The 57,671-nt window shown below is 71.2% G+C and carries 45 protein-coding genes and 1 pseudogene (1 of these 46 only partly in view); 34 read left to right on the plus strand and 12 right to left on the minus strand.

The genetic code is table 11. The features are described from left to right. The first annotated feature begins 72 nt into the window (after positions 1-72). Together MKW14_RS28500 and MKW14_RS28505 are read left to right on the plus strand one after the other, a co-directional pair. On the plus strand, positions 73-702 hold the full coding sequence (locus tag MKW14_RS28500; RefSeq protein WP_308314641.1) for a hypothetical protein: 630 nt from the start codon (positions 73-75) through the stop codon (positions 700-702). 345 nt (positions 703-1,047) lie between these two features. Beyond that, the gene (locus MKW14_RS28505) at positions 1,048-2,727 is read left to right on the plus strand and encodes an RNA polymerase sigma factor (RefSeq protein WP_240867011.1); all 1,680 of its coding nucleotides are present in this window, start codon (positions 1,048-1,050) and stop codon (positions 2,725-2,727) included. Here the strand turns inward: MKW14_RS28505 and MKW14_RS28510 are convergent. Both MKW14_RS28510 and MKW14_RS28515 read right to left on the minus strand, forming a co-directional pair. Next, the gene (locus MKW14_RS28510; protein WP_240867015.1) at positions 2,709-3,404 is read right to left on the minus strand and encodes a glycerophosphodiester phosphodiesterase; all 696 of its coding nucleotides are present in this window, start codon (positions 3,402-3,404) and stop codon (positions 2,709-2,711) included. The genes MKW14_RS28505 and MKW14_RS28510 overlap by 19 nt on opposite strands. A gap of 47 nt (positions 3,405-3,451) precedes the next feature. Then, entirely contained in the window at positions 3,452-4,513 is a 1,062-nt protein-coding gene (locus tag MKW14_RS28515) for an adenosine deaminase (protein ID WP_276622017.1), read from the minus strand. 457 nt (positions 4,514-4,970) lie between these two features. On the opposite strand from MKW14_RS28515, the gene MKW14_RS28520 reads away from it, so the two are divergent. Continuing rightward, entirely contained in the window at positions 4,971-5,909 is a 939-nt protein-coding gene (locus MKW14_RS28520; RefSeq protein WP_240867019.1) for a DUF4190 domain-containing protein, read from the plus strand. 269 nt (positions 5,910-6,178) lie between these two features. Here MKW14_RS28520 and ybiA read toward each other — a convergent pair whose 3' ends face one another. Next, positions 6,179-6,778 carry a riboflavin biosynthesis intermediates N-glycosidase gene (gene ybiA, locus MKW14_RS28525; protein ID WP_240867022.1) on the minus strand — a complete coding sequence of 200 codons (600 nt, stop codon included), beginning with the start codon at positions 6,776-6,778 and terminating at the stop codon, positions 6,179-6,181. A gap of 211 nt (positions 6,779-6,989) precedes the next feature. Here ybiA and MKW14_RS28530 point away from each other — a divergent pair, with 211 nt between their 5' ends. From MKW14_RS28530 to MKW14_RS28560, 7 genes are all read left to right on the plus strand, one after another. Continuing rightward, complete coding sequence (locus MKW14_RS28530; protein ID WP_240867025.1) at positions 6,990-8,531, plus strand: gamma-aminobutyraldehyde dehydrogenase; 1,542 nt, start codon at positions 6,990-6,992, stop codon at positions 8,529-8,531. A 48-nt stretch (positions 8,532-8,579) separates the two neighbouring features. Next, positions 8,580-9,827, plus strand: coding sequence for an ABC transporter substrate-binding protein (locus MKW14_RS28535; protein WP_240867027.1), 1,248 nt, complete (start codon positions 8,580-8,582; stop codon positions 9,825-9,827). Positions 9,828-9,832: 5 nt separating this feature from the next. Next, a complete protein-coding gene (locus tag MKW14_RS28540) occupies positions 9,833-11,005 on the plus strand; it encodes an ABC transporter ATP-binding protein (RefSeq protein WP_240867173.1) in 1,173 nt (390 codons plus the stop codon). Further along, a complete protein-coding gene (locus MKW14_RS28545; protein ID WP_240867031.1) occupies positions 11,005-11,928 on the plus strand; it encodes an ABC transporter permease in 924 nt (307 codons plus the stop codon). Before MKW14_RS28540 ends, MKW14_RS28545 begins: the two co-directional genes overlap by 1 nt. After that, positions 11,929-12,729 carry an ABC transporter permease gene (locus tag MKW14_RS28550; RefSeq protein ID WP_240867035.1) on the plus strand — a complete coding sequence of 267 codons (801 nt, stop codon included), beginning with the start codon at positions 11,929-11,931 and terminating at the stop codon, positions 12,727-12,729. A 22-nt stretch (positions 12,730-12,751) separates the two neighbouring features. Further along, the gene (locus tag MKW14_RS28555; protein ID WP_240867038.1) at positions 12,752-14,170 is read left to right on the plus strand and encodes an NAD(P)/FAD-dependent oxidoreductase; all 1,419 of its coding nucleotides are present in this window, start codon (positions 12,752-12,754) and stop codon (positions 14,168-14,170) included. 118 nt (positions 14,171-14,288) lie between these two features. Beyond that, complete coding sequence (locus MKW14_RS28560) at positions 14,289-14,735, plus strand: bifunctional DNA primase/polymerase (RefSeq protein WP_240867041.1); 447 nt, start codon at positions 14,289-14,291, stop codon at positions 14,733-14,735. A gap of 99 nt (positions 14,736-14,834) precedes the next feature. Here the strand turns inward: MKW14_RS28560 and MKW14_RS28565 are convergent, their stop codons facing one another. Together MKW14_RS28565 and gabT are read right to left on the minus strand one after the other, a co-directional pair. Next, on the minus strand, positions 14,835-15,701 hold the full coding sequence (locus tag MKW14_RS28565; protein ID WP_240867043.1) for a phosphatase PAP2 family protein: 867 nt from the start codon (positions 15,699-15,701) through the stop codon (positions 14,835-14,837). A gap of 191 nt (positions 15,702-15,892) precedes the next feature. Next, a complete protein-coding gene (gene gabT, locus MKW14_RS28570) occupies positions 15,893-17,227 on the minus strand; it encodes a 4-aminobutyrate--2-oxoglutarate transaminase (RefSeq protein WP_240867045.1) in 1,335 nt (444 codons plus the stop codon). A 239-nt stretch (positions 17,228-17,466) separates the two neighbouring features. Here gabT and MKW14_RS28575 point away from each other — a divergent pair, with 239 nt between their 5' ends. The 3 genes from MKW14_RS28575 (at position 17,467) to MKW14_RS28585 (ending at position 23,665) form a co-directional block, all read left to right on the plus strand. After that, positions 17,467-19,575, plus strand: a complete 2,109-nt coding sequence (locus tag MKW14_RS28575; RefSeq protein ID WP_240867047.1) for an ATP-binding protein — start codon at positions 17,467-17,469, stop codon at positions 19,573-19,575. A 99-nt stretch (positions 19,576-19,674) separates the two neighbouring features. Further along, positions 19,675-21,318: a PucR family transcriptional regulator gene (locus tag MKW14_RS28580; protein WP_240867049.1), complete on the plus strand. Its 1,644-nt coding sequence runs from the start codon at positions 19,675-19,677 to the stop codon at positions 21,316-21,318. A 901-nt stretch (positions 21,319-22,219) separates the two neighbouring features. Then, positions 22,220-23,665, plus strand: coding sequence for an aldehyde dehydrogenase family protein (locus MKW14_RS28585; protein WP_240867052.1), 1,446 nt, complete (start codon positions 22,220-22,222; stop codon positions 23,663-23,665). A 127-nt stretch (positions 23,666-23,792) separates the two neighbouring features. Here MKW14_RS28585 and MKW14_RS28590 read toward each other — a convergent pair whose 3' ends face one another. After that, on the minus strand, positions 23,793-26,627 hold the full coding sequence (locus tag MKW14_RS28590; protein WP_240867054.1) for a glycoside hydrolase family 3 C-terminal domain-containing protein: 2,835 nt from the start codon (positions 26,625-26,627) through the stop codon (positions 23,793-23,795). Between the two features lie 323 nt (positions 26,628-26,950). Between MKW14_RS28590 and MKW14_RS28595 the strand changes: the two genes are divergently transcribed. The 7 genes and pseudogenes from MKW14_RS28595 (at position 26,951) to MKW14_RS28625 (ending at position 34,734) form a co-directional block, all read left to right on the plus strand. Further along, a complete protein-coding gene (locus tag MKW14_RS28595) occupies positions 26,951-28,639 on the plus strand; it encodes an extracellular solute-binding protein (RefSeq protein ID WP_240867057.1) in 1,689 nt (562 codons plus the stop codon). Between the two features lie 26 nt (positions 28,640-28,665). Beyond that, the gene (locus MKW14_RS28600; protein WP_240867060.1) at positions 28,666-29,700 is read left to right on the plus strand and encodes an ABC transporter permease; all 1,035 of its coding nucleotides are present in this window, start codon (positions 28,666-28,668) and stop codon (positions 29,698-29,700) included. Then, positions 29,697-30,641, plus strand: coding sequence for a carbohydrate ABC transporter permease (locus tag MKW14_RS28605; protein ID WP_240867061.1), 945 nt, complete (start codon positions 29,697-29,699; stop codon positions 30,639-30,641). The genes MKW14_RS28600 and MKW14_RS28605 overlap by 4 nt, the downstream gene beginning before the upstream one ends. 332 nt (positions 30,642-30,973) lie before the next feature. Continuing rightward, positions 30,974-31,252 (plus strand): annotated as a pseudogene (locus tag MKW14_RS28610) (1,4-beta-glucanase); the annotation flags it as partial. Continuing rightward, positions 31,252-33,222, plus strand: a complete 1,971-nt coding sequence (locus tag MKW14_RS28615; protein ID WP_240867063.1) for a beta-galactosidase — start codon at positions 31,252-31,254, stop codon at positions 33,220-33,222. The pseudogene MKW14_RS28610 and the gene MKW14_RS28615, both read left to right, overlap by 1 nt. A gap of 188 nt (positions 33,223-33,410) precedes the next feature. Continuing rightward, positions 33,411-34,124 (plus strand): glycoside hydrolase family 12 protein, encoded by a 714-nt coding sequence (locus MKW14_RS28620; RefSeq protein WP_240867065.1) that lies wholly within the window; start codon positions 33,411-33,413, stop codon positions 34,122-34,124. A gap of 34 nt (positions 34,125-34,158) precedes the next feature. Further along, positions 34,159-34,734, plus strand: coding sequence for a chorismate mutase (locus MKW14_RS28625; RefSeq protein WP_240867067.1), 576 nt, complete (start codon positions 34,159-34,161; stop codon positions 34,732-34,734). Positions 34,735-34,760: 26 nt separating this feature from the next. On the opposite strand, the gene MKW14_RS28630 is transcribed toward MKW14_RS28625, so the two are convergent. Continuing rightward, on the minus strand, positions 34,761-36,818 hold the full coding sequence (locus tag MKW14_RS28630; RefSeq protein ID WP_240867071.1) for a glycoside hydrolase family 31 protein: 2,058 nt from the start codon (positions 36,816-36,818) through the stop codon (positions 34,761-34,763). A 55-nt stretch (positions 36,819-36,873) separates the two neighbouring features. Further along, entirely contained in the window at positions 36,874-37,893 is a 1,020-nt protein-coding gene (locus MKW14_RS28635) for a LacI family DNA-binding transcriptional regulator (RefSeq protein WP_240867073.1), read from the minus strand. Between the two features lie 348 nt (positions 37,894-38,241). Between MKW14_RS28635 and MKW14_RS28640 the strand changes: the two genes are divergently transcribed. The 10 genes from MKW14_RS28640 to MKW14_RS28685 all read left to right on the plus strand — a co-directional run bounded on the left by MKW14_RS28640 (position 38,242) and on the right by MKW14_RS28685 (position 52,544). After that, entirely contained in the window at positions 38,242-40,185 is a 1,944-nt protein-coding gene (locus MKW14_RS28640) for an acyl-CoA dehydrogenase family protein (RefSeq protein ID WP_240867075.1), read from the plus strand. Positions 40,186-40,300: 115 nt separating this feature from the next. Beyond that, positions 40,301-41,563 carry a 1-deoxy-D-xylulose-5-phosphate reductoisomerase gene (gene dxr, locus MKW14_RS28645; protein WP_240867078.1) on the plus strand — a complete coding sequence of 421 codons (1,263 nt, stop codon included), beginning with the start codon at positions 40,301-40,303 and terminating at the stop codon, positions 41,561-41,563. Then, on the plus strand, positions 41,560-42,864 hold the full coding sequence (locus MKW14_RS28650) for a M50 family metallopeptidase (protein ID WP_502628184.1): 1,305 nt from the start codon (positions 41,560-41,562) through the stop codon (positions 42,862-42,864). The genes dxr and MKW14_RS28650 overlap by 4 nt, the downstream gene beginning before the upstream one ends. Positions 42,865-43,143: 279 nt before the next feature. Further along, the gene (ispG, locus tag MKW14_RS28655) at positions 43,144-44,301 is read left to right on the plus strand and encodes a flavodoxin-dependent (E)-4-hydroxy-3-methylbut-2-enyl-diphosphate synthase (protein WP_240867082.1); all 1,158 of its coding nucleotides are present in this window, start codon (positions 43,144-43,146) and stop codon (positions 44,299-44,301) included. Positions 44,302-44,468: 167 nt separating this feature from the next. Further along, the gene (locus MKW14_RS28660; RefSeq protein ID WP_240867085.1) at positions 44,469-45,509 is read left to right on the plus strand and encodes a LacI family DNA-binding transcriptional regulator; all 1,041 of its coding nucleotides are present in this window, start codon (positions 44,469-44,471) and stop codon (positions 45,507-45,509) included. A 377-nt stretch (positions 45,510-45,886) separates the two neighbouring features. Next, positions 45,887-47,317, plus strand: coding sequence for a glycoside hydrolase family 28 protein (locus tag MKW14_RS28665; RefSeq protein WP_240867088.1), 1,431 nt, complete (start codon positions 45,887-45,889; stop codon positions 47,315-47,317). A gap of 130 nt (positions 47,318-47,447) precedes the next feature. Further along, the gene (locus MKW14_RS28670) at positions 47,448-49,235 is read left to right on the plus strand and encodes an alpha-L-fucosidase (RefSeq protein WP_240867091.1); all 1,788 of its coding nucleotides are present in this window, start codon (positions 47,448-47,450) and stop codon (positions 49,233-49,235) included. 98 nt (positions 49,236-49,333) lie between these two features. Continuing rightward, positions 49,334-50,182 carry a GNAT family N-acetyltransferase gene (locus MKW14_RS28675; protein ID WP_240867093.1) on the plus strand — a complete coding sequence of 283 codons (849 nt, stop codon included), beginning with the start codon at positions 49,334-49,336 and terminating at the stop codon, positions 50,180-50,182. 54 nt (positions 50,183-50,236) lie between these two features. After that, entirely contained in the window at positions 50,237-50,767 is a 531-nt protein-coding gene (locus MKW14_RS28680) for a GNAT family N-acetyltransferase (protein WP_240867095.1), read from the plus strand. Positions 50,768-50,840: 73 nt separating this feature from the next. After that, positions 50,841-52,544, plus strand: a complete 1,704-nt coding sequence (locus tag MKW14_RS28685) for a proline--tRNA ligase (protein ID WP_240867096.1) — start codon at positions 50,841-50,843, stop codon at positions 52,542-52,544. A gap of 89 nt (positions 52,545-52,633) precedes the next feature. Here the strand turns inward: MKW14_RS28685 and MKW14_RS28690 are convergent, their stop codons facing one another. Beyond that, positions 52,634-53,047, minus strand: a complete 414-nt coding sequence (locus tag MKW14_RS28690; protein ID WP_240867098.1) for a hypothetical protein — start codon at positions 53,045-53,047, stop codon at positions 52,634-52,636. 21 nt (positions 53,048-53,068) lie between these two features. Here MKW14_RS28690 and MKW14_RS28695 point away from each other — a divergent pair, with 21 nt between their 5' ends. Genes MKW14_RS28695 through MKW14_RS28710 form a run of 4 tightly spaced genes read left to right on the plus strand, consistent with a single transcriptional unit; the run spans position 53,069 to position 56,058 of the window. Then, positions 53,069-54,067 (plus strand): FAD:protein FMN transferase, encoded by a 999-nt coding sequence (locus MKW14_RS28695; RefSeq protein WP_240867101.1) that lies wholly within the window; start codon positions 53,069-53,071, stop codon positions 54,065-54,067. Next, the gene (locus MKW14_RS28700; RefSeq protein ID WP_240867103.1) at positions 54,064-54,645 is read left to right on the plus strand and encodes a ferric reductase-like transmembrane domain-containing protein; all 582 of its coding nucleotides are present in this window, start codon (positions 54,064-54,066) and stop codon (positions 54,643-54,645) included. Before MKW14_RS28695 ends, MKW14_RS28700 begins: the two co-directional genes overlap by 4 nt. Further along, positions 54,642-55,856 (plus strand): NADH-ubiquinone oxidoreductase-F iron-sulfur binding region domain-containing protein, encoded by a 1,215-nt coding sequence (locus tag MKW14_RS28705; protein ID WP_240867106.1) that lies wholly within the window; start codon positions 54,642-54,644, stop codon positions 55,854-55,856. Before MKW14_RS28700 ends, MKW14_RS28705 begins: the two co-directional genes overlap by 4 nt. Position 55,857: 1 nt before the next feature. Next, positions 55,858-56,058, plus strand: a complete 201-nt coding sequence (locus MKW14_RS28710) for a ferredoxin (RefSeq protein WP_240867109.1) — start codon at positions 55,858-55,860, stop codon at positions 56,056-56,058. Between the two features lie 91 nt (positions 56,059-56,149). Here MKW14_RS28710 and MKW14_RS28715 read toward each other — a convergent pair whose 3' ends face one another. The 3 genes in view from MKW14_RS28715 to MKW14_RS28725 are tightly spaced (at most 27 nt apart) and all read right to left on the minus strand, a layout consistent with a single transcriptional unit that may run on beyond the window. Beyond that, positions 56,150-57,085 carry an aminoglycoside phosphotransferase family protein gene (locus tag MKW14_RS28715; RefSeq protein WP_240867111.1) on the minus strand — a complete coding sequence of 312 codons (936 nt, stop codon included), beginning with the start codon at positions 57,083-57,085 and terminating at the stop codon, positions 56,150-56,152. Between the two features lie 27 nt (positions 57,086-57,112). Then, positions 57,113-57,589: a ferritin-like domain-containing protein gene (locus MKW14_RS28720; RefSeq protein WP_240867113.1), complete on the minus strand. Its 477-nt coding sequence runs from the start codon at positions 57,587-57,589 to the stop codon at positions 57,113-57,115. Further along, positions 57,586-57,671, minus strand: the 3' portion of a protein-coding gene (locus MKW14_RS28725) for a hypothetical protein (RefSeq protein ID WP_240867115.1). Its footprint extends 490 nt past the window's final position; the window shows 86 of its 576 coding nt (coding positions 491-576); its start codon lies off the right edge, out of view; the stop codon is at positions 57,586-57,588. The genes MKW14_RS28720 and MKW14_RS28725 overlap by 4 nt, the downstream gene beginning before the upstream one ends.

Genomic DNA, 57,671 nt, shown 5'->3' on the forward strand with positions numbered 1-57,671 from the left:
GAGCGGGGCTTTGGTTCCGGGGGCGTCGGGCCGGGCTTCGGGTTTGGGGATGCCGGGCGTGGCTTCGGTTCGGTGGGAGCCGGACGGGACTTCGATGGCCAGGACATCGGATGGGGGGTCGGGGCTCGGAGTGGCGGGCCGGGGTTCGAGGGCGCGTATGCCGACGATCCGGGGGGTGAATTCCTCGGTGGGCGGCGGGAGTTCGGGGCCCGTGACGACCAGCTCGGAGACCTGGAGTCCGACGACGAACTCGCCGTACTCCTGCGTCCCCCGGCCGAGTACCTCGGGCCGCCCCCCGGTCGTTACGAGGCGATCCGGCGTGGTGCGTCCCGGCGTCGTCTGCTGCGGGCGGCCGCCGGTGCGGCGCTCACCGTTGGAGTGGCGGCTCTGGTGATCCTGCCCCTGCGCCTGACGGCCTCCCACACCCCCTCCTCCCCGGCGGTCCCCATGGCCCCGCCCCCGGTGAGCAGCCCCTCCGCCCCGCCGTCGTCCCGTACGCCGCCCCCCGAGCCGTCGGCCTCCGCACCCGGCCGGGACCGGCGCACCCTCGCCCCCAGCGAGCCGCCCGCCGACCGCGCCAGCCCCTCCATCGCCCCCTCCGCCGCGACACGCACCCAACTCCCCTCGGCCCGGCCGTCCAAGACCCCCGGTGACGTCCGGCCCACCCCGACGATCGCGTCCTCCGCCGCGGAGGGCCGCTGACGCAAGCCCTCGCCATGCCTCGCGAAAGGGTTGGCGCCTCGAAGCGCTCACCCCGAACCCCGCTCCCACCCCCGCGGGCTCCTGGGGCCTTGGCGATGAGTGTCGTCGATCATCCTCGGAGCGGGCGAGGCTCCCCGGATCGTCGGCGGGGAGGGGCCGCGCCCCTGACCGACCCCGGAGCAAATGCCGTACTGGGTAGGTGAGTTGTCCGGGGTCTTCCCCTACGGGGACCCACATCGGAGTGACGGGCGCCGAAAAACTGTTATCGCGGGGCGGCCCGGACCGTCCCCGGGATGTGATCTCCGACATTGCCAACAGCAGGGGCCCGGCTGAGAGGGTGCGGGCATGAGGACCCACGCCGACGCCGAGACGACCGGCCGGCACTGGCGCGCCACCATCGCCGCCGCGCAGGCCGGAGACCGGCAGGCGCTGGACGAGCTGGTGGCGGGCTGGCTGCCGCTGGTCTACAACGTCGTCGGACGCGCCCTGAACGGACACGCGGACGTCGACGACGTGGTCCAGGAGACCATGCTGCGCGCCGTCGACAACCTCGGCTCCCTGCGCGACCCGGACAGCTTCCGGTCCTGGCTGATCGCGATCGCCATGCGCCAGATACGGGACCGGGCCCGCCGCAGGACACCCGGGCGGCTCGACGAGAACGCGGCCCAGGAGGCCACCGACTTCGCCGAACTCACCGTGCTGCGCCTGCAGTTGGAGGGACAGCGGCGCGAGGTCGCGGAGGCCGTGCGCTGGCTGGACGACGAGGACCGGCAGCTGCTGTCGCTGTGGTGGCTGGAGGTCGCCGGCGAACTGACCCGCCGCGAGCTGGCGGCGGCCGTCGGCATCAGCCGACAGCACGCCGCCGTACGCGTCCAGCGGATGAAGGAACGCCTGGAGACCTCGCGCGGGATCGTCCGCGCCCTCGACGGCGCCTGCCCCGAACTGCGCGAGCTGACCGGCCGCTGGGACGGCCGCCCCGACTCGGTCTGGCGCAAGCGGCTGGCCCGGCACATCAGGGGCTGCGCCTACTGCGGTGACGCCCGCGAGTCCGTCGTACCGGCGGAACGCCTGCTCGTCGGCATCGCGCTCGTCCCGCTCCCCGTCGGCTTCACGCTGTCCCTCGTGCTCGGCGGCAAGACGGCCGCCGCCGCGACCTCCGTCGGCTGGTCCGCCAAGCTCGTCGGCGCCCTGACCAAGCCCGCGATCGCCGTGACGGCGGGCGCCACGATCGTCGCGGGCGGCGCCTACGTCGTCACCCGCCCCGCACCCACCCCACCCCCGCGGGCGACCGCCACCGTCACGCCCACGGCGACGACCGCCACACACCGCCCACCGCCGCCCCCCGGAGCGAAGAACTCGCCCTCCCCGTCCCCGTCGGTCACCCAAGGGAAGACCGCGCTCTACGGCAGCGTCGTCGACGCCGTCGACCGGGCGCCCGACCCGGACACCCCGCCCGCGGCCCTGCCGCACCGCCCCGAGAAGGGCGTCACCAGCACCGGCGGCGCGCACGCCGTCCTGAACCACCGCGGGGACCGCGTGACGCTCAGCGGCGAGGGCTATGTCCTGGTGCGCTGGCAGATCTCACCGCAGTACCGGTCCGGCAACCTGGTCCCGCCCTCCTGGACCGGCCTGAAGGGCAAGCTCTTCCACGTCGCCTCCGGTGGCGGGCGGCGCATGGACGACCCGGTCAGCACCACCGACGCCACCGCCACCGGCATGGGCTCCAAGGCCACCGGTTACGACGTGCTGCCGGCCGGCACCCAGCAGATGTGGCAGAACGAGTACTTCTACCTCGACGGCAGCGTCACCCTCACCGTCAACGAACGCGGCGCCGACTACGGCCTGAGCGTCTTCCTCTCCACCTGGGACGCGGCGGAGAAGGACATCACCACCGGCCCGCCCCAGGGGGCCAGGCGCTACGGCCTGGTCCGCGACACCGGCGGGGACGACACCCCCGTCCCGCAGTACCTCACCCGCTCGACCCCGGCCGACCCGGCGACGGTGCCTCAGCGCTCCCGCGTGTAGTCCCGCAGCGCGCACAGCAGGTCGACGCGGTTGCTGGTGATCGAGTCGACGCCCAGACCGATCAGCCGGCGCATGGAGCGGCGGGTGTCCGGGGTCCACACCGACAGCAGATATCCGTCGTGCTGGACGCGGGCCGCGAGGTCGCGGTCGACGAGGGAGAAACGGTAGTTGAGCCAGCGCGGCTTGACCGCGTCCAGCAGGGCGGGACGCGGGGGAGCCAGGCTGGTGCAGGTCAGGGCGATCTCCGCGGCCGGATCGGCGCCGCGCACGGCGAGCATCGCGGCGGCGTCGGCGCAGTAGTAGACCCGGTCGGCCGCGCCCGCCTCCCGTACGACGTCCACGACCCGCCGCGCCGTGCGCACCTCCCGGGTCCCCGGCAGGTCCAGCATCACCCGGCTGCCCCCGGTCGCCGCGAGCGCTTCAGCGAGGGTCGGCACCGCGCCCGCCGTCAGCCCGCGCACCTCGGCGGCGGACAGCGCGAGCAGCGGACGGTCCTGCTCCCACAGCCGCTTCAGCGTCTCGTCGTGCAGCAGCACGGGCACGCCGTCCTTCGTGAGCCGTACGTCGATCTCGACCGCGTCCGCGCCCCGGTCGAGCGCGGAACGCAGCGAGTCGATCGTGTTCTCACGGAAGCGGTAGGGGTCGCCGCGATGGGCCACGGCAGTCAGCGTCTGCATGCGCCCATTGTGTCGGGACGCACCGGGACCGGGGGAGGCGAGGTGACTCAGGGTGCGAGCCAGTCCGTCGTGTACGTGTCGATCTCGTCCTTGATCCGGCGCTTGCCGGCCTCGTCCAGGAAGGACGCCTCGACCGCGTTCTTCGCGAGGTCGGCCAGTCCCCGCTCGTCGAGGTCCAGCAGGCGGGCGGCGACGGCGTACTCGTTGTCGAGGTCGGTGCCGAACATCGGCGGGTCGTCGGAGTTGATCGTGACCAGGACGCCGGCCTGCACGAACTGCGCCAGCGGGTGCTCGTCGAGGGTGCGGACGGCGCGCGTGGCGATGTTGGAGGTCGGGCAGACCTCCAGCGCGACGCGGTGCTCGGCGAGGTGGGCGAGCAGCTTCTGGTCCTGGGCGGAGCTGGTGCCGTGCCCGATGCGCTCGGCGCGCAGGTGGGTCAGCGCGTCCCAGACCGTCTCCGGGCCGGTGGTCTCGCCGGCGTGCGGTACCGAGTGCAGGCCGGCGGCGATGGCACGGTCGAAGTACGGCTTGAACTGCGGGCGCGGTACGCCGATCTCGGGGCCGCCGAGACCGAACGAGACCAGGCCCTCCGGGCGCAGCCGGTCGTCGGTGGCGAGCCGCGCGGTCTCCTCGGCTGCCTCCAGGCCCGCCTCGCCGGGGATGTCGAAGCACCACCGCAGTACGGTCCCGAACTCGGCCTCGGCGGCCTTGCGGGCGTCCTCGATCGCCTCCATGAAGGCGCGCTCGTCGATGCCGCGCCGGGTCGAGGAGAACGGAGTGATCGTCAGCTCGGCGTACCGCACCTGCTGCCGGGCCAGGTCACGCGCCACCTCGTAGGTCAGCAGCCGGACGTCCTCCGGGGTGCGGATGAGATCCACGACGGACAGATACACCTCGATGAAGTGCGCGAAGTCCGTGAACGTGAAGTAGTCGACCAGGGCCTCCGGGTCGCTCGGCACCCGGGAGTCGGGATGCCGTGCCGCCAGCTCCGACACGATCCTGGGGGAGGCGGAGCCGACGTGGTGGACGTGCAGTTCGGCCTTCGGCAGCGAGGCGATGAAGGCATGCAGATCACGCGGCACACGCGGCTCGACAAGACGCTCGGACAAGGTTCCTCCCCGCAACAGCGCCCCGAACGCAGCGACTCGGGACGCGGGTGATCGGCTGATCGATGACTCGGGATCATCGTAGGCCGGGGGTGAGGGGTGGGCGGCGGATGGTGGGGAGGGAGACGGGCGGGCGCCGGGGTGGTGGGGTGTGGGGACGGTGGGGGGCGGGGAGTTGGTGGGGCGCGGGACGGTGAGGAGGGAGACGGTGAGGGCTGGGGCGGTTGGGCGTGGGGACGATTGGCTGTGGGGGACGGCGGGGGGCGGACGGTGGGGAGGCGGTGGGGAGGAAGGCGGTGGCGACGGAGTCGGTGGGGCATGCGGGGGCCGCTCGCGGTGGTGGCGTGGGTTTGACGCGGCGGGGGTGTGTGGTGCGGAGGGGGTGGTCGGTGACCAGGCGGTGAGCGAGGTGGGGGGAGCATCTACCATGGCGTGACGATCGATTGAGGGGGACGGGGACGTGGCGGATCAGACACAGCCGGGTGGGGGCGCGGGAGCCGAGCAGGACCCGTGGGCGCCGCCGGAGCGCAAGACCTCGCTGGACAAGGGCGCCTCGTCGGCCCCCGGCACACAGCCCGCCCCGCAGGACCGGCAGCCCTCCGCCCAGCCGCCGTCCGCACACGACCAGGCCACGGTGACGTCCTTCCCGTCGGACGGCTTCGGCCCCCCTGCACAGGGCACCCCCGGCTCCTACCCCCCTGGCCAGTCCACCCCCGGCTTCGGCGCCCCCACCCAGCCGGCATCGGGGTCCGGTTTCGCCGCCCCGGGTCAGGACACTCCCGGACAGGGGACCCCTGGCTTCGGCGCCCCGGAGCAAGGGCAGGGGGCCGGTTTCGCCGCCCCCGGTCAGGACGCCGCCGGTCAGGGAGCCCCCGGCTTCGGCGCCCCCTCCTACGCCCCGCCCGGCGCCCCCGGCGCCCCGAACGGCTGGGCCGAGTCGGCCGTGCCGCCTCCGCCCGTCGCGCCCGGCGCGGGTCCGGGCACCCAGGGAGCCGGGCCCGGCGGCTACGGCTACCCCGCCTACCCGCAGGGCTACGGCTGGCCCGGTATGCAGGCGCCCCCGCAGAACGGCATGGGCACGGCGGCGATGGTGCTGGGCATCCTGTCCTGCTGCCTGTTCTGCATCTACGGCATCGTCGGCCTGATCCTCGGCGTTCTCGCGGTCGTCTTCGGCGTCAAGGGCAAGCGGCGCGCGGACCGTGGCGAGGCCACCAACCGCGGACAGGCCCAGGCGGGCTTCATCACCGGCATCATCGGCATCATCCTGGGCCTCGCCACGATCGCCCTGCTGATCGTCGGCATAGTCCTCGCCATCAACGACGAGAAGAACCGCACGGACGACGAACCGTCCTACAACTCCGCCCCCAGCATCTCGGCACCACTGCTCGCGCAGGGCTGACGGCACGACTGACGGCAGAGGACTGACGGCGCAGGGCTGAGCGCGGGCGAACCCCCGCTCAGCTCCTGCCCAGCACTCCCACAGCGCCCCGCGCCCCCATCACCGCTGACCTTGCCATTCAGCCCCTGCTCGCCCCCCAGAAACCGCCCGCCTCCCCCACGGGAACCGCCGATCCGGTCCCGGCTCACCGTCCCGGATCCGCCCGCCCCCACTCCGGGTCCAGCCGCTTCACTCCCGCCCAGCCCCTCCCCACATCACCCGCACCCCCGCTACGGGACCTCAGCGGACTCAGCCCCGGCCACCCCCTCCCGCAACCGCCCCCGCGCCTCCATCAACGCGAACCCCAGCAGATTCAGCCCCCTCCACCGCTCCGGATCCGTCGCCGCCTCGTCGTCCGCCGTGAGGCCGATGCCCCACACGCGGTCCACGGGGCTCGCCTCCACCAGCACCCGATCACCCGTGCCCAGCAGAAACCCCCGCAGATCGGCGTGCGCGGCGAACTTGTGGACGCTGCCCTCGACGACGATCCCGAAGCGCTCGCGTTCCCAGACCGCCTCGTCGAAGCCCCTTACCAGCCGACCCGCCTTCTTGGCCTGTGAGGGATGCCCGGCCTCCAGGGCCCGCCGCTCCGCCTCCGCGTCCCCGAACAGCCGTGCCTTGCGCGCCATCATCCAGTGCTCGGCGGTCGCACAGGTCACCCCGTCCACCGTGAACGGCGACGGCCACCACTGGCTCAGACAGCTCGCCCCGATCTGTCCGTCCGCCCGCGGCCGATGCCCCCAGAAGTGCAGGTACTTGACCTTCGCCCCCGCGCGGACCTCCCTGACCAGGGCCTCTCGCGAGTCGATCTTCCCCGTGATCCTCTCCATGCACGCGAGTCTCGCAGCCACCACTGACACTCCGTCCCCCCTTTTCCATGCTCACTCGACACCTGGTCGACAGATTCCGTCGCGTAACCGAAAGGCAACAACGGAATCACTTGTCGACCGCCATTCCCTCTGTCAGGATCGGCACTCAAATCGAGCTGGAGCTACGCCACCCGCCCCCTTCCCCCGGGGGGCGACGGCGGAGGAGAGCGACATGCAGAACCCGGGCACCGCCACCCCGGAACGATTCCCCGCGCAGGACCGCCTCGCGGACGGCGCGCAGTACATCGCGGGACGCCCGACCAAGGGCACGTCCGGCCGTACGCACGCCGTCGTCGACCCGGCGACCGGCGCGGAGGTCTACACGTACGAGCTGGCCGGCCCGTACGACGTCGACGCGGCCGTCGCCGCCGCCCGAGAGGCCTTCCCGGGCTGGGCGGGTGCCACCCCGGGCGAGCGCTCGGACGCCCTGCACCGGTTCGCCGCCGTGATCGCCGACCGCGCCGAGGAGTTCGCGCGCGCCGAGGCGCTGCAGTGCGGCAAGCCGCTGAAGCTGACCCGTGAGTTCGACGTGCCGGGCACCATCGACAACACCGCGTTCTTCGCGGGCGCCGCCCGGCATCTGCAGGGGCAGTCGGCCGGTGAGTACTCCGGCGACCACACCTCGTACGTCCGCCGCGAACCGATCGGCGTCGTCGGCTCCATCGCGCCCTGGAACTACCCCCTGCAGATGGCCGCCTGGAAGATCCTCCCGGCGATCGCCGCGGGCAACACCATCGTGCTGAAGCCCGCCGAGCTGACCCCGCTCACCTCGCTGCTGTTCGCCCAGGCCGCGACCGACGCCGGCATCCCGGACGGTGTCGTCAACATCGTCACCGGCACCGGCAGGGAGGCCGGCGAGCACCTGGTCGCCCACCCCGACGTCGCCATGACCTCCTTCACCGGCTCCACCGCCGTCGGCAGGCGCGTCGCCGAGATCGCCACGGCGACCGTCAAGCGCCTGCACCTGGAGCTCGGCGGCAAGGCCCCCTTCGTCGTCTTCGACGACGCCGACCTCGAGGCGGCCGTCAACGGCGCGGTCGCGGGCGCGCTCATCAACACGGGGCAGGACTGCACGGCCGCCACGCGCGCGTATGTGCAGCGGCCCCTCTACGAGGCGTTCGTCGAGCGGACGGCCGCCCTCATGGAGACCGTCCGGCTCGGCGACCCGTTCGCGCCGGGCACCGACCTCGGACCGCTGATCTCGCACGTCCAGCGCGACCGCGTAGCCGGTTTCGTCGAGCGGGCGCGCTCCTACGCGCGCGTGGTCACCGGCGGCGAGGCTCCGCAGGGGGAGCTGAAGAGCGGCGCCTACTACCGCCCGACCCTCGTCGCCGACGCCGCACAGGACAGCGAGATCGTGCAGTCCGAGATCTTCGGACCGGTGCTGGTGGTCCTGCCGTTCGACAGCGACGACGAGGGCATCCGGCTCGCGAACGACACGCCGTACGGCCTCGCCGCCTCGGCCTGGAGCCGGGACGTCTACCGGGCGAACCGCGCCACCCGCGAGATCAGGGCGGGCTGCGTGTGGATCAACGACCACATTCCGATCATCAGCGAGATGCCCCACGGCGGGTACCAGGCGTCCGGCTTCGGCAAGGACATGTCCGCGTACTCGTTCGAGGAGTACACCCAGATCAAGCACGTCATGTTCGACAACACGGCGGTGGCCCGCAAGGACTGGCACCGCACGATCTTCGGGGACCGACAGCAGTAGAGCAGGCCGCCCGACCCGCGGCCGCGACTCCCGAAAGGGCAGCAGCGCATGGAGCAGTACGAGCCCGACCGCCTGTCACCGGCCGTGGCGGCCGCGATGCGGCGCAGCCTTCGCGACGGCCGGGCGGCGATGACCCGCCGGTCCCTGTTGCGCGCCTCCGCGGGCGGCGCGCTCACCCTCGGCGGCCTCGGCGCGCTGAGCGCCTGCGGCATCCCCGCGGCCGGCAAGACGAGCGGCGGAGTGTCGGCGGACGACCACTCGGCCAAGGAGAAGGAGGTCAACTTCTCCAACTGGCCCGAGTACATCGACGTGGACGACAGCGAGAAGCACCACCCCACGCTGGACGCGTTCCGCAAGCGGACCGGCATCACCGTCAAGTACACCGAGGACATCAACGACAACGACGAGTTCTTCGGCAAGATCCAGCCGCAGCTCGCCGCCGGCCAGGACACCGGCCGCGACCTGATCGTCCTCACCGACTGGCTGGCCGCCCGCATGATCCGGCTCGGCTACGTGCAGAAACTGGACGCGTCGAACCTGCCGCACGCCTACGCCAACCTCTCGGACCAGTTCCGCAGCCCCGACTGGGACCCGGGCCGCGCCTACTCGTACGTGTGGCAGGGCATCTCGACCGTCATCGCGTACAACAAGAAGGCCCTCGACGGCGTCGAGGTGAAGTCGGTCTCCGACCTCCTCGACAACCCCAGGCTCAAGGGCCGCGTCGGCTTCCTGACCGAGATGCGTGACACCGTCGGCATGACCATGCTGGACATGGGCAAGGACCCGGCGAAGTTCACCGACGACGACTACGACGCCGTCATCGCCCGCCTCCAGAAGGCCGTCGACAAGGGGCAGATCCGCCGCTTCACCGGCAACGACTACACGTCCGACCTCACCAAGGGCGACTTCGCCGCGTGCGTGGCCTGGGGCGGCGACATCGTCCAACTGCAGGCGGACAACCCGGACGTCGGCTACGTCATCCCCGACAGCGGCTACATGACGTCGACGGACAACATGATGATCCCCAACAAGGCCCGTCACAAGACGAACGCCGAGCGGCTCATCGACTACTACTACGAGCCCGAACCGGCCGCCGAACTCGCCGCCTACGTCAACTACGTCAGCCCCGTCGCGGGAGTGGTGCCCTACCTCGCAAAGATCGACAAGTCGGCGGCGAGCAACCCGTTGATCGTCCCCGACAAGGCCATGCAGGCGAAGTCCCACGCCTTCCGCGCGCTGAGCTCGAAGGAAGAGACCGCCTACCAGCAGAAGTTCGCGAAGCTCACAGGGGCGTGACGAAGATGACCAAGGACACCAGCGGCGACGTCCGCCTCGCCGGTATCAGCAAGACGTACGACAACGGTTTCACCGCCGTGCAGCCGCTCGACCTGACGGTGCCGCAGGGCTCCTTCTTCGCCCTGCTCGGCGCCTCCGGCTGCGGCAAGACCACCACCCTGCGCATGATCGCCGGGCTGGAGGAGCCCACCACGGGCACCGTCCACCTCGGCGACCAGGAGGTCACCCACCTGCAGCCGTACAAGCGGCCGGTGAACACCGTCTTCCAGTCGTACGCCCTCTTCCCGCACCTCGACATCTTCGAGAACGTCGCCTTCGGCCTGCGCCGGCGCGGCATCAAGAGCGTGAAGAAGCAGGTCGAGGACATGCTGGAGCTGGTCCAGCTCGGCGAGCAGGCCCGCAAGAAACCGCACCAGCTCTCCGGCGGCCAGCAGCAGCGCGTCGCCGTCGCCCGCGCCCTGATCAACCACCCCAAGGTGCTCCTGCTCGACGAGCCCCTCGGCGCCCTCGACCTCAAGCTGCGCCGCCAGATGCAGTTGGAGCTCAAGCGCATCCAGACCGAGGTCGGCATCACCTTCATCCATGTCACGCACGACCAGGAGGAGGCCATGACCATGGCCGACACGGTCGCCGTGATGAACGCGGGCCGCGTCGAGCAGCTCGGCTCCCCGACAGACCTGTACGAGAACCCGCAGACCACGTTCGTCGCCAACTTCCTCGGCACGTCCAACCTGATCGAGGCCGAGGTCGACACCAAGAGCGGCGACGACATCGTGCTCAGGGCGGGCGGCGGCAAGCTCGTGCTGCCCGAGGCGCGCTGCTCGGCGCCCACCACGACCGGCGGCAAGGTCCTGGTCGGTGTGCGCCCCGAGAAGATCTCCCTCACCCACGCCGACGACGCGGGCGAGATAGCCGAGGGCCGCAACCGCATCACCGGGAGGATCGCCGACTCCTCCTTCATCGGCGTCTCCACCCAGTACGTCATCGACAGCCCCGTCTGCCCCGAGTTCGAGGTCTACGCGCAGAACATCGACCGCGACGCCCGGCTGGTGCCCGGCGCCGAGGTCGTCCTGCACTGGAACCCGGCCCACACCTTCGGCCTCGACGCGGCACAGTCCCTGCTTGCTGGGACGGTGGGCGACGCCGGTGTCGCCGAGGTCGAGGAGGAGGCCGCCTGATGGCCGCCGTCACCGAGGCGCCGCCCCTGGCGCCGGCCCCCGAGAAGAAGCCCCCGCGCAAGCGGGGCCGCCTGGTGCCGTACTGGCTGCTGCTGCCCGGCATCCTCTGGCTGATCGTCTTCTTCGCGCTGCCGATGATCTACCAGGCCTCCACGTCCGTGCAGACGGGCTCCCTGGAGGAGGGCTACAAGGTCACCTGGCACTTCGCCACCTACTGGGACGCGCTGAGCGAGTACTGGCCGCAGTTCCTGCGCTCGGTCTCCTACGCCGCCGCCGCGACCGTGCTGTGCCTGCTGCTCGGGTATCCGCTGGCCTACCTGATCGCCTTCCGCGCGGGACGCTGGCGGAACCTGATCATGATCCTGGTGATCGCGCCGTTCTTCACCAGCTTCCTGATCCGCACCCTGGCCTGGAAGACGATCCTCGCCGACAACGGCCCGGTGGTGCACACCCTCAACTCGCTGCACGTCCTGGACCTGACCAACTGGCTGGGCTGGACGGCCGGCGACCGTGTGCTGGCGACACCGCTCGCGGTCGTGTGCGGACTGACGTACAACTTCTTGCCGTTCATGATCCTGCCGCTGTACACCTCGCTGGAGCGCATCGACGGACGGCTGCACGAGGCGGCGGGCGATCTGTACGCGAAGCCGTTCACCACCTTCCGCAAGGTGACCTTCCCGCTGTCGATGCCGGGCGTGGTCTCCGGCACCCTGCTGACCTTCATCCCGGCGGCCGGCGACTACGTCAACGCGGACCTGCTCGGTTCGACGGACACCCGGATGGTCGGAAACGTCATCCAGACGCAGTTCCTGAGAATTCTCGACTATCCGACGGCCGCCGCCCTTTCCTTCATCCTCATGGCCGCGATCCTCGCCATGGTCACCTTCTACATCCGCAAGTCCGGGACGGAGGATCTGGTTTAAATGGCCTTCGTCAACTGGCTCAAGCGTCATCTCGTCGTCATCGCGGGACTGATCACCCTCGGGTATCTCCTGCTGCCCAACGTCATCGTGACGGTGTTCTCCTTCAACAAACCGAAGGGGCGCTTCAACTACGAGTGGCAGCAGTTCTCCCTGGACGCCTGGAAACAGCCCTGCGGGGTCGCCGACATGTGCGGCTCGCTCTCCATCAGCCTGCGGATCGCCGCGCTCGCGACCATCGGCGCGACGGTCCTCGGCACCATGATCGCCTTCGCGCTGGTGCGTTACCGCTTCCGCGCGCGGGGCGCGGTGAACTCGCTGATCTTCCTGCCGATGGCGATGCCCGAGGTCGTGATGGCGGCCTCGCTGCTCACCCTGTTCCTCAACCTGGGTGCCCAGCTGGGCTTCTGGACGATCCTGATCGCCCACATCATGTTCTGCCTCAGCTTCGTCGTCGTCGCCGTCAAGGCGCGCGTGATGTCGATGGACCCGCGCCTGGAGGAGGCCGCGCGGGATCTGTACGCCAGCCCGGCGCAGACCTTCCTCAGGGTCACCCTGCCGATCGCGGCGCCGGGAATCGCCGCGGGCGCGCTGCTGTCCTTCGCGCTCTCCTTCGACGATTTCATCATCACCAATTTCAACGCGGGCTCGACCGTCACCTTCCCGATGTTCGTCTGGGGTTCGGCACAGCGCGGAACGCCCGTCCAGATCAACGTCATCGGCACGACCATGTTCCTCGTCGCGGTACTGCTGGTCCTGACCTCCATGGTCATCGGCAATCGCCGCAACAAGCAGAAGGCATAAGCACCTGTAGGGAGTTGAAATCATGGCCCCAAGCGCCATGAGCCGTTGGACGAAGGCACTTTCCGAAGCCCAGCCGGTCCCGTACTGGCTGGAAGACCCCGGCAAGCCCCACCCCGAGCCCGCGCTGACCGGCACCGAGACCTGCGATCTGCTGGTCGTCGGCGGCGGCTACAGCGGACTGTGGACCGCGCTGATCGCCAAGGAGCGCGATCCCGGACGGGATGTCGTCCTGCTGGAAGGCCGGGAGGCGGGCTGGGCCGCCTCCGGGCGCAACGGCGGCTTCTGCGCCGCCTCCCTCACCCACGGCCTGCCCAACGGCCTGACCCGCTGGCCGGAGGAGATCCACAAGCTTCAGGAACTCGGCGCCCGCAACCTGGACGAGATCGAGAAGGCGGTCGCCCGGCACGGCCTGGACTGCGACTTCGAGCGCACCGGCGAGATCGACGTGGCCACCGAGACCTACCAGGCCTGGGAACTGCGGGACTGGCACCAGGAGATGGAGCGCCAGGGACTCGCCGAGGGCGTCGAATTCCTGGACGCCGACGCGGTACGGGAACAGGTCGACTCACCGACCTTCCAGGCGGGTCTGTGGGACCGCAGGGGCGTCGCCATGCTGCACCCCGCCAAGCTGGCCTGGGGCCTCAAGCGCGCCTGCCTCCGCCTCGGCGTCCGCATCCACGAGCACACCCCGGCCCTCACCCTGAAGCCGTACGGCGCCGGGATGGCCGTGAGCACGCCGTACGGCTCGGTGCGCGCCCGCAAGGTCGCGCTCGGCACCAACATCTTCCCCAACCTGCTCAGGCGGGTGCGGGCGTACACCGTCCCGGTCTACGACTACGCCCTGATGACCGAGCCGCTGACCGCCGACCAACTGGCCTCCGTCGGCTGGAAGAACCGCCAGGGCCTCGGCGACTCGGCGAACCAGTTCCACTACTTCCGGCTCTCCGCCGACAACCGCGTCCTGTGGGGCGGTTACGACGCGGTCCACCACTACGGCGGCCGGGTGCGCGCCGAGTACGACGACCGTCCGGAGACCTACGCCAAGCTCGCCGGACACTTCTTCACCTGCTTCCCGCAGCTGGAGGGCGTCCGCTTCACGCACGCGTGGGGCGGCGCGATCGACACCTGCTCCCGCTTCTCCGCGTTCTTCGGCACCGCGCACCAGGGCCGGGTGTCGTACGCGGCCGGCTACACGGGCCTGGGCGTCGGCGCCACCCGCTTCGGCGCCGAGGTCATGCTGGACCTGCTGGCGGGGGAGGCCACGGAGCGCACCTCGCTGGAGATGGTCCGCAAGAAGCCGCTCCCCTTCCCGCCCGAACCCTTCGCCTGGACCGGCATCGCCCTCACCAAGTGGTCGCTCGCCCGGGCCGACTCCCACGCCGGCCACCGCAACCTGTGGCTGCGCACGATGGACAGACTCGGACTCGGTTTCGACAGCTAGGCGTTCAGATGTGACCCGGTTCACCGAGAAAGGTGAACGAAACCCGCGTAATGCGGGCCGGAAGACCTCCCTCTCTCCCGTGACGCGACCAGCGTCCAGGAGAGAGGGAGGTCTTCTCATGACTGGGGCGAAGACGGCGGTCGAGTGGCTGGCATCCGTTGCTCCGGATCCCGGGGCCTGCCGCCGGGAATGGGAGCGCAACCCCCTCGGGGTCGCGCTGCTGCCCGCCGGCAAGGCCTGGGACGTACTGATCCTGCCGGGCGAGCTCGGCTATCCCACGCTCGACGTCCTCACCCGCGTCCTCGACCAGCTCGGCCCCGTGCTGGTCGACTTCGGGGACGCGCGCATGGGCTTCTTCGTGCCGCCCGGAACCGCCGCCCGCTGGCTGGGCACCGGCATCCGTACGGCAGGCGCCGGCACCTGGATCGTGGTGCCGTACCCGGGCCGCTCCACCGGCGGCGTCCGCTGGCTGGTGCCGCCGGACGGCTCGGGCACCCTCACGGACCCGGCGCTGCTGGAACTGGCGATGCACGAAGCTGCCGCAGGCTTGGCCGAGGACGACTGAGCGCCGTGACCCTCGACAGCCTGACGAGAAAGGCGAACTGCGGCCCGTATGCCACCCACGGCACCTGGCCCACCCTGCGCGGTCTGATGACCTGGTCGATCAACGGGGACCGGTACTCGAACCGGGAGTTCCACAAGACGTTCGACGGCTGTTTCGGCTGAGGAGCGCCCAGAAGCCCGTCAGCAGCATCGCGCACAGGCACCAACTGGCCACGACGTCCAGTGGCCAGTGGTAGCCGCGCCGGACGAGGCCGTAGCCGACAGCGAGATTCACGACCGCGCAGGCGATGACCAGTTCACGGCGTGCGTACACCGAGCGGAGCCAGGGGAGGAGGAGCAGGGTCGCCGCGCCGTACGCGACGGAGGCGGTGGCGGTGTGGCCGGACGGGTAGTAGCCGGTGCCCACGCCCGTGACCGGTGGGCCCGGACGGTCGATCAGCGCCTTGAGCGGGACGACCAGGGCCGGGACCAGCGCCATCAGGACGGCCGCCGCGAGGGGCGGCAGCCACCAGCGGTCTGTACCGGTGGCGCGTCCGCGCCAGGCGACGTATCCGATGACGACGGCGAGCACCGGCACGGCGACGCCCGCGCCGCCCAGGTCGGCGAGAACGCCGTAGAAGGGCTGCGGGTCCACGAGGGCGCGGCTGACCCGCCCGTCCACGCGCACCAGCGGGCCGCCGGCCGCGACCTGCCAGGTGATCAGCGCGAAGAGCAGGGCGGGAAGCCCGAGAAGGAGGAGGAAGAAGGAGGCCGGCCGCCCCGGAACAGGGGGGGTCGTTCCGGGGCGGCCGATCTGACCGGATGGACGCCCACCCCGGGGGGTTTGGGGCGGGCGACTGTCCGATCGGTGAGGAGATCCGGAGCCGGAGGCTCCGGGTGTGTGCGCGAGGGCACGACCAGGTCGTAGCTGGGGAGGCCACGGCCTGAAGTCGCCCACAGTCCCCTGTGGGCGGGGTGTATCTCTCATCTGGATAGAACCTACGGCAGTCCGGTGGTCGAAGACAGGCGGAATCGAGTCCCGACAGACACCTCGCACACGTTCTTCACACGGCCTGCCGCTCGCCGCCCCGGCCGCGGAATCCCGGCGCTCGAAAGGGCTGGGGCGGCTGGGGCGGGAGAGACCGGTCCCCTGTGCGTGAGCTGCGGATTCCCTGTGTCTCAGATCCGCGCGAGGGCCTGCTCGATGATGTCGAGACCCTCGCTCAGCAGCTCCTCGCCGATGACCAGCGGGGGCAGGAAGCGGAGGACGTTTCCGTAGGTGCCACAGGTCAGGACCAGCAGACCCTCCTGGTGGCAGGCCTTGGCCAGCGCGGCGGTCGACTCCGGGTCGGGCTCCTTGGTCGTACGGTCCTTGACCAGCTCGACGGCGATCATGGCGCCGCGGCCGCGGACGTCGCCGATGACGTCGAACTTGTCGGCCATGGCCGTGAGCCGGGGCTTCATGATCGACTCGATGGTCTTCGCCCGGGCGTTGAGGTCGAGCTCCTTCATGGTCTCGATGGCGCCCAGCGCACCGGCGCAGGCCACCGGGTTGCCGCCGTAGGTGCCGCCCAGACCGCCCGCGTGCGCGGCGTCCATGATCTCGGCGCGACCGGTGACGGCGGCCAGCGGGAGGCCGCCCGCGATGCCCTTGGCGGTGGTGATCAGGTCCGGGACAATCCCCTCGTCCTCGCAGGCGAACCACTGGCCGGTGCGGCAGAAGCCGGACTGGATCTCGTCGGCGACGAAGACGATGCCGTTGTCCGAGGCGAACTTCCGGATCGCCGGCAGGAAGCCCTTCGCCGGTTCGATGAAGCCGCCCTCGCCGAGCACCGGCTCGATGATGATCGCGGCCACGTTGTCCGGGCCGACCTGCTTGCTGATCTGGTCGATGGCCTGCGCGGCGGCCTCCGGACCGGCGTTCTCCGGGCCGGTCGGCCAGCGGTAGCCGTAGGCCATGGGCACCCGGTACACCTCGGGCGCGAACGGCCCGAAGCCGTGCTTGTACGGCATGTTCTTCGCGGTGAGCGCCATCGTGAGGTTGGTGCGGCCGTGGTAGCCGTGGTCGAAGACGACGACGGCCTGGCGCTTGGTGTACGCGCGGGCGATCTTGACGGCGTTCTCGACGGCCTCGGCGCCGGAGTTGAACAGCGCCGACTTCTTCGCGTGGTCACCCGGGGTGAGCTCGGCGAGGGCCTCGGCGACCTCCACGTAGCCCTCGTACGGGGTGACCATGAAACAGGTGTGGGTGAAGTCGGCGAGCTGGGCGGAGGCCCGGCGTACGACGGCCTCGGCGGACGCGCCGACGGACGTCACCGCGATGCCGGAACCGAAGTCGATCAGCCGGTTGCCGTCGACGTCCTCGATGATCCCGCCGCCCGCGCGCGCGGTGAACACGGGCAGCACGGAGCCCACGCCCTGCGCGACCGCGGCGGTACGGCGGGCCTGCAGCTCCTGCGACTTCGGGCCGGGGATGGCGGTGACGACGCGGCGCTCCTGCGGAAGTGCGCTCATGAGGGGCTCCTGGGGGGAATTGCGGTTTCCTGCCTTCTTTTCTCGCAGGCTAGGACGGGGAGAGGGGGGTGGGCATGCTCCATGTGGGCGTTGTCGGCGGATCGGGTTGTCCGCGGTGGACATGGCGCATCCGGGAGCACCCGGGTCCGCTCGGCCGCGCAGTCGGTGAACTCCCTTGGCGGGGGCGTTAGATTGACCGCTGAAGGTGGACGGAAGCGGCTGGTCAGGGAGCGAGGGCGATGGACAGCGACGGGACGCGGGACGCGCGGGAGACGCATGCGAATCCTGTGCCGCGGGCACGCTCCGCGGTGCCGCCGATGCCCACGCGGGCGCCGTCGGTGCCGCCACCGGACAGCTCGGCGTTCCTGACCTGGCTGCGGGCGCCGCGCCCGGAGACGCTGCCCGGGGTGTGGCGGTTCGGGCACAAGCCCCGCGCGCAGGAGGAACCGGAACTCATCCCCGCCCGCCAGCTGGTCAGCGGCGCCCTGATCGCCTTCCTCGTCGGCTGGCTCGTCTGGTCGCTGCTGTGGAACGGCTACCTGGGCGGCTGGTGGCTGCTGCCGCTCTACGCGATGATCCCGGACTCCTGGGCCGAGCCGCACAGCTTCGCCTCGGTCGTGGTCGTCTACGCCTACTACGTGCTGATCGCCCTGATCATCATGCTGGCCGTCGGCAGGCTCGGCCGCTGGAGCGAGATCTGGCGCCGCTACGGCCCGCCCGCCTGGCGCGGCAAGGCCACCCCCCGTACCGAGCGCCCGCCCGCCCCCGACCACGACCCCGCCGAGTGGCCGCAGCTGCGTGCCGCCGGAGCCGTCGACGCCGCCGAGCGGCTCGCCGCCGAGGCGCGCGCCGGGAGGATGCGGGACGTCGACCACGCGCGGATCGTCCGGGCCTGGCAGGGCGTGCGCAGCGGCCGGTTCAACCTCGCCACGTTCACCTCGGCCGTGCTCAAGGACGGCGCCGCCGCCTGTCTGCACCCCTCCGGCGAGCGCGACCTGCCCGCCCGGATCGCCCGCCACGACCTGCTCACCGGGCAGGTACGGCTCGGCACCACCGCCGACGACCCCCGCAACCCCTACGCCTACCGCGGCGCCGGGCTCGGCCTCGGCACCGAACTGCTCGGCACCTCCCTGCTCGCCGTCGGCCCGGCCGGCTCCGGCAAGACCGGCACCGTGGTGCGCCCGCTCGCCGAGTCGCTGTGCCTGCACGCGCTGGCCGGACGGGCCGCGGTCGTCGTGGTCGGCGCGGCCGGCGCGGGGCTCGGACCGGCCGACGCCTTCGACGTCGTCGTACGGATCGGGAACCTGGAGTCCGAGTACGACCTGGACCTGTACGGCGGGAGCGCCGATCCCGACGAGGCGGCGGCCGTGCTCGCCGAGGCGCTGGTCGGGGACCTCGCCGATCCGCACCCGGGCAGCGACAGCCGGCGCTCCACGACCGTGCTCGCCCAGCTGCTCGGACCGTTCCGGGCGGTCCACGGCCGCTTCCCCTCCGTACCCGAGCTGCGCCGGCTGCTCGACGGCGCTCCCGAGCCGCTGCGGGAGCTGCGCACCGCGCTGCAGGACTCCGGGCAGGAGTCGCTGATCCGTGAACTGGACGCGCGGGAGCGGCAGTCGGGGCATCCCGGTGATGTGGCGGCGGTGCTCGCGGACCGGGTGGCGCTGCTGGACCGGCCCGCTTTCGCGGGGTTCTTCGACACCTCCGGACAGTCCAAGCCGTTCTCCCTCAAGGCCCTCGACCACCCGGTCCGGGTGCGGATCGACCTGCCCGAGCGCGGACACGCGGACGCCTCCCGGATGCTGGCCCGGCTGGTGCTCGCGCAGTTCACGGCCAGTGTGGCGGTACGGGAGGACCGGTCGCTGTTCGCCTGTCTGGTGCTGGACGACGCGACGGGCCTCGTCACCCCGGAGGCGGTGCGCGGCATCCAGCGGCTGCGGTCGGGGAACGCCGGCGTCGTGCTGACCCTGCGCACCCTGGACGACGTACCCAGGCCCCTGCGCGGTCCGCTGCTGGGTGCCGTCGGCTGCCGGATGGCGCTGTCCGGGCTCACCCCCTGGGACGGACAGGACTTCGCCGAGGTGTGGGGCAAGGAGTGGATCGAGGCGCGGGACGTCACCGACCGGCAGATCATCGCCGAGACCCCGGCCGGCAAGGCCCTGCACATACTGCGCCGGGTGATCACCGGAAAGGCGCCCACGCAGCGCGCGGTGACCGTGCGTCAGGTGGAGCGGGAGCGCTGGTCGGCGTCCGAGCTGGCGCACGGGGTGCCGCCGGGCCACGCGGTGCTGTCCCTGACGAACGTGAAGGGGGAGCACGCGCCGCCGTTGCTGGTGGACCTCAGGGGCTGACACCGGATCGTACGGTACGGCGGAATCGGCATAGTCTGTTCATACACGGTGGCCAAGTGATCACAGGGATCACGCCGCCCACACAGACCTGAAGGCCCCATGCCCCCGACCCTCGCCTCGCTCGTGCACCACTCCGCGCTCAAGCTGACCGTGCGCGCGGGCGAGGACCGGCTGGACGTGCCCGTCCGCTGGGCGCACGTCAGCGAGCTCGCCGACCCCGTGCCGTACATGGAGGGCGGCGAGCTGCTGCTGATCACCGCGCTGAAGCTGGACGCGGAGGACCCGGAGGCGATGCGCCGGTATGTGAAGCGGCTGGTGGGCGCCGGGGTCGTCGGGCTCGGCTTCGCGGTCGGGGTCAACTACGAGGAGATCCCGAAGGCGCTGGTCGACGCGGCGGAACAGGAGGGGCTGCCCCTGCTGGAGGTGCCGCGCCGCACGCCGTTCCTCGCCATCAGCAAGGCCGTGTCCGCCGAGATCGCGGCCGACCAGTACCGGGCGGTGACGGCCGGCTTCGCCGCCCAGCGGGAACTGACCCGGCAGGCGCTCGCCGAAGGCCCGGAGGGACTGCTCGCCGCGCTCGCCGGACAGGTCGACGGCTGGGCCGCGCTGTACGACGCCTCCGGTGCCGTCGTCGCGACCGCGCCGGAGTGGGCGGGGCGGCGGGCCGCGCGGCTCACGGCGGACGTGGAGCGGCTGCGGGAGCGGCCGGCGCCGGCGTCCTCGGTGGTCGGCGGCCCGGACGGCGAGGACCGGGTCGAGCTGCACTCGCTCGGCACGGGGCGCCGGCCGCGGGCCGCGCTCGCGGTGGGGACGGCCTCGGCGCTCGGTACGGCCGAGCGGTACGCGGTCCATTCGGCGATCGCCCTGCTGACGCTCACCACCGAGCGGTCCCGCTCGCTGCGCGCCGCCGAGCAGCGGATCGGGGTGGCGGTGCTGCGGATGCTGCTCGCCGGGGAGCCGGACCACGCGCGGGCCGTGGCCGGGGACCTGTACGGCGGGCTGTTGGACGCCCCCTTCCGGATGATCGTCGCCGAGTCGGCCCCGGCCGTCCGGATGAGCGTCGACTCCCACGCGCACCTGGAGACGGCCAGAACCGGGACCGACGCCGTCGGCCCCGATCCGCTGGCCGCGCTCGCCGAGGCAGCGGAGTCCGCCGCCGCGCGGGCGGGGGAGCCCCTGCTGGTCGTACCCGACGGGGAGCGGCTGATGGTGCTCGCGGCCGACGAGGGGGCGGTACTGGCGGCCTGCGCGGACTTCGCGGCGGGCCTGGAGGCCGCGCGGACGGGGGCGGCCCGGGAGCAACTGGGCGGCGACGAGGGCGAACTGGTCGTCGGCGTGTCGGCACCGGTCGGCCCGATCGCCGTCGCGGCGGCCTACAAACAGGCCGAGCAGGCGCTGTCGGTCGCCCGGCGGCGGGGGCGGGTGTACGTGGCGCACGAGCAGATGGCCTCCGGTTCCGTGCTGCCGCTGCTGGCCGACGACGCGGTGAAGGCATTCGCGGACGGCCTGCTGCGCCCGCTGTACGAACACGACGCGACCGGCCGGGGCGACCTGGTGGCCTCACTCCGGGCCTGGCTGTCCCGACACGGCCAGTGGGACGCGGCGGCGGCCGACCTGGGCGTCCACCGCCACACCCTGCGCTACCGCATGCGCCGCGTAGAGGAGATCCTGGGCCGCTCCCTGGACGACCCGGACGTACGGATGGAACTGTGGCTGGCCCTGAAGGCGACGTCAGCGGACTAGGGCCCGGGCCCTGAGCCCCAGCCGACTCCTCGCCCGCCGACTGCCGGACACACCCTCGCCCGGCGCTTGGAGGAGATCCGCGGGCCGGCCAACGGGGTGTGTCTGGCTGGTCGCCGCCGGCTGCGGGGTGGGTCTTTGCTGGGTGGCCCGGGAGGTCTGTGGGTCGGCCGATGGGGCGCGTCCGGCTGGTCGCCGCCGGCTGCGGGGCGGGTGTTTCCGGGCGGGCGGGGAGTTCTGTGGGTTCGCCAATGCGGTGCGTCTGGTTGGTCGGCGCCGGCTGCCAGACACCCCTGCCGGGCGGGGCGGGGAGGCGGTCGGACCCGGGATGAGCCGCAGGCGGCTGGTCGGCCGCTGGCCGCCGGAGGCCCCCCTCGCCCAGCGGGTGGTCGGGCCCGGCAGGAGGGGGCACGTGGCTGGTCGGCGCCGGCGGTCGGCGGACGCCCCCGAGCCCGCAGCTCGGCGAGGCGCTCGCCCGCGGTGGAGATCTGCTCGCCGAGTGCGACTCCTCGTGGTCGCGGGCCACCACGGCGAGCAGGGGCCGGGCCGGCCCGCTGGCCGCCGGAGGCCCCCCTCGCCCAGCGGGTCGGGGAAATGGTGGGGCCCGGCAGGAGGGGGGCACGTGGCTGGTCGGCGCCGGCGGTCGGTGGAGGCCCCCGAGCCCGCAGCTCGGCGAGGCGTTCGCCCGCGGTGGAGATCTGCTCGCCGAGTGCGACTCCTCGTGGTCGCGGGGCACCACGGCGAGCAGGGTCCGGGCCGGTGCGTCCGGGGGGCGGTGGACTCGCCAAAGCGGCACACCCGGCCCGTCGACCACTACACCCCGGACAAACGCACCCCCGCCCGCCGCGTCCTACCGTGGACGCGAACCCCTTGGACACCCCAACGGAAGGGCCGGGATCCCGCAATGACTTCCACCACCGCCTTCTGGCTCGCCGGCCGCCAGGTCACCGGCGAGGACACCGTCGACGTCACCTCCCCGTGGGACGGCCATGTGGTCGGCCGGGTGAGCGTGCCGACGGACGCGCAGGTAGAGGAGGCCGTCGCCGCCGCGTACGCCGTGCGCGACGAGTTCGCCGCCACCCCCGCCCACGTCCGCGCCGCCGCCCTGGACCACGTCAGCCGCCGACTCGTGGAGCGCACCGAGGAGATCGCCCGGCTGATCTCCGCCGAGAACGGCAAGCCCATCAAGTGGGCGCGCGGCGAGGTCGGCCGTGCCGTCTCCGTGTTCCGGTTCGCCGCCGAGGAGGCCCGGCGCTTCAACAGCGGCGAGGCCCAGCGCCTCGACACCGACCTCGGCGGCCAGGGCCGGCTCGCGCTGACCCGCCGCTTCCCCAAGGGCGTCGTCCTCGGCATCGCGCCGTTCAACTTCCCGCTCAACCTCTGCGCCCACAAGATCGCCCCCGCGATCGCCGCCGGTGCGCCGATCATCCTGAAGCCGGCCCCGGCCACCCCGCTCTCCGGCCTGATCATCGGCGACCTTCTCGCCGAGACCGAGCTCCCGGCCGGCTCCTGGAGCATCCTCCCGGTCGCCAACGACAGGATGCCCGCCCTGGTCCAGGACGAGCGGCTGCCGGTCATCTCCTTCACGGGCTCCGACAAGGTCGGCTACGCGATCATGGACTCGGTGCCGCGCAAGCACCTCACGCTGGAGCTCGGCGGCAACGGCGCGGCCGTCGTCCTCGCCGACTACGCGAGCGACGCCGACCTCGACTGGGCCGCCACCCGCATCGCGACCTTCTCCAACTACCAGGGCGGCCAGTCCTGCATCTCCGTGCAGCGGGTCATCGCCGACGCCTCCGTGTACGACCGGCTGCTGCCGCGCATCGTCGCCGCCGTCGAGGCCCAGGTCACCGGCGACCCGAGCGACGACAAGACGGACGTCGGCCCGCTGGTCAGCGAGGACGCCGCCAAGCGCGTCGAGTCGTGGGTGAAGGAGGCCGTGGAGGCGGGCGCGACCCTGCTCACCGGCGGCGACCGCGACGGCGCCTCCTACGCGCCGACCGTCCTCACCGACGTTCCGGCCGACGTGACCATCTCCTGCGAGGAGGTCTTCGGCCCCGTCCTGACCGTGCAGAAGGCGGACGGCGAGGACGCGGCCTTCGCGGCCGTCAACTCCTCCAAGTACGGCCTGCAGGCAGGCGTGTTCACCCACGACCTGCAGGCCGCCTTCCGCGCCCACCGCGCCCTCGAGGTCGGCGGCGTCGTCATCGGCGACGTCCCCTCCTACCGCGCCGACCAGATGCCGTACGGCGGCGCCAAGCAGTCCGGCGTGGGCCGCGAGGGCGTGAAGTTCGCGATGGACGACTACACCTACGAGCGCGTGCTCGTGCTGACCGGCCTCGCTCTCTGACCCGGACGAGCGCCGAGCCGAACAGGCTGGTTAATGGGAACCGTTTTCATATAGGCTCCCCGAAGGGGCCCGGCACCGATGCCTTCCGGTGCCGGGCCCCTTCCTCACGCCGGCCTTCCCCGGCCCCTCAACCGGAGAAGCCGACACGCGCGAGCCGCAGCGGGCCGCGCAGCCTGAGACGCACGTCGTGCACGCCCTCGGCGACGATTCCGGCGCGCAGCGTGGTGTAGTCGTACGGCCCCGCGGTAGGCGTCTTCGGACTGAGCACCGCCAGCACCGCGCCCCCGTCCAGGGACACTTCCACGGCGCCCCCGCCCGCGACCGTCACCCGCACCTCGCTGACGCCGTCCCCCAAGTCGCAGTCCCGGTAGAGCAGTTCGGCGACCCGGTCGCCCTCCGGCGTCACCGCGTCGCCCGCGACCTTCGTCCGGTCGACGATGACGGCCCCGCTCTGCTCGTCGAAGTCGGCCGCCTCCAGGCCGCGTCGGAGCACCGGCCGCGGGGCGCCGGGCTCACCGTCCAGGATCACCGTCGTACGCAGCCGGACGTCCTCGCTGGAGGCGCCCGCCAGGATGTCGTACGGGCCCGGCTCCAGCCGCCACCCGCCCCGCGTCACGTCCCAGAACTCGAAGGCGGACAGCGGGACTTCGAAGGCCAGCTCCGTCCGCTCGCCCGGGGCGAGCGTGACCCGGCGGTGCGCGAGCAGTTCGCGCCGCGGCCGCGGCACCGTCGGCTCGACGGCCCGGGTGTAGAGCTGGGCGACCTCGTCGGCCGTCACATCCCCGGTGTTGGTGACCGCGAAGGAGACGTGCAGCGCGTCGCCCGCCACCCGGGTCGCCAGATCGCCGTAGGAGAAGGCGGTGTAGGACAGGCCGTGTCCGAACGGGAACAGGGGCGTGCCCTCGAAGTACAGATAGGTCTGCCGGCCGCCGATCACGTCGTAGTCGAGCAGCCCGGGCAGATCGGCGTCGCTCTCGTACCAGGTCTGCGGGAGCCGGCCGGCCGGGGAGACGTCCCCGGCCAGGACCCGGGCGAGCGCGGTGCCGGCCGCCTGGCCGCCGTGCGCGGTCCACAGCACCGCCGGGAGCGAGGTGGCCGGCACGGCGTACGGATACGCCGAGACCAGCGCCAGCACCGTGCGCGGGTTCGCGGCGCGGGCCGCGCGCAGCAGGCGCTCCTGGTGGCCGGGCAGCCGCAGCGTCGTACGGTCCTCGGTCTCGCGGCCGTTGATGTGCGGGTCGTTCCCGGCGACGACCACGACCACGTCCGCCTGCTCGGCGACCCTGCGCACCGCCTCCTCGCCGCGCTCGGCGTAGATCAGCTCGAAGATTTCCGGATTCCCGTCGGCAACCTTCACTCCGTCGGCGGCGACCGTGACATGGCGACCCGTGCCCAGGTGCCGGAGGAGGTGACCGTTCTCGTGGGGTTCCAGGCGGAAGGTCTCCTGGACGACCCAGCCGCCGGGCTGGTCCGCGGAGGCGCGTACCCGGCCGTCGTCGGCGACCGAGAGGTACCGGCCGTCGGGGGCGCGCAGCGTGAGGACGCCGTCCCCCCAGTCCACCAGGGCGAGTTCGGTGCCGGCCGGGCCGGTGGTCAGCGGCGGCAGGTCGGTGCGGCCGGCCAGCAGCGCCGGGTCCAACGCCCCTTCCGCGCCGCGCACTTCGTCGTCCGCGTCGGCCGGGGGGACCTCCACGAACGCGCCGGACGACGTCCTGAGCCGGACGCGGTCGACGCCCTCCGCGAACTCCACGCGCTCTGCGCCGAAGCGCTCGTACAGGCCCTCCAGTGGGGTGGAGCGGTGGATCAACGTGCCGCTGTACCAGTCGAGTTTGCACTCGTCGGCCAGCAGGCCCACCACGCCCACGCGGCTGTCGGGGGCGAGCGGCAGCAGACCGTCGTTCTTCAGCAGCACGATCGCCTGCTCTGCCGCCTCCTGGGCGAGCGCGCGGTGCGCCGGGGTGTCGAAGTCGTGGGTGCCGGCGTGCGGGTCGTAGAGCGGGTCGAACTCGCCGAGGCGGAACCGCACCGAGAGCTGGCGGCGCACGGCCGTGTCGATGTCGGCCTCCGTCAGCAGCCCCTGGTCCAGGGCCCCTCGGACCCGGGCGGTGATCTTCGAGGGGTCGGTCCCGTGGTCGGTGAAGCTGTCCACCCCCGCGTGCAGGGCGGCCGCCGTCGCCTCCTCGTGGCTGTCGTAGTAGTGCTCGGAGTCGACCAGGTTGGAGGGCGCCCCCGCGTCCGAGCAGACCAGCAGCTCCTCCTCCGTCCAGGTGCGCAACTGCTCGCGCAGATACGGCGACACGTGGTTGGGGCGGCCGTTGACCAGGTTGTACGCGGGCATCACCCCGGCGACCGCGCCCGCCTCGACCGTCTCGCGGAAGGCGCGCAGGTCGTACTCGTGCAGGACGCGCGGACGCACCGAGGAGGACGAAGTGGCACGGTCCGTCTCGTTGTTGTGGGCGAGCCAGTGCTTGAGGACCGGCGCCGTGCGCCAGTACGTCGGGTGGTCGCCGCGCAGACCCCGGGTGTACGCCGTCGCGATCGCCGAGGTCAGTTTCGGGTCCTCCGAGTAGCCCTCCTCGTTGCGGCCCCACAGCGGATGCCGCAGCAGGTTCACCGTCGGGGACCAGACGTTGAGGCCCACCCGGTCGTCCCGGGCGCGCATCGCGCGGGTCTCCTTCGAGACCGCCTCGCCGACGCGGCGCACCAGGTCCGTGTTCCAGGTGGCGCCCAGGCCCACGGCCTGCGGGAAGACCGTCGCCGGGCCCATCCAGGCGACACCGTGCAGGGCCTCCTGGCCGGTGCGGAACGCGGCGACGCCGAGCCGCTCCACGGCGGGCGTGAACTGGTGCAGGAAGGAGATCTTCTCCTCCGGCGTGAGCCGCTCCAGCAGATCGTCGATGCGCTTCGCGAACGGCAGCTGCGGATCGCGGAACGGCGGCGTGGGCGGCGTCTGTTCGGTCACGTGGGGGTCCCCTTGCGATGGAGCGACGGAGCGCTTTCGAAGCGCTTCGATGCTGATTCGACGCATGGGCCGGTGTCAAGGGATGCACACCGTTACTTCAAGCGGCGCATAAGAAAAGGTCATCCTGGATAGCTCGGAGGAATTCTGGGAGCGACCCTTGTGCACCCCCGGACGTTCACTTAACCTCGCAGCAACATCGAAGCGCTTCGACTAGTGCGAGCCGCAGCCGTCGAAGGATCGCTTCAGCTCAGCCAGTTCCACTCGAGACACCGCAGCCGACGGCCCCCGCCGGGTGTCCTGGTGCGCCATGAAGGGTTGACGCAATGACGCCGAACGCCGCTTCCCCCTCCGGGCCGAGCCGGAGAAGCTTCCTCGCCTCGACCGCGGTCGCCACCGCGGCGGTCGCCGGCGGAATGCCGCTGCTGTCCGCGTGCGGGGCGTCGGACAGCGGCTCCGGTGGCGGTTCCTCCGCCGGCAAGGGCTCGCGGAAGCTGCTTCCGACCTACGTCGCCGACGACGTGGTGACCCCGGACATCCCCTCGAAGTACGGCTCTCCGCTGGGCTTCACCGGCAAGCTCGACCTCGGCACCCTCAAGACCTCGGTCCCCAAGAAGCTCGGCAAGGGCGGCAAGGTCACCGTCATGTCGCCGTTCTGGGGCTCCCCGCCCAAGCAGGACAACCCCTACTACAAGGGCATGAACGACCTCATCGGTGTGGACGTCGTCTGGCAGAACCAGGACGGCAACACCTACGACCAGAAGCTCGGCGCGGTCCTCGCCTCCAGCGACGTACCGGACGTGGTGGTCGTCCCGAGCTGGAACATGAACGGCCGGATACCCACCGCCATCATCAACAAGTTCGCCGACCTCGGCCCGTACCTGGCCGGCGACAAGGTCAAGGACTACCCCAATCTCGCGGCCATCCCGACCGACGCCTGGCAGCGCTGCATCATGGGCGGCAAGCTGCGCGGTCTGCCGCAGCCCTCCCCGCCCATCACCGGCATCGTGCCCCTCTACCGCAAGGACATCTTCGACAAGCAGGGCTACGAAGTCCCGCGCTCCGCCGACGAGTTCATGTCCCTCGCCAAGGAGATCACCAACGCGAAGGCCAAGCGGTGGGCCTGTCTGGACATGAAGTGGACGGCCTGGCAGATGTTCGGCGTGCTCTCCGGCAGCGAGAAGTCGCTCGGCTGGAACCTCGTCGACGGCAGGATGATCAACCGCATCGAGACCGACGAGTACCTCGAGGCGCTGGAGTGGACCCGCAAGCTCTTCGCCGCCGGGGTCGTGCACCCGGACTCCATGATGGGCAAGAACGCCCCCGACCCGGGGCCCAAGTTCGCGGCCGGCGAGTTCCTGATCTACCCCAACAACATCACCCAGTGGTGGAGCCGCACCGCCGAACAGGCGACCCAGAACCCTGCGTTCAAGATCTGGGGCATGGACGTGTACGCCCACGGCGGCGGCAACCCGACGGTCTGGGCGGAGCAGCCGGCCGGCATCTTCGCCTACGTCAACAAGAAGGCCTCGGAGTCCGTGATCCGTGACGTGCTGGCCGTCGCCGACGTCACCGCCGCGCCGTACGGCACCAAGGAGTACATGATGACCAACTACGGCGTCGAAGGCACCCACTACACGGTCAAGGACGGCGTGCCCGTCAAGACCACCGCGGGCAACAACCAGGTCCTCAACGCCTACGTCATGGTCGCCAGTCCCGCCGCCACCATCGCCCACCCCGACTTCCCCGACGTGGCCAAGGCGCAGGTGGAGTGGTACCAGCGGATGGGTTCCTTCACCAAGAAGTCCAGCTTCTACGGCCAGATGATCACCGAGCCCTCCCGCTTCATCAACCTCGGCAACGACTTCGAGCAGCTCGAGGACGACATCACCCGCGGCCGCAAGAAGATCAGCGACATGCAGCAGGCCGTCTCCGACTGGAAGTCCAAGGGCGGCGACAAACTGCGCGACTGGTACAAGAAGCTGCTCGACGACAACGGCTCGGCGGCGAGCTGACCCGGTACCGAGGCGAGGAGAAGGCCGTGTCCCACAGCACGGTGCCTCGGAGCAGGGCCGAGGCGAAGACGAAGCCGGCGAAGACCCCGGTGGCGTCCGACGGCGCCGGCACCCAGGGCCAGGCGCGTAAGGGCAGACTGAGCTTCCGGCTCCGGTTCGGACGGGACCGCGTCCTGCTCCTGATGACCGCGCCGGCGCTCGTCCTGGTCCTGCTCTTCAACTACCTGCCGATCCTGGGCAACATCGTCGCCTTCCAGGACTACGACCCCTACGTCAGCGACAACGGCATCGTCTCGATGCTGCACAGCCCCTGGGTCGGCTTCGAGAACTTCCAGCGGATCTTCGCGGACTCGTCCTTCTGGAACGCGGTCCAGAACACCCTGGTGATCTTCGTCCTGCAGCTCGTGCTGTTCTTCCCGATCCCCATCCTGCTCGCGCTGCTCATCAACAGCGTGGTCAGGCCACGGGTACGGGCGTTCGCCCAGGCCGTCCTGTACCTCCCGCACTTCTTCTCCTGGGTCCTGGTCATCTCCGTCTTCCAGCAACTCTTCGGCGGAGCGGGTGTGTTGTCGCAGCTGCTGCGCCAACACGGCTACAGCGGGCTGGACATCATGACCGACCCGTCCACCTTCAAGTTCCTCGTCACGGCGGAGGGCATCTGGAAGGACGCCGGCTGGGGGATCATCGTCTTCCTCGCCGCGCTGGCCTCGGTGAGCCCCGACCTCTACGAGGCGGCGGCGATGGACGGGGCCGGGCGCTGGCGCCGGATCTGGCACGTGACGCTGCCCGCGCTGCGTCCGGTGATCGCCCTGCTGCTGGTGCTGCGTGTGGGCGACGCGCTGACGGTCGGCTTCGAACAGATCCTGCTGCAACGCGATGCCGTCGGACCGGGCGCGGCGGAAGTCCTGGACACCTTCGTCTGGTGGAACGGCGTGCGCAACCAGGACTTCGGCTACGCGGCCGCCGCCGGACTCATCAAGGGCGTGGTCAGCCTCGGACTGGTCCTCGCCGCGAACAAGGTGGCCCATCTCATGGGCGAGCAGGGGGTGTACAAGAGGTGACCGCCGTCATCGACAAGCCGCCCACGGACGAGCGGACGCCGTTCCGGTGGGCCGCGCCGCCCCGGCCGTCCTGGGAGGAGGAGCCCCGCAAGGCCGGCCTGGCCGGCAAGGGGCTGGTCCTGACCCTGGCCTGCCTCGGCATCCTCTTCCCGATCTGGATCGTGGTCGTCACCAGCCTGTCCTCCCGGAAGACGATCGACCAGGCGGGCGGACTGGTCATGGTCCCCAAGGGCATCACGTTCATCGCGTACCGGGAGCTGCTGAGCGGGGGCCAGGTCACGCGGGCCGCGGTCATCAGCGTGCTGGTCACCCTGTTCGGAACGCTGTTCTCGATGGCCGTGTCCGTGCTGTGCGCGTACGGCCTCTCCCGCGTCGACTCGCTCGGCCACCGCTGGCTGCTGATGCTGCTGCTGGCGACCATGTTCTTCAGCGCCGGGCTCATCCCGACGTATCTGCTCGTCCAGTCCCTGGGCCTGACCGACAGTTACCTCGCGCTGATCCTGCCGAGCGCGGTGAGCGTCTTCAACATCCTCGTGCTGCGCGGGTTCTTCATGGGGATCTCGCCGGAACTCATCGACAGCGCGCGGATCGACGGCGCGGGTGACTTCCGGATCCTCCGGCAGATCGTGATGCCGCTGTCGCGGGCCGTGCTCGCGGTGATCACCCTGTTCTACGCCGTCGGTTACTGGAGTGCGTGGTTCAACGCGTCGCTGTACCTGAACGACCAGAACAAGATGCCCCTGCAGAACGTCATGATCCAGCTGGTGCAGAAGCAGGAGGCGCCGGTGGGGCTGGGGCAGGCGATCAAGACGGGGGAGCTGTCGGGGCTGGCCGTGCAGATGGCGGTGATGGTGATGGCGCTGCTGCCGGTGGCTGTGCTGTCGCCGTTCGTCCAGAAGCACTTCAAGAAGGGCATGTTGACCGGAGCGGTCAAGGGGTGACCGGGGCGCCTCTTGGGCGGGGGTCTTCGGTCGTCTGGCGGCTGCGGGTTCGTCGTGGTTGGTCGCGCCCACGCGGCGGAGCCGCATATCGATACAGCCCCGCGCCCCTGGGTAAGTCTGCCCACTCCTTCTCACACAGTGAGGTATGTGTCATGCGCGCGTCCGGGTTGAGTCGTCGTGCCGTTCTTGCGGGTACCGCCGCTGCTGCCGCAGTGCCGTTTCTCTCCCGGGGCGCCGAAGCAGCCGAAGTCGGCGCCGGTCGTCCCGCCTACCGGCGGCGCAACGCCGTCATCGGGGGGACCGGGTTCGTCACCGGGGTGCTGTTCCATCCGTCCTTCTCGAAGGTCGACAGCTGCTGGGCCTCGTACACCCTCGGCTTCGGGAAGGCGGCCGACGGGGCGGACTACCCGGCGATCTACCAGGTGGGTTCGACCGAGAGCATCACCGCCGTCCACCGCTCCGACGACGGCGCCAGGACCTGGGTGCGGATCAACGACGACCGGCATCAATGGGGCTACATCGGCGATGTGATCGTCGGTGACCCCCGGGTGTACGGGCGGGTCTACCTCGCCACCAACGGGCGGGGGATCCAGTACGGGGAGCCCGTCTGATGCCGGGGCTCGGCGACGCCACCCGTGGCCGCGTCCTCTTCGGCGGCGACTACAACCCGGAGCAGTGGCCCGAGGAGACCTGGCACGAGGACGTCCGGCTGATGAAGGACGCCGGCGTCAACTCCGTGACCCTCGGCGTCTTCTCCTGGGCGAAGCTCGAACCCCGGCCGGGGGAACGGGACTTCGGCTGGCTCGACCGGCTGATGGACCTCCTGCACGAGGGCGGCATCGGTGTCGTCCTCGCCACCCCGACCTCCTCGCCGCCGCCCTGGCTGGGCCACCTCCACCCCGAGACCCTGCCCCGCGACGAGGACGGCCGGGTCGAGTGGTGGGGCGGACGGCAGCACTTCTCGCACTCCAGCGCCGTCTACCGCCGCTACGCCGCCGCCATCACCGAGGACCTCGCCGCCCGCTACGGCGGCCACCCCGCCCTCACCATGTGGCACATCAACAACGAGTACTGCACCTACGACTGGGGCGACGAGGCCGCCGCCCGCTTCCGCGACTGGCTGCGGACGCGGTACGGCACGCTCGACGCCCTCAACTCAGCCTGGGGAACCGCCTTCTGGAGCCAGGGATACGGGGCGTGGGAGGAGGTGCTGCCGCCGCGGCACGCCCACTATCTGAAGAACCCCGGGCAGGTGCTGGACTTCAAGCGGTTCACCTCCGACATGCTCCTGGAGTGCTACGTCGCCGAGCGGGACATCGTCCGCCGGCACTCCCCGGCCCACATCCCCGTCACCACCAACTTCATGCCGCTGTGGGCCGGACAGGACGCCTGGCGCTGGGCCGAGGAGGAGGACGTCGTCTCCGTAGACCTGTATCCCGACCCACGTGACCCGTTCGGCGCCCAGCACGGCGCCCTCGTCCAGGACATGACCCGCTCGCAGGCCCGGGGTCCCTGGATGCTGATGGAGCAGGCGGCCGGGCCGGTGAACTGGCGGGGCGTCAACCACCCCAAGCCGCGCGGACTCAACCGGCTCTGGTCGCTCCAGGCCGTCGCCCGCGGCGCCGACGCCGTCTGCTACTTCCAGTGGCGGCAGTCACGGCAGGGCGCGGAGAAGTTCCACTCCGGGATGGTCCCGCACGCGGGGGAGGAGGGGCGCACCTTCCAGGAGATCAAGCAGATCGGTGCCGAACTAGCGCGGCTCGCCCACCGAGTGACGGGCAGTCATGTGGACTGCGACATCGCGATTCTTCACGACTGGCACTCCTGGTGGGCCGGTTCCCATGAGGGGCGGCTCTCCACCGAGGTCGACCACCCGCAGCTCCTCACCGCCTGGCACCGGGCGCTCTGGCAGGCCCACCTTGCCACCGACTTCGCCCACCCCGAGCACGACCTCACCGCGTACAAGCTGGTCGTCGTCCCGCACTCGTACGCCCTCACGGACGCGGCGATCGACAACCTCCTCTCCTACGTCCGCGGCGGCGGCACCCTCGTCTGCGGCTTCCTGACCGGCGTCGCCGACCAGGACGACCGGGTGCGCCCCGGAGGCATGGACGCCCGGCTGCGCGCACTGCTCGGCATCCGCACGCTGCACGAGTGGTGGCCGCTGGACGAGGACGAGACGGCCGAGACCGACCGGTTCCGCGGGATCCTGTGGTCGGAGGAGATCGACCCCGCCGAGGACGCCTCCGTGGAGGCCGTCTACAAGGGCGGGGAACTCGACGGCCTGCCCGCCGTGCTGCGCAACGGCCGTGCCTGGTACGTCTCCACGCTCCCCGAACCGCACGCGCTGCGTGCCCTGCTCGCCGGGATCGCGGCCGAGGCGGGGGTCCGTCCCGTCCTCGACGGTCTGCCGGACCAGGTCGAGGCGGTCCGCCGCGGCGATCTGCTCTTCCTGCTCAACCACGGCCGGGAAGCGGTGGCCGTGGAGGTGCCGGGCAGCCGTCACGACCTGCTGACGGGGGCGCAAGTCGGAGGCGAGGTCATGCTCGGCAGGTACGGCGTGGCGGTGTTGGCCCCATGACCATCGCGCACGGTACCCGGGAACCCCCACGAAGCGATCGCGGTGATCCGCCCCACCCGGACCAACGCGTCGAACTCCGGACTTCCTCCGGCGCGCGACCGCTCGACCCCGTCGCCGGAGAAGACCGCGTCCTCACTCTGGGGGCGTGGTAACCCCCGCAATCTCCCCCCACCCATGGAAGGGACACCATGGCACACAGCACCCTGCGCAAGGTCACCATGGCCGTGCTGGCCCCGGCGATGGCCCTCGGCGCCACCGTCGGCCTCGCCTCCGCCCCCGCCTCCGCCGCCGTCTGGAGCTCCTGCGACCAGTGGGGCAACACCACGCTGAACGGCTACACGCTCTACAACAACATCTGGGGCTCCGGCGCCGGCAGCCAGTGCATCTGGGCCAACTCCGGCACCAACTGGGGCGTCAACGCCAACCACCCCAACACCGGCGGCATCAAGTCCTACCCCAACGCCAAGAAGGTGATCAACAAGTCGATCACCTCGCTCGCCTCGCTCACCAGCAGCTACAACGTCTCGGTCCCGTCGTCCGGCGCCTACAACACGTCGTACGACATCTGGGACACCGGCTACAAGTACGAGATCATGCTCTGGGTCAACAAGACCGGCGCCGTGGGCCCGCTCGGCACCTCACAGGGCACCGTCACGCTCGGCGGCCACACCTGGACCGTCTACAAGGGCAACAACGGCTCCAACGACGTCTTCTCCTTCGTCCGCACCTCGAACTCGACCTCCGGCACCGTCAACGTCCTGCCCATCCTGAAGTGGATCAAGGACACCAAGGGCTGGTTCGGCAACGTCACCATCGGGGACCTGCAGTTCGGCTTCGAGATCACGTCGTCGTCCGGTGGCCTGAACTTCACCGTCAACAGCGAGAGTGTCAGCAGCAGTTGACCCGACGGCGGGCAGGCCGGGGTTTGATGAGCACATGCGCATCACCACCCCCCTGACTCTGAGCACCACAGCGATCGCCGCCGCCGCGCTGCTCGTCCTGCCGGGCACCGCGACGGCGGCCCCCGCGTCCGCACCGCTGCTTCCCGTGGTCTCCCTGGCCGCCGAACGCGTCGCCACCGCCGACCTGGTGGCCGCCGCCAAGTGGGGCACCGACAGCCCCATCGACGACCCGGCCCGCGAGCAGCAGGTCCTGGACACGGCTGCCGCGCAGGCCCAGCGGATCGGCGCCGACCCCGACGAGATCCGCCGTGTCTTCCGCGACCAGATCGAGGCCAACAAGATCGTCCAGCGGGCCCTCTACGCCCGCTGGACGGCCCACCCGGACCAGGCGCCGACCACGAAGCCGGACCTGAACGTCGTCCGCCAGACCATCAACCGCCTCAACACCGACCTGGTCCAGGCCGTCGCCGACTCCACCCCGGAGCGCGGTACCGCGCTCTGCCGCCCGGAACTCGCGGTGGCGGTCACCGAGGTCTCCCACGAGCAGCACGCGGACCTCCTGCACACGGGGGCCCTGGTACGGTCACTGGCCTCCTTGTGCCGTGACTGACCCCCGGGTTTCCGGCCACGCCGGACTCAGGGGCGCGGCGACTCCTCCGCAGCGATCGGAAGCCGCGCCCCGTCCCGCAGGAACAGCGGGATACGGTCCAGCGGCGCGTCGACCGTCACCGCCGAGCCGCCCTCGTACACCTCACCCGTCCACGCGTCCGTCCACGTCGACCCCGCCGGCAGATACGCGCTGCGGACGGTCGCACCCGCCTCCAGCACGGGGGCCACCAGCAGGTCGCGTCCGAACAGATAGGCGTCGTCGACCGACCAGGCCGCCGGATCCTCCGGGAACTCCAGGAACAGCGGCCGCATCACCGGCAGCCCCTCCTCGTGCGCCTCCCGCATGACCTCCAGCACGTACGGCCGCAGACGCTCACGCAGGCGCAGATACCGCTCCAGGATCGCGCCCGCCTCCTGCCCGTACGACCAGACCTCGTTCGGACCGCCGGTCATCTCCGGGCCGAGCGGCATCGCCGGGTCACGGAAGCCGTGCAGCCGCATCAGCGGGGACAGCGCCCCGAACTGGAACCAGCGCACCATGACCTCCCGGTACGCCGGGTCGTCGGGGTCGCCGCCGTGGAAGCCGCCGATGTCCGTGTTCCACCAGGGGATGCCGGACAGCGCGGTGTTCAGCCCCGCCGCGATCTGCCGCCGCAGCGTCGGGAAGTCCGTGCCGATGTCCCCGGACCACAGGGCCGCGCCGTAGCGCTGACTGCCCGCCCACGCCGAGCGGTTGAGGGTGACGACCTCCTCGCCCTCGGCCCGCAGACCCTCGTGGAACGTCCGGGAGTTCTCCGCCGGATAGATGTTGCCGACCTCCAGCCCCGGCCCCGCCCAGTACCGCAGGTTCTCCTGGAATCCCGGCTTCAGCTCGGGCTCGCAGGCGTCCAGCCAGAACGCCGTGATGCCGTACGGACGCAGGTAGTTGTCCCGCACCCTCGACCACACGAACTCCCGCGCCTGGGGGTTCGTCGCGTCGTAGAAGGCGACCTGGACCGTCGACGCGACCTGCTTGTCCGGCCAGTCGGCGTGCGCCATCGGCCCGTACTGCGTGCCGATGAAGTAGCCCCGCTGCTCCATCACCGGATGGTTCTCGCTGAGCGGCGACACGGACGGCCACACGCTGACCACCAACTTGATGCCGAGCTCGTCCAGTTCACGGACCATCGCCGCCGGGTCCGGCCACTCGGCCGGGTCGAACCGCCACTCGCCGAGGTGCGTCCAGTGGAAGAAGTCGCACACGATCGCGGAGATCGGCAGCCCCCGCCGCTTGTACTCCCGTGCCACCTCCAGGAGTTCGTCCTGCGTCCGGTAGCGGAGCTTGCACTGCCAGAAGCCCGCCGCCCACTCCGGCAGCATCGGCGTCCGGCCCGTCACCGCGCTGTAGCGGCGCTGACCGTCAGCCGGGCTGCCCGCGGTGATCCAGTAGTCGATCTGCCGCGCCGAGTCGGCCACCCACCGGGTGCCGTTCCCGGCCAGCTCCACCCGGCCGATCGCCGGGTTGTTCCACAGGAAGGTGTAACCGCGGCTGGAGGACAGCACCGGGATGCCGACCTCGGCATTGCGTTGCACCAGGTCCAGGACCAGCCCCTTCTGGTCGAAGCGGCCGTGCTGGTGCTGGCCGAGCCCGTACAGCCGCTCGTCGTCGTAGGCGGCGAAGCGCTGCTCCAGACGGTGATGGCCGTTGCCCACGGCCGTGTACAGCCGCGACCCCGGCCACCAGAAGTGTGCCCGCTCCTCGGCCAGCACCTCGCTGCCGTCCTCGGTGCGCAGGAAACGGACCAGGCCCTCGGCGCTCACCTCGACGGTCAGCGCGCCGACGGTCAACCGCCCCTGCCCGTCATCGATCTTGACGCTGCTCTCGGTGGCCGGCGCCACCTCGAGGAGCGCGCCCGGCAGCCCCTCGAGGACCGGCCCGCCGAGCCGGGCGCGCACCCGGACCGCGTCCGGGCCCCACGGCTCGACGCGCAGGGTCTCCTGGCGGCCGCTCCACTCCAGCGCGCCGTCCCGCTCACGGAAGGTGCCGACCGTGGGGGACGACTGCGCGAGGCTGACCTGATGCCGCTGATCGGCGGGCTGGTTCACGAAGGGTGCTCCCGGAAGGTCGTGCGGGTGCCCGGCGGACACCCAGAAGCGGGGTTCAGGAAATACGGCCGGCGGGAGCCGGACCCGTACTCGCCCGGACCGTCAACTCGGGTGCGATCAGCACCACTTCGTCCGTGCCCCGGCCGTCGAGCTTGGCGACCAGGTGCTCCACGGCGTACCGGCCCATCTCCTGTGCGGGGATGGCCACGGACGTCAGCCGCACCGAGGCCTGGACGGCGACCTGCTCCGGACAGACCGCCACCACGGACACGTCCTCGGGAACGGCACGGCCCTGCTGGCGCAGCAGGGCGAGCAGCGGCTCCACCGCCGACTCGTTCTGCACGACGAACCCGCTGGTGCCCGGGCGCTCGTCCAGGATGCGGGCGAGCGTCACGGCCATCGCGTCGTACCCGCCCTCGCACGGCCGGTGCAGCAGCCCCACCCCCAACTCCTGGGCGCGCGAGCGGAGTCCGTCCAGCGTGCGTTCCGCGAAACCCGTGTGCCGCTCGTAGACCGCCGGGGCCTCGCCTATGACAGCGATGTCACGGTGACCGAGCATCGCCAGATGCTCCACACACAGTGCGCCGGTCGCCCGGAAGTCCAGGTCGACGCAGGTCAGACCGGTCGTCTCGGCGGGCAGCCCGATCAGCACCGACGGCTGGTCTGTGCCGCGCAGCAGCGGCAGCCGCTCGTCGTCGAGTTCGACGTCCATCAGGATCATCGCGTCCGCCAGCCCGCTGCCGGTGACCCGGCGGACCGCGTCCGGGCCCTCCTCGCCGGTCAGCAGCAGCACGTCGTACCCATGGGTGCGGGCCGTCGTGGCCACCGCGATGGCGATCTCCATCATCACCGGCACATACATGTCGGTGCGCAGCGGGACCATCAGCGCGATGATGTTCGACCTGCTGCTGGCGAGCGCCCGGGCGCCCGCGTTCGGGTGGTAGCCGAGCTCGCGGATGCTCTGCTCGACCCGCTGCCGGGTGGTCGCGGAGATGGACCGCTTGCCGCTGAGGACATAGCTCACCGTGCTCGCCGAGACTCCGGCGTGCTGGGCGACCTCGGCGAGGGTGACCATCCAGCTCTCCAAGCGGTGTGAAGCGCTTCGACAGTGCGCATGACTGACAGGGGTGGGTGTGAGGGTGGTTCGACACTAGCTCTGCCGCCCCTGGGTGTCCATAGTCAGTCGAAGCGCTTCGACAGCTTTTCTCGTGCGAAACGCGCCGGTGCCGTGGGGGGTCAGACCGAACGGTCTCCCGGAAAGACGTCCGGCGCAACTCCGCGGACCGGCCCGGCGCGGACGCCATTGGGCCGATCGGCTGCGCGAAGGGTGGTGGGGTCGCCCGCTATCGGGTAGATACGATCGGGTAGCACCCGTCGGTAACCATAACGGTCCAAGATCCCGATTCGCGGCGAGGTGAGCCTCATGTCCGCCAGCCCCACCGAGTCCACAGGGCGCCCCACCGTCTCCGAGCGTGAGGCCCGCCAGGTGGCCGAGGCGGCCCGGGAACAGGAATGGCGCAAGCCCAGCTTCGCCAAGGAACTGTTCCTCGGCCGCTTCCGCCTCGACCTGGTCCACCCCCACCCCACCCCCTCCATCGAGGCCGCCCAGCGCGGCGAGGAGTTCCTCGCCAAGCTCCGCGACTTCTGCGAGACCAAGGTCGACGGCGCCCTCATCGAACGCGAGGGCCGCATCCCCGACGAGGTCATCAACGGCCTCAAGGAGATCGGCGCCCTCGGCATGAAGATCGACACCAAGTACGGCGGCCTCGGCCTCACCCAGGTGTACTACAACAAGGCCCTCACTCTGGCGGGCTCCGCCTCCCCGGCCATCGGCGTCCTGCTCTCCGCCCATCAGTCGATCGGCGTACCCCAGCCGCTCAAGTTGTTCGGCACCCAGGAACAGAAGGAACAGTTCCTGCCCCGGTGCGCCCGCACCGACATCAGCGCCTTCCTCCTCACCGAACCGGACGTCGGCTCCGACCCCGCCCGCCTCGCCACCACCGCGGTACGCGACGGCGACGACTACGTCCTCGACGGCGTCAAACTCTGGACCACCAACGGCGTCGTCGCCGACCTCCTCGTCGTCATGGCCCGCGTGCCCAGGAGCGAGGGCTACAAGGGCGGCATCACCGCCTTCGTCGTCGAGACCAACTCACCCGGCATCACCGTCGAGAACCGCAACGCCTTCATGGGCCTGCGCGGCATCGAGAACGGCGTCACCCGCTTCCACCAGGTCCGCGTCCCCGCCGCCAACCGCATCGGCCCCGAAGGCGCCGGCCTCAAGATCGCGCTCACCACCCTCAACACCGGCCGGCTCTCCCTGCCCGCCTCCTGCGTCGCCGCCGGCAAGTGGTGCCTGAAGATCGCCCGCGAATGGTCCGCCGCCCGCGAGCAGTGGGGCAAACCGATCGCCCAGCACGAAGCCGTCGGCGCCAAGATCTCCTTCATCGCGGCCACCACCTTCGCCCTGGAGGCCGTGCTCGACCTGTCCTCCCAGATGGCCGACGAGGACCGCAACGACATCCGCATCGAAGGCGCCCTCGCCAAGCTCTACGCCTCCGAGATGGGCTGGCTCATCGCCGACGAACTCGTCCAGATCCGCGGCGGCCGCGGCTTCGAGACCGCCGACTCCCTGCGGGCCCGCGGCGAACGCGCCGTCCCCGCCGAACAGGTCCTGCGCGACCTGCGCATCAACCGCATCTTCGAGGGCTCCACCGAGATCATGCACCTCCTCATCGCCCGCGAGGCCGTCGACGCCCACCTCTCCGTCGCCGGCGACCTCATCGACCCCGACAAGTCCCTCCAGGACAAGGCGAAAGCAGGCATGGGCGCGGGCGTCTTCTACGCCAAGTGGCTGCCCAAACTCGTCGCCGGCCCCGGCCAACTCCCCACCTCCTACAGCGAGTTCAAACGAGAGGTCGACCTCTCCGTCCACCTGCGCCACGTCGAACGGCACGCCCGCAAGCTCGCCCGCGCCACCTTCTACGCCATGTCCCGCTGGCAGGGGAAGATGGAGACCAAACAGGGCTTCCTCGGCCGGATCGTCGACATCGGCGCCGAACTGTTCGCCATGAGCGCCGCCTGCGTCCGCGCCGAACTCCTGCGCAGCCAGGGCGACCACGGCCGCGAGGCCTACCAGCTCGCCGACGTCTTCTGCCGCCAGGCCCGCATCCGCGTCGAGGAACTCTTCAACCGGCTGTGGACCAACACCGACGACCTCGACCGCAAACTCGTCAAGGGCGTCATGTCCGGCACCTACGCATGGCTCGAACAGGGCATCGTCGACCCCTCCGGCGAAGGCCCCTGGATCGCCGAGGCCGCCCCCGGCCCCTCCCAGAAGGAGAACGTCCACCGCCCCATCGGCTGACGCCCAGGGAGTGCGGGCCACCGAAGGGACGAAGACGCGTCCCCCTCACCCCCCGTGCGGGGGACGAGGGGGACGCCCTGTCCTCACACACCGTCCTTACGGCCACAATGGAGGAATGAGCGACAGTCCATCCCCACTCGCTGACCCGCACCTCGTCTACGACCCCGTGGCGGGCAGCGGCCCGAAGGACGTGGTGATCCTCGGCTCCACCGGGTCGATCGGCACCCAGGCCATCGACCTCGTACGGCGCAACCCCGACCGCTTCCGGGTCACCGGCCTCTCCGCCAACGGCGGCCGCGTCGCCCTCCTCGCCGAACAGGCGCACCAGCTCCGGGTACGGACCGTCGCGGTCGCCCGCGAGGACGCCGTACCGCAGCTGCGCGAGGCACTCACCAGCCTGTACGGCCCCGGTGAACCGCTCCCCGAGATCCTCGCCGGACCCGACGCGGCCACCCAGCTCGCCGCCGCCGACTGCCACACCGTGCTCAACGGCATCACCGGCTCCATCGGACTCGCCCCCACCCTCGCCGCCCTGGAAGCCGGCCGCACCCTCGCGCTCGCCAACAAGGAATCGCTCATCGTCGGCGGCCCCCTCGTCAAGGCCCTCGCCAAACCCGGCCAGATCATCCCCGTCGACTCCGAACACGCCGCCCTCTTCCAGGCCCTCGCCGCCGGCACCAGAGCCGACGTACGCAAACTCGTCGTCACCGCCTCCGGCGGCCCCTTCCGCGGCCGCACGAAGGCCGAACTGGCGAACGTCACCGTCCAGGACGCCCTCGCCCACCCCACCTGGGCCATGGGCCCCGTCATCACGATCAACTCGGCGACCCTCGTCAACAAGGGACTGGAGGTGATCGAGGCCCACCTCCTCTACGACATTCCCTTCAGCCGCATTGAGGTGGTCGTGCACCCCCAGTCGTATGTCCACTCGATGATTGAGTTCACGGACGGATCGACGATCGCCCAGGCGACACCCCCCGACATGCGCGGGCCCATCGCCATCGGCCTCGGCTGGCCCGAACGCGTGCCCGACGCGGCACCCGCCTTCGACTGGAGCAAGGCGTCGACCTGGGAGTTCTTCCCCCTCGACAACGACGCCTTCCCCTCCGTCAACCTCGCCCGGCACGTCGGAGAACTCGCGGGCACCGCCCCCGCGGTGTTCAATGCGGCCAACGAGGAGAGCGTCGAGGCCTTCCGCACCGGCGCGCTCCCCTTCAACGGGATCATGGAAACCGTCACGCGGGTGGTCGAGGAACACGGCACTCCGCGTACGGGAACCTCACTCACCGTGTCGGACGTCCTCGAAGCGGAGACCTGGGCACGAGCCCGGGCGAGGGAACTGACCCGGACCACGGCGACCGCGGAGGCGCGTGCATGACGACCCTGATGATGATCCTCGGCATAGTCGTCTTCGCGTTCGGCCTGCTGATCTCGATCGCGTGGCATGAGCTGGGGCACCTGTCCACGGCCAAGCTCTTCGGCATCCGCGTGCCCCAGTACATGGTCGGCTTCGGCCCCACCATCTGGTCACGCAAGAAGGGCGAGACCGAGTACGGCATCAAGGCCGTCCCCTTCGGCGGCTACATCCGCATGATCGGCATGTTCCCGCCCGGCGACGACGGCAAGATCACCGCACGCTCCACCTCACCCTGGCGCGGCATGATCGAGGACGCCCGCTCCGCCGCCTTCGAGGAACTGCGCCCCGGCGACGAGACCCGCCTCTTCTACACCCGCGCCCCCTGGAAGCGGGTCATCGTGATGTTCGCGGGCCCCTTCATGAACCTGATCCTCGCCGTCGCCCTCTTCCTCACCGTCCTGATGGGCTTCGGCATCTCCCAGCAGACCACCACGGTCAGCTCCGTCTCCCAGTGCGTGATCGCCCAGAGCGAGAACCGCGACACCTGCAAGAAGGGCGACCCCGCCTCCCCGGCCGCCGCCGCGGGCCTCAAGCCCGGCGACAAGATCGTCTCCTTCGACGGCGTACGCACCGACGACTGGAACAAGCTGTCCGACCTGATCCGCGCCGACCCCGGCAAACCCGTCGCGATCGTCGTCGACCGCAAGGGCAAGGAGGTCACCCTCCACGCCACCATCGCCACCAACCAGGTCGCCAAGAAGGACTCCAGCGGCCAGATCGTCCAGGGCAAGTACGTCAGCGCCGGCTTCCTCGGCTTCAGCGCCGCCACCGGCATCGTCAAGCAGGACCTCGGCCAGTCGGTGACCTGGATGGGCGACCGCGTCGGCGACGCCGTCGACTCCATCGCCGCCCTGCCCGGCAAGATCCCCGGCCTCTGGGACGCCGCCTTCGACGGCGGCAAACGCGCCCCCGACTCCCCGATGGGCGTGGTCGGCGCGGCCCGCGTCGGCGGCGAGATCTTCACCCTGGACGTCCCGGCCACCCAGCAACTGGCGATGTTCGTCATGCTGGTCGCCGGCTTCAACCTCTCCCTGTTCCTCTTCAACATGCTCCCGCTGCTCCCCCTGGACGGCGGCCACATCGCGGGCGCCCTGTGGGAGTCCCTCCGCCGCAACCTGGCCCGCGTCCTGAAGCGCCCGGACCCGGGCCCCTTCGACGTGGCGAAGCTGATGCCGGTGGCCTATGTGGTGGCGGGGATCTTTGTTTGCTTCACCCTGCTCGTCTTGATCGCGGACGTCGTCAATCCGGTCAAGATCACCTGAGAAACGGTCGTTTCTTGTCGCTGGATGGCGGTGACGCACTCTTCGCTCGTGGAGCCCCACGGGTGAGGAGTGCGCATTGCGCCCGACCGGGAATGGCGGTCAACCGGAGATCCTGTCCTCCGGAGCGGGCGTCATGCCCGGGGTGGTCGGCTGGGACACCATCGGGCGGATCGTCGGGCCGCCGTGTGCTCGCGTTCATGTCCGTGCCGTAATCTCGATGTTCGGAGCCCGCTGCTGACGGGACCGGATCTTGATCCACGACTTGGGGTTGCACAGCAGATGACTGCGATTTCTCTCGGCATGCCGTCCGTTCCGACCAGGGTTGCCGAGCGTCGGAAGAGCCGGCAGATCCAGGTCGGGTCCGTGGCGGTGGGCGGTGACGCGCCCGTGTCGGTGCAGTCCATGACCACGACCCGTACCTCCGACATCGGCGCCACCCTGCAGCAGATCGCCGAGCTGACGGCGTCCGGCTGCCAGATCGTGCGGGTGGCGTGCCCCACGCAGGACGACGCGGACGCGCTCGCGACCATCGCGAGGAAGTCGCAGATCCCGGTCATCGCCGACATCCACTTCCAGCCGAAGTACGTCTTCGCGGCCATCGAGGCCGGCTGTGCCGCCGTGCGGGTCAACCCCGGCAACATCAAGCAGTTCGACGACAAGGTCAAGGAGATCGCGCGCGCCGCCAAGGACCACGGCACGCCGATCCGGATCGGCGTCAACGCCGGCTCGCTCGACCGGCGGCTGCTGCAGAAGTACGGCAAGGCGACGCCCGAGGCGCTGGTGGAGTCCGCGCTGTGGGAGGCGTCGCTCTTCGAGGAGCACGACTTCCGGGACATCAAGATCTCCGTGAAGCACAACGACCCGGTCGTGATGATCGAGGCGTACAAGCAGCTCGCCGCGCAGTGCGAGTACCCCCTGCACCTCGGTGTGACCGAGGCGGGACCGGCGTTCCAGGGCACGATCAAGTCGGCGGTCGCCTTCGGGGCGCTGCTCTCGCAGGGCATCGGCGACACGATCCGGGTCTCGCTCAGCGCTCCTCCGGTGGAGGAGGTCAAGGTCGGCAACCAGATCCTGGAGTCCCTGAACCTCAAGCAGCGCGGGCTGGAGATCGTTTCGTGTCCGTCCTGCGGGCGCGCGCAGGTGGACGTGTACAAGCTCGCGGAGGAGGTCACCGCCGGTCTGACCGGCATGGAGGTTCCGCTGCGGGTGGCCGTCATGGGGTGTGTGGTCAACGGTCCCGGTGAGGCGCGGGAGGCGGACCTCGGGGTCGCGTCCGGCAACGGCAAGGGGCAGATCTTCGTCAAGGGCGAGGTCATCAAGACCGTCCCGGAGTCGAAGATCGTGGAGACCCTCATCGAGGAGGCCATGAAGCTGGCCGAGCAGATGGAGGCGGCCGGGGTCGCGTCTGGCGAGCCCGAGGTGTCGGTCAAGGGTTGATGCCGGAAGGGCGACCCGGCTTCATGGCCGAACCGCACGTCCCCGTCCCTCCACCACCCGCAGGGGATCTTCCCCGCCCCGCTCCCCACCGCTAGCTTCTCCCCAGAAGCCGTCGTCGAGAGCGGCTCCCTCGGGCCACTCTCGGGACCGACCGGAGGGAGAGCCCGATGGCCATGGCGGAACCCCGGCGGGTGCGGGAACCCCGGTCGGCTCGGGGTGGGGGACGGGCCAAGCGCATCACCATCGCCGACGTCGCCCGCGCCGCCGACGCCTCCGTGTCCACGGTCTCCCGGGTGCTCAACGGCATCGGGACCGTGGATCCCGTTCTGGCGGACCGGGTGCGGATCGCCATCGAGGAGCTGGGGTACCGGCCCAGCGCGGCGGCCCAGGGGCTGGCGCGGGGGCGTTCGGGGAGCATCGGGGTGCTCGTGCCCGATCTCGCCAACCCGCACTTCAGCGACCTGATCAAGACCTTCTCCGCGAGCGCGCGGGAGCGCGGCGCGCGGGTCGTCGTCATGGACTCCGACGAGGATCCGGGGGTGGAGCGGGAGCTGGCCGAGGAGCTGATGCGGTACGCGGACGGGCTGCTGCTCGCCTCGCCCCGTATGCCCCGGCAGGAGCTCGCCGCCCTGGTCGCGCGTGGCGTCCCGCTGCTCGTGGCCAACCGGCAGGAGCCCGGCCTCGCCCTGACCTCGGTGTGCGTGGACTTCTACCAGGGCCTGCTCGCGCTGTGCGGGCACCTCTCCCAGCTCGGCCACCGCAAGGTCGCCTACCTGGCCGGCCCGCAGGGTTCCTGGGCCAACAAGGAGCGGCTGCGGGCCCTCTCCGGTGCCCGGGCCTTCGGGCTGGAGGTGACGATCCTCGCCTGCGGATCCACCACGGCCGAGGGGTACGGCGCCGGGCCCGCCGTGCTCGACAGTGCCGCCACCGCGGTCGTCGCCTACAACGACTTCGTCGCCCTGGGCCTGCTGTCCCGGCTGACCGAGATGGGCGTACGGGTGCCGGGGGATGTGTCCCTGACGGGCTTCGACGAGATCGACCTGGCCCGTTACTCCTCGCCGCCGCTGACCACGGTAGCGGTGCCCCGCGGCGGTCTCGGCCGGGTGGCCGGGGATGCGCTCGCGCGGCTGATGGCGGGCGACGAGGGCGTCGAATCGGTAACGCTCCCGGTCGAGCTGCGGGTTCGCGGTTCGTCCGGACCAATCTGAGCTCAGCGTCTTGACAGCTCCGATGTATCGCAGGACCTTGTTCGAGCACACGGACCGAGGAAGCGCTGTCTCATTGCCGGGCCTCCACCCGGCCGACGCCTGCAGGAGCCGCCGTGTTCGGAAAGCAGTACAGCTCCAGAGCACGTCACGCTCGTTCGACACCCCGCGCCACGGCTCGCTGTGGCGGCTCTGCTGCTCATCGGTGCCGTTGCTGCCTGCGGGGCTCCCGGCGGCAAGTCATCCGATGACAAGGGTGCGGATAGGAAGATTCCCGGCAAGCCCTCCAAGCCGGTCGCCCTGGACATCCTCGATGTCGTGGCCCCCGGCTGACCGACCGGCCCGTACCCGCACCGTCCGCCAGAAACAGGTGAACCCCCTTGCGTGCAAGCTTCCCCCGACGCACCGCCCGCATCTCCCGGCGCACCGCCCTCGCCGCGGGCGGCCTGGCCGCGGCCGCCCCGCTGCTGACACCGCCCCCCGCCGAGGCGGCCCCCGGCGACCCCTGGGCCCGGGTGCCCGGCATCCTCGCCCGGATCCGGCCGCCGCGATTCCCCGGACGCCGGTTCGACATACGGGACTTCGGCGCGGTGGCCGGGGGAGTGACCCCGTGCACCGAGGCGTTCCGGCGGGCCGTCGCCGCCGCTCATGAGGCGGGCGGCGGCCGGGTCGTCGTACCGGATGGCAGGTACCTGACAGGAGCGATCCAGCTGCGGAGCAACGTCGACCTCCATGTCACCGAGAACGCCGTCATCGCCTTCAGCCCCGACCCCGCCGACTACCTCCCCGCGGTGCTCACCCGCTGGGAGGGCACCGAGTGCTGGAACTACTCGCCGTTCGTCTACGCCCACGGCTGCGAGAACGTCGCCGTCACCGGCACCGGCATCATCGACGGACAGGCCCGGCTGGGCCCCTGGGAGAGCTGGTACCGCGACGGCAGGCTCCAGTCACCGGACCAGAGACTCCTGCGCCAGATGGGCAGTTCGGGCGTCCCGGTGGCCGAGCGGGTCTTCGGCGCCGGACACCACCTGCGGCCCCAGTTGATCCAGTTCCACCGCTGCCGGAACGTCCTGGTCAGCGACGTCACCCTGGTCGACCCGCCGATGTGGACCGTGCACCCGGTGCTGTCCAGCAACGTCACCGTCCGCCGCGTCACCGTCGACAGCACCCTCTACAACACCGACGGCTGCGACCCCGAGGCCTGCCGGGACGTCCACATCAGCGAGTGCTCCTTCGACACCAACGACGACTGCGTCGCCGTGAAGTCGGGGCGCGACGAGGACGGCCGGCGCGTCGGCGTGCCCAGCGAGAACGTCGTCGTGCAGGACTGCCGCTTCTCCGGGCGCTGGGGCGGGCTCGCGGTCGGCAGCGAGATGTCGGGCGGGGTACGGAACGTCTTCGCCGAGCGGTGTGTCGTCAACTCGCCCGAATTCCCCGGCCGTTACCCGGTCAAGTATCCGCTGTACGTCAAGACCAACAACAAGCGCGGCGGGGTCGTCTCCGGCGTGCACATCCGCGACTTCACGGGCACGGACGTGGAGCGCGAGGCCGTCTACGTCACCGCGAACTACAACGGCGGTGAGAACGGCACCCTCCCGGTCACCGTCGAGAACATCACCGTCCGCCGCACCCGCCTCGACGGAGCCAAGGCGGTCCTGAACCTCGAAGGCCTCGCCACCGACCACCTCCGCGGCGTCCACCTGGACCACTGCGACTTCACCGGGGTCCGCGGCCCGGACAGCGTGACGTACACCGACGACCTCACCGAACGGCACGTCACCGTCAACGGCACGGAGGTGACGACGGCATGAGCCGCCGCACCCTCCTCAAGGCCTCCGCCAGATCGACCGGGACCGCATCCACCTGACCGAACGTCATCGAGTCCGCACCGGATCTCGTGATGAGGAAAGTGTTCGTCAACGGAACAGAGGTCATGTATCCATGAGACCCGCACGGAGCACCGTCCACCTGCTGTGGGTGGCCGTACTCGCCCTGCTCTGCGGCCTGTTCGCGGCGCCCGCGTCGCAGGCGGCGGCCGCGCACCACCCCGCGTACCCGCCCCGCCAGACCATGCTGCGCAATGCCACCGCCGGCATGTTCCTGCACTGGGGCATGTTCACCGCACCCAAACACCTCGACTGCGCGAGCTGGGAGAAGGACGTCACCGACGGCGGCTGGAACCCCGACTACTGGGTCGACGAGGCCCGCAAGATCCGCGCGAGCTACATCGTGCTGGCCACCTTCCACTCCCGCCTCGGCTACGCCCGGCCCTGGCCGTCGGCGATCCCCGGATCCTGCTCGACCAAGCGGGACATCCTCGGTGAACTCATCGACGCGGCCGCCAAGAAGGGCCTGAAGGTCATCCTCTACATGACCGACGACCCCAAGTGGCACGACGAGCAGGGCGTCGAGACCCTCGACTCCGCCGCCTACTCCGCCTACAAGGGCCACGACGTCGACCTCACCACCCGCGAGGGCTTCGGCGAGTTCAGCTACGACAACTTCTTCGAGGTCATGAAGAACTACCCGAAGCTGTCGGGCTTCTGGATCGACAACGACAACGAGTACTGGGAACAGCACCAGCTCTACGAGCAGATCCGCCGGCTGCGCCCGGACATGACCCTGAGCAACAACAACGAGGACACCCCGATCATGGACATGGTGTCCCACGAGCAGAAGGTCGGCATGACCCCGCCGTACGACCAGCCGTCGGCGATCTGGACCCCGATGCCCCGCCTGACCGAGTCCTGCTACAAGGTCCCCGACACCGGCAGCTGGTGGTACGACGGCCAGGACCGCCCGGTGTCGACCGGCCTCAACGTCGACCGGTACATCGCCAACGCGGGCAACTCCATCCTCTCCCTCGCCGACTTCACCGCCATGGTCAACGGCCGCTTCCCCGCCCAGCAGGAGAAGTTCCTCGACCTGATGCAGGACTACCTCCCGCCCATCTGGCCGTCCCTGCACGGGGTGTACGGCGGCGGGTTCATGTACGGCGGTATGCAGCCCGGCAGTTGGAACGACGGGTCCTACGGCTACATCACCGTCAGCCGCACCGACCGCACGACCCAGTACGTCCACGTCACCACGAAACCGACCTCCGGCGACCAGGTCCGCATCCGGGACAACGGCTACCGGATCGAGAGGATCACCGACCTGCGCACCGGCAGGCGGTTCCACTTCGACCAGCGGGGCGGCACCCTCACCATCAAGGGCGTCACCGACTGGGACCCGTACGACACCGTCTTCAAGGTCCGCACCGCACCCGTGCGCGAGGGCGTCTACCCGACCGGCGTGGTCAAGGCCTCCGATCCCGCCCTCACCGACGGCGACTTCACCACCTACACCGACAACAAGGGCGTCCTGCCCGCCAGTTACACCCTCGACCTCGGCCGCGTCCGCAGGGCCTCCTACCTGGGCGTCAACCAGCGCGAATGGTCGCCGACATACAACCGGGAGACCTTCGGCAGGAAGGAGGACTCCGCGCGGATCAAGGACTACACCGTGTCGGTGAGTGACGACGGAACGACCTGGAGTGAGGTGAAGGCGGGGGTGCTGGAGAGCGCCCGCGGCATCCGCTTCATCGACCTCCCCACCGGTCTGCGCACCCGCTACATCCGCCTCGACGTGCCCACCACCTGGGGCGCCCCCACCGTGCCCGCGTTCTACCAGCAGCTGCGCATCGACGAGATCCAGGTCGGCTACGGCCGTCCCACGAGCCACGGCTGACGCACGGGCCCTGCAGCGTCGCCGCACGGGGCGGCGCGGCCCAGATTCGGCAGGTACAGTGCGGAGATCAGCAGAACCCTCAGCGTGAGGTCCCGCACGTGTTGACCCAGACCACCTCCCGAGTGCTCGAACCGAGCGACCTGGACGCCGCGCTCGCGGTCCTCGACCGCGAGCCGGTCGCGAACGCCTTCGTGACGTCCCGCGTCCAGGTCGCCGGCCTCGACCCGTGGCGGCTGGGCGGCGAGATGTGGGGCTTCTACGAGGACGGCATGCTGACGTCCCTCTGCTACGCCGGCGCCAACCTGGTCCCCATCTGCGCCACCCCGCGCGCCGTGCGCTCCTTCGCCGACCGCGCCCGCCGGGCCGGCCGCCGCTGCTCCTCCATCGTCGGCCCCGCCGAGGCCACCACCCAGCTGTGGCGGCTGCTCGAACCCAGCTGGGGCCCCGCCCGCGAGGTCCGCGCCCACCAGCCGCTCATGGTCGCCGACCGCATGCCCGCCGGCATCGCCCCCGATCCGTACGTCCGCCGCATCCGCAAGGACGAGATGGAGACGATCATGCCGGCGTGCGTGGCGATGTTCACCGAGGAGGTCGGCGTCTCCCCGCTGGCCGGCGACGGCGGTCTGCTCTACCAGGCCCGGGTCGCCGAACTCGTCGGCTCCGGCCGCTCCTTCGCCCGCCTCGACGAGCACGGCAAGGTCGTCTTCAAGGCCGAGATCGGCGCGGCGACCCCCCAGGCCTGCCAGATACAGGGCGTCTGGGTGGCCCCCGAGTACCGGGGCAGGGGCCTGGCAGCTCCGGGCATGGCGGCGGTCCTGCGGTACGCCCTGGCCGACGTGGCGCCAGTGGTGAGCCTGTATGTCAACGACTTCAACACCCCGGCGCGGCGGACCTACCTGAAGGTGGGGTTCCAGGAGGTCGGCGCTTTCACCAGCGTTCTCTTCTAGTCGCTGTTCACGGTGCTGTTCTGAGGCTCGTGGGCGACCTGTAGTCTCCCCCGCATGGACCTCGTCATCGGCCCCCTCGACCTCCCCGCCCACGTAGACGAGGCTCTCGCCGTCCAGGCCGTCGCCTTCGGCCTCGGCGCGGACGAGGTGGCCGTCCGCCGGCAGATCGTCCTGCGCCACATGACCTACCCCGGAGCCCGAGCCCTCGGCGCCACCACCGGCGGTCGGCTCGTCGGGTTCGTGTACGGCATGCCGAACGACCGCACCCACTGGTGGTCGACCGTCGTCGAGCCCTACCTCCGCGCCCAGGGCCACGACGCCTGGCTCGACGACTCCTTCGTGATCACCGAGCTGCACGTCCACCCCCACTACCAGAACCGCGGCATCGGCCGCTCCCTGATCACCACCATCACCGACGGCGCCGCCGAACCCCGCTCGATCCTGTCCGCGATCGACACCGACAGCCCGGCCCGAGGCCTCTACCACTCCCTCGGCTACGAGGACCTGGCCCGCCGCGTCCTGTTCCCCAGCGCCCCGAAGCCGTACGCCGTGATGGGCGCCCCGCTCCCACTGCGCCGCCGCTGACGGATTTCCACCGGCACAGCCACCCCGGCTAACCTCCTAGCCATCACCCTTTCCCGGCAGGAGTACGAGAACCATGGCCAACGCACCGGTCCAGCGCATGTCCCAGTTGATGGCGAAGACGCTGCGCGACGACCCGGCGGACGCCGAGGTCCTCAGCCACAAGCTGCTCGTCCGCGCCGGCTACGTCCGCCGCACCGCGGCCGGCATCTGGAGCTGGCTGCCGCTCGGCAAGAAGGTGCTGGCCAACGTCGAGCGCGTCGTCCGTGAGGAGATGGACGCGATCGGCGCCCAGGAGGTCCTCCTGCCCGCCCTGCTGCCCCGGGAGCCCTACGACGCCACCGGCCGCTGGGACGAGTACGGCCAGGAGCTGTTCCGCCTCAAGGACCGCAAGGGCGGCGACTACCTCCTCGGCCCGACCCACGAGGAGATCTTCACCCTGCTGGTGAAGGACCAGGCGTCCTCCTACAAGGACCTGCCGGTCATCCTCTACCAGATCCAGCACAAGTACCGCGACGAGGCCCGCCCCCGGGCCGGCATCCTGCGCGGCCGTGAGTTCCTGATGAAGGACTCCTACTCCTTCGACACCGAGGACGAGGGCCTCGCCCAGTCCTACGCCCTGCACCGCCAGGCCTACCAGCGGATCTTCGAGCGCCTCGGCCTCGACTACCGCATCTGCGCCGCCACCGCCGGCGCGATGGGCGGCTCCAAGTCCGAGGAGTTCCTCGCCCCGGCCGGCGCCGGCGAGGACACCTTCGCCGACTGCCCCAACTGCGACTTCGCCGCCAACACCGAGGCGATCACCTACGAGCTGCAGCCGGTGGACGCCGACGGCGTGCCCGCGCTCGAGGAGATCCCCACCCCGGACACCCCGACCATCGAGACCCTCGCCGCCCACCTCGGCGTCGAGGCCTCCGCCACCCTCAAGAACCTCCTGGTCAAGGTCGACGGCGAGATCGTCGCCGTCGGTGTCCCCGGCGACCGCGAGGTCGACATGGACAAGGTCGAGGCGCACTTCGCCCCGGCGGTCGTCGAGATGGTGACCGAGGCCGACTTCGCCGGCCGCCCGGACCTGGTCCGCGGCTACGTCGGCCCGCAGGGCCGCGGCGAGAAGGTCAGGTACATCGCCGACCCGCGTGTGGCCCCCGGCACGGCCTGGATCACCGGCGCCAACAAGGAGCACACGCACGCCAGGAACGTCGTCGCGGGCCGTGACTTCGAGGTCGACCAGTACGTCGACGTCGTGGTCGTCCAGGAGGGCGACCCGTGCCCCCGGTGCGGCACCGGCCTCAAGCTGGACCGCGCCATCGAGATCGGCCACATCTTCCAGCTCGGCCGCAAGTACGCCGACGCCCTCAAGCTCGACGTCCTCGGCCAGAACGGCAAGCCGGTCCGCGTGACCATGGGCTCCTACGGCATCGGCGTCTCCCGCGCCGTCGCCGCGCTCGCCGAGCAGACCGCCGACGACAAGGGCCTGGTGTGGCCGAAGGAGGTCGCGCCCGCCGACGTCCACGTCGTCGCCGCCGGCAAGGCCCTGCAGACCGAACTGGCCCTGGAGGTCTCCGAGAAGCTGCGCGCCGCGGGCCTGCGCGTCCTCGTCGACGACCGCGCCGGCGTCTCCCCGGGTGTGAAGTTCACCGACGCCGAGCTCATCGGCGTACCGCAGATCCTGGTCGCCGGCCGCCGCTCCGCCGAGGGCGTCCTGGAGCTCAAGGACCGCAAAACCGGTGAGCGCGAGGAGCTGACGGTGGACGAGGCGATCGCCCGCCTCACCGCGTAAAGGAACACCTCAGAAACCTCTGAGGGCACCCGAAGGTGCCGCACAGCATTCTCAGAGGGTCGTACCCGACCGTAGTGCGTGACAGAACGTCACCAGGGAGGGAACGACATGACCGGCAGGGAACGAGGTGCTCTCGCCGCGGTCCGCAGAGGAACCCGGCGCACCGCGGCGACAGCGGCGGCCGTCACAGTGGCGGCCGCCGCCGGAATGTTCGCGCTGATCGGCACGATGCACACGGACACCAGCGCGGTGTCGTCGACGACGACCAGCAGTGATGGGTCGAGCGGCAGCACCGGGTCCAGCGGTAGCACCGGGTCGAGCAGCAGCACCGGGACAAGCGGCAGCACCGCGTCGAGCGGCAGTACGGAGTCGGGCAGCAGCGACAGCGGCGGTACGAGCTCGTCCTCGTCGTCGAGCGACACGTCGTCCTCCGACACCTCCTCCTCCGACACCTCCTCTTCGGCCTCCGGTGGCTTGACGTCCTCCAACGGCAGCGGCTCCACCGACTCCACCTCGGGGGCGTCATGAGCGCGCCGGCCGAGCCCCGCACCACGGCCGCCGTCGAGTGGCGTGCCCTGGGCACCACGGTCCGCCTGGTCGTCACCGACCCGGCCCTGCTGGACGCCTGCAACCTGCTGCTCGCCCGGCACCTCGCCGAGGTCGACGCGGCCTGCAGCCGCTTCCGTACCGACTCCGAACTGGCCGCCCTCGACGACAGCGCGGGCCGCCCGGTCCGGGTCAGCCCGCTGCTCGCCGAGGCCCTCGCGGTAGCCCTCCACGCGGCGGAGACGACCGACGGCGCCGTGGACCCCACGGTCGGCTCGGCGATGGACGCCATCGGCTACGACCGCGACTTCACACTGGTCCAGGAGGACGACCGCCCGGTCCGGCTCACCGTGAAGCGCGCCCCCGGCTGGCGCACGGTCCACCTCGACCGCGCCACCAACACGGTCACCGTCCCGGCAGGCGTCCGCCTCGACCTCGGCGCCACGGCGAAGGCCTGGGCCGCCGACAAGGCCGCCGCGCTGCTCGCGCGGACGGCCGGCTGCGGAGTCCTGGTGAGCCTCGGCGGCGACACCGCCGTCGCGGGCGAGCCCCCGGCCGACGGCTGGCAGATCCGCGTCCAGGACATCACCGGCCCGGTCGAGGAGACACCGCCCCAGGGGCCGTACGACCTGGTCGGCCTGCACAGCGGGGGTCTCGCCACCTCGGGCACGGCCGCCCGCACCTGGCGCCGCGGCGACGAGTCCCTCCACCACATCATCGACCCGCACACCGGTCTCCCGGCCCGCACCCCATGGCGTACGGTCACGGCAGCGGCCCCTACCTGCGCCGAAGCCAACGCGGCGACGACAGCGGCCCTGGTGAAGGGGGCGGGCGCGGAGCGCTGGCTGAGAAGGACGGGATTGCCGGCGCGTTTGGTGAGCCAGGACGGCCGGGTCACAACAACTCCGGGCTGGCCGACCGACCTCAGGGGCGCGGGGCACTGCGCCACCAGCTCCCGCAGGCGGTCAGCCGCATGACATCCGAAACCCTCTGGTACGCGAACCGAGCCACGGGTGCCATCAGCCTCATCCTGTTCACCGTCGTAGTCCTCCTGGGAATCGCGGTGCGACTGAGAACCCGGCTCCCCGGCCTCCCCCGCTTCGGCACGGTCACCCTCCACCGCACCCTCTCCCTCTCCGCGACGGCCTTCCTGGCCCTGCACATCGCGCTCGCGGTCCTCGACAGCTACGTCGACATCACCCTCACCGACGTCCTGATCCCCTTCGTCTCCGACTACCAGCCCCTCTGGCTCGGCCTCGGCACGGTCGCCCTCGATCTGATGCTCGCCGTCCTGATCACCAGCCTCCTGCGCGAACGCGTCGGCCACCGCGCCTGGCGCGCCCTGCACTGGCTGGCCTACGCCTCCTGGCCGGTCGCCCTGATCCACGGCATCGGCATCGGCACGGACACCGGCACCGGCTGGATGACCTGGCTGACGATCTCCTGCGTGGCCGCGGTCGTCGCCGTCGGCGGCATCCGCCTGGCGCACTCCGTCCGCGCGGCTCGCCGTACCCCCGCAGCCCTTCTCCGCACGGCCGAAGGAGCCCGCTCATGACCATGACCCAGTCCGAACTCCACATGCCCCCGCGCCTGCTCGCACCCGGCGGCACCGCCGCCGACCTCGCCACGCACGGACAGCGCTACGGGCCGCTCTCGTACGGCGATCCGGCCGCGCTCCTCAGAACCGTCGCCGCGTCCGGGCTCACCGGCCGCGGGGGAGCGGCGTTCCCGGTGCACCGCAAGCTGACCGCGGTCGCCGAGGCCGCCCACCGCACCGGCCGCGCTCCCGTCGTCGTCGCCAACGGCGCGGAGGGCGAGCCCGCGAGCCGCAAGGACAAGACCCTGCTCGCCCTGTCGCCGCACCTGGTCCTCGACGGCCTCCAGGTGGCGGCCCACGCGGTCGGGGCGGGGGAGGCCCACCTGGCGGTCGAGGAAGGCGTCTCCTACCTCGAATCGGCGATCGCGCACCGCGGGGACCCGGTCCCCGTCCGGGTCGTACGGCTCCCCAAGCGGTTCCTGTCCGGCCAGGCCTCGGCGCTCGCCCAGTTCGTCGGCGGAGCCGCCGCGCTGCCGTCGTACCAGAACCCGCCGGTCCGCGAACGCGGTGTGCGCCGGGCGCCGACCCTGGTCCAGAACGTCGAGACCCTGGCCCACCTGGCCATGATCGCCCGCTACGGCCCGGACTGGTTCCGCTCGGCGGGCACGCCCGGCCAACCCGGCAGCGCCCTCTGCACGGTTCATGTGTCGGGTCACCAACCCCGCGTGATCGAGGCCCCGTTCGGCACACCGCTGCATCGCATCGTCCCGCTGAACGGCATGTCCGCCGTCCTCCTCGGCGGTTACCACGGCACGTGGGTCCCGGCCGCGGACGCAGCCCAACTCCGGCTGGACGCGACGACGATGGGCGCCGGAGTGCTGGCCACCCTCCCCACCGACCGCTGCGGCCTGACGGAAACCGCCCGGGTCCTGCGTTACCTGGCCCTCCAGTCGGCCGGCCAGTGCGGCCCCTGCCTCAACGGCCTGCCCCGCATCGCGGCGGCCTTCCAGACCCTGGCGACGCCCGGCCCCCAGGGCGCCACCCGCACCGACGTGTTCCGCTGGGCCGGTCTGGTCGAAGGCCGCGGCGCCTGCCACCACCCCGACGGCACGGTCCGCCTGGTCCACAGCGCCCTCACGACCTTCGCCACCGAACTCGACGCCCACGCAAGGGGTTTCTGCACCGCGACCAGCCCCACACCCCTGCTCCCCGTACCCCAGGAGACCTGACATGGACCAGCGCATCGACATCGACTGGACGTCCTGCCAGGCCCACGGCCTGTGCGCGGAACTCCTCCCGGAACACGTCACGTTGGACGAGTGGGGATACCCGCTCGTCGACGGCGGCCCCGTCCCGGCTCGCACCCTGAAACGGGCACGCAGAGCGGCGGCGGACTGCCCTGCCCTGGCCTTGAAACTAACGGCAAGGTGAGCGCCCCGTCAGGGGCGCGGGGCTGTATCGATGTGCGGCTCCGCCGCGTGGGCGCGATCAATCCCCACCGGACCCGCAGCGACCCACAACCTCAAAGCCACCCGGCAAACTCAAGCAACAGCTCCGCATCCTTCGCCCGCCCCACCCGAAGCGCCCGCACCCCCGACTCCACGGCCCGGAACAACGTCCACCCCCGCAACCGCTCCTGATCCACGTCCAACGACTCGGCCAACCGCTTGACCCGCCGCCGAGTGGTCGCCGCTCCCGAGGGCGAGGCGATCAGATCCTCCACCCGGTCCCGCACCAACCGCGCCAGGTCGAACGCGCTCTCCCCGATCACCGGATCCGGCCCCACGGCCAACCACGGCATCCGCTCCCCGGCCAGCACCTTGCTCTGTCGAAACGTCCCGTGCAGCAACCGGCCCTCAGGCGGCGCCCCCAAGAGTTCGGCCCGCGCACCCAGCGCCGCGTCGACCAGCCCGGCCACCTCGCCGAAGGCACCCGCGCCGGCCCGCATCGCCTCCGCCTGCCGCCCCGTCCGCTCGGCGACCGTCTCGAAGGCGTGACCGGCGGGCGGCTCCACCCACAGCCGCCGCAAGGTCCCCGCCGCCTCCAACAGCGCCTTCGCCTCCGGCAGCGACCGCACGGAGACATCAGGATGCAGCCGCTCCAGCAGCAGCACACCGTCCTGCGTATCGACCTGCGCACGTTCCTGCGCACCGTCTGATGCCGCGTCCTCGACCAGCTGTACGGCCCCGAGCCCGCCCCAGTGGGACAGCGCCGCCCGTTCGGCCCCCGGCCGCGACCGCGGGGGCGCCAGTTTGAGCACGGCCGGGCTGCCGTCGGGGCGCCTGACCAGCACGACCAGGCTGCTGCGTCCCCCGGGAACCTGCACCCGCTCCACGGTCAACTCGCGTAGCGCGACGGCCCGTTCCGCCGCCTCGGGCAGCTTCTCCAGCCAGCCGTCACCGTCCGGTGCCGTCTCGCCGAGCGCCCGCACCAGACGCTGCGGGGGTTCGAAAGCCATACCCGAGTCGTTCCCTTCCCGTGCCGGTCACGCCGAGGGCGTCGGCGAGGCGACGGTCGTACCGGTCGTGCCCGCCCGCTCGGCGAGCCCAGGGAAGGCTACGCTCTCCCCGCTCCAGCGCACCGCCCGCACCGCCGCCTCCCGCAGCGCCTCGGCCCCCGAGCGCCGCCGCTCGCCCTCGGTGGCGCGCACCACGTCGGAGTACACCCCGGCCACCCGGTCCTCCAGCTCAGCGGCCAGTCTCACGGCCGCAGCCGGGTCCGGCACCGGGAACGGCAGCGCGTACGCGGCCGCCGCGGCGACCGGCGTGCCCCCGAGGTCCCGGATGTCGCGGGTGAGGGCGTCCCGGCGGGAGCGGTGGGCGTCGTACGCGGAACGGGCCTCGGCGCGCCGGTCCTCGCCGATCCGGCCGCCGACCACGCCGTAGCCGTAGACCGCCGCGTGCTCCGCGGCCAGCGCTGCCTGCAGGGCCTTCAGCGCCTTCTGTCTGCTCTCGTCGCTCACCTGGCACCCTCCGTCAGCAGATAGGCGTGCGCCGCCCCGGCCGCCGCGACCGACGCCAGCAGCCGTGCCAGCTCTCCCGGCA

Origin of the sequence: Streptomyces gilvus (assembly GCF_022513565.1) — a bacterium.
In the GTDB taxonomy this organism is placed as follows: domain Bacteria; phylum Actinomycetota; class Actinomycetes; order Streptomycetales; family Streptomycetaceae; genus Streptomyces; species Streptomyces gilvus.

Coding starts and splice junctions, on each gene's coding strand:
- MKW14_RS28710 (WP_240867109.1), top strand. CDS start 55,858: ATGGACCAGCGCATCGACATCGACTGGACGTCCTGCCAGGCCCACGGC.
- MKW14_RS28620 (WP_240867065.1), top strand. CDS start 33,411: ATGGCACACAGCACCCTGCGCAAGGTCACCATGGCCGTGCTGGCCCCG.
- MKW14_RS28510 (WP_240867015.1), bottom strand. CDS start 3,404: ATGCAGACGCTGACTGCCGTGGCCCATCGCGGCGACCCCTACCGCTTC.
- MKW14_RS28540 (WP_240867173.1), top strand. CDS start 9,833: ATGACCAAGGACACCAGCGGCGACGTCCGCCTCGCCGGTATCAGCAAG.
- MKW14_RS28545 (WP_240867031.1), top strand. CDS start 11,005: ATGGCCGCCGTCACCGAGGCGCCGCCCCTGGCGCCGGCCCCCGAGAAG.
- MKW14_RS28580 (WP_240867049.1), top strand. CDS start 19,675: ATGCCCCCGACCCTCGCCTCGCTCGTGCACCACTCCGCGCTCAAGCTG.
- MKW14_RS28695 (WP_240867101.1), top strand. CDS start 53,069: ATGAGCGCGCCGGCCGAGCCCCGCACCACGGCCGCCGTCGAGTGGCGT.
- MKW14_RS28555 (WP_240867038.1), top strand. CDS start 12,752: ATGGCCCCAAGCGCCATGAGCCGTTGGACGAAGGCACTTTCCGAAGCC.
- MKW14_RS28530 (WP_240867025.1), top strand. CDS start 6,990: ATGCAGAACCCGGGCACCGCCACCCCGGAACGATTCCCCGCGCAGGAC.
- MKW14_RS28715 (WP_240867111.1), bottom strand. CDS start 57,085: ATGGCTTTCGAACCCCCGCAGCGTCTGGTGCGGGCGCTCGGCGAGACG.
- MKW14_RS28575 (WP_240867047.1), top strand. CDS start 17,467: ATGGACAGCGACGGGACGCGGGACGCGCGGGAGACGCATGCGAATCCT.
- ispG (WP_240867082.1), top strand. CDS start 43,144: ATGACTGCGATTTCTCTCGGCATGCCGTCCGTTCCGACCAGGGTTGCC.
- MKW14_RS28505 (WP_240867011.1), top strand. CDS start 1,048: ATGAGGACCCACGCCGACGCCGAGACGACCGGCCGGCACTGGCGCGCC.
- MKW14_RS28705 (WP_240867106.1), top strand. CDS start 54,642: ATGACCATGACCCAGTCCGAACTCCACATGCCCCCGCGCCTGCTCGCA.
- MKW14_RS28565 (WP_240867043.1), bottom strand. CDS start 15,701: ATGAGAGATACACCCCGCCCACAGGGGACTGTGGGCGACTTCAGGCCG.
- MKW14_RS28550 (WP_240867035.1), top strand. CDS start 11,929: ATGGCCTTCGTCAACTGGCTCAAGCGTCATCTCGTCGTCATCGCGGGA.
- MKW14_RS28560 (WP_240867041.1), top strand. CDS start 14,289: ATGACTGGGGCGAAGACGGCGGTCGAGTGGCTGGCATCCGTTGCTCCG.
- ybiA (WP_240867022.1), bottom strand. CDS start 6,778: ATGGAGAGGATCACGGGGAAGATCGACTCGCGAGAGGCCCTGGTCAGG.
- MKW14_RS28615 (WP_240867063.1), top strand. CDS start 31,252: ATGCCGGGGCTCGGCGACGCCACCCGTGGCCGCGTCCTCTTCGGCGGC.
- MKW14_RS28595 (WP_240867057.1), top strand. CDS start 26,951: ATGACGCCGAACGCCGCTTCCCCCTCCGGGCCGAGCCGGAGAAGCTTC.
- MKW14_RS28625 (WP_240867067.1), top strand. CDS start 34,159: ATGCGCATCACCACCCCCCTGACTCTGAGCACCACAGCGATCGCCGCC.
- MKW14_RS28585 (WP_240867052.1), top strand. CDS start 22,220: ATGACTTCCACCACCGCCTTCTGGCTCGCCGGCCGCCAGGTCACCGGC.
- dxr (WP_240867078.1), top strand. CDS start 40,301: ATGAGCGACAGTCCATCCCCACTCGCTGACCCGCACCTCGTCTACGAC.
- MKW14_RS28700 (WP_240867103.1), top strand. CDS start 54,064: ATGACATCCGAAACCCTCTGGTACGCGAACCGAGCCACGGGTGCCATC.
- MKW14_RS28640 (WP_240867075.1), top strand. CDS start 38,242: ATGTCCGCCAGCCCCACCGAGTCCACAGGGCGCCCCACCGTCTCCGAG.
- MKW14_RS28650 (WP_502628184.1), top strand. CDS start 41,560: ATGACGACCCTGATGATGATCCTCGGCATAGTCGTCTTCGCGTTCGGC.
- MKW14_RS28635 (WP_240867073.1), bottom strand. CDS start 37,893: ATGGTCACCCTCGCCGAGGTCGCCCAGCACGCCGGAGTCTCGGCGAGC.
- MKW14_RS28670 (WP_240867091.1), top strand. CDS start 47,448: ATGAGACCCGCACGGAGCACCGTCCACCTGCTGTGGGTGGCCGTACTC.
- MKW14_RS28535 (WP_240867027.1), top strand. CDS start 8,580: ATGGAGCAGTACGAGCCCGACCGCCTGTCACCGGCCGTGGCGGCCGCG.
- MKW14_RS28680 (WP_240867095.1), top strand. CDS start 50,237: ATGGACCTCGTCATCGGCCCCCTCGACCTCCCCGCCCACGTAGACGAG.
- MKW14_RS28660 (WP_240867085.1), top strand. CDS start 44,469: ATGGCCATGGCGGAACCCCGGCGGGTGCGGGAACCCCGGTCGGCTCGG.
- gabT (WP_240867045.1), bottom strand. CDS start 17,227: ATGAGCGCACTTCCGCAGGAGCGCCGCGTCGTCACCGCCATCCCCGGC.
- MKW14_RS28685 (WP_240867096.1), top strand. CDS start 50,841: ATGGCCAACGCACCGGTCCAGCGCATGTCCCAGTTGATGGCGAAGACG.